Origin of the sequence: Streptomonospora alba, assembly GCF_000826685.1 — a bacterium.
Lineage (GTDB): Bacteria > Actinomycetota > Actinomycetes > Streptosporangiales > Streptosporangiaceae > Streptomonospora > Streptomonospora alba.
Genome location: NZ_JROO01000055.1, coordinates 1 through 45,386, shown reverse-complemented (window position 1 = coordinate 45,386; position 45,386 = coordinate 1). Strand labels below are relative to the sequence as shown.

The 45,386-nt window shown below is 72.8% G+C and carries 37 protein-coding genes and 1 pseudogene; 23 read left to right on the top strand and 15 right to left on the bottom strand.

Features of this window, described 5'->3' with window-relative positions; genetic code table 11:
• Positions 1-553 precede the first annotated feature (553 nt).
• The 6 genes from LP52_RS24000 (at position 554) to LP52_RS23975 (ending at position 8,858) form a co-directional block, all read left to right on the top strand.
• Positions 554-2,236, top strand: coding sequence for a sodium:solute symporter family protein (locus tag LP52_RS24000; protein ID WP_040276671.1), 1,683 nt, complete (start codon positions 554-556; stop codon positions 2,234-2,236).
• 46 nt (positions 2,237-2,282) lie between these two features.
• Entirely contained in the window at positions 2,283-2,564 is a 282-nt protein-coding gene (locus LP52_RS23995; RefSeq protein ID WP_040276670.1) for a hypothetical protein, read from the top strand.
• Between the two features lie 282 nt (positions 2,565-2,846).
• The gene (gene fdh, locus LP52_RS23990) at positions 2,847-6,089 is read left to right on the top strand and encodes a formate dehydrogenase (RefSeq protein ID WP_040276669.1); all 3,243 of its coding nucleotides are present in this window, start codon (positions 2,847-2,849) and stop codon (positions 6,087-6,089) included.
• Positions 6,090-6,170: 81 nt separating this feature from the next.
• Complete coding sequence (locus LP52_RS23985; protein WP_040276682.1) at positions 6,171-7,031, top strand: 4Fe-4S dicluster domain-containing protein; 861 nt, start codon at positions 6,171-6,173, stop codon at positions 7,029-7,031.
• Complete coding sequence (nrfD, locus tag LP52_RS23980; protein ID WP_040276668.1) at positions 7,028-8,098, top strand: NrfD/PsrC family molybdoenzyme membrane anchor subunit; 1,071 nt, start codon at positions 7,028-7,030, stop codon at positions 8,096-8,098. Before LP52_RS23985 ends, nrfD begins: the two co-directional genes overlap by 4 nt.
• 163 nt (positions 8,099-8,261) lie before the next feature.
• Positions 8,262-8,858: a dihydrofolate reductase family protein gene (locus LP52_RS23975; protein WP_040276667.1), complete on the top strand. Its 597-nt coding sequence runs from the start codon at positions 8,262-8,264 to the stop codon at positions 8,856-8,858.
• Between the two features lie 59 nt (positions 8,859-8,917).
• Here the strand turns inward: LP52_RS23975 and LP52_RS23970 are convergent, their stop codons facing one another.
• The 9 genes from LP52_RS23970 to LP52_RS23930 all read right to left on the bottom strand — a co-directional run bounded on the left by LP52_RS23970 (position 8,918) and on the right by LP52_RS23930 (position 18,512).
• On the bottom strand, positions 8,918-10,345 hold the full coding sequence (locus tag LP52_RS23970; RefSeq protein WP_040276666.1) for an NADH-quinone oxidoreductase subunit N: 1,428 nt from the start codon (positions 10,343-10,345) through the stop codon (positions 8,918-8,920).
• A 10-nt stretch (positions 10,346-10,355) separates the two neighbouring features.
• Positions 10,356-11,885 carry a complex I subunit 4 family protein gene (locus tag LP52_RS23965; RefSeq protein WP_040276665.1) on the bottom strand — a complete coding sequence of 510 codons (1,530 nt, stop codon included), beginning with the start codon at positions 11,883-11,885 and terminating at the stop codon, positions 10,356-10,358.
• A gap of 114 nt (positions 11,886-11,999) precedes the next feature.
• A complete protein-coding gene (locus tag LP52_RS23960; RefSeq protein ID WP_193790037.1) occupies positions 12,000-13,907 on the bottom strand; it encodes a proton-conducting transporter transmembrane domain-containing protein in 1,908 nt (635 codons plus the stop codon).
• A 4-nt stretch (positions 13,908-13,911) separates the two neighbouring features.
• Positions 13,912-14,214: an NADH-quinone oxidoreductase subunit NuoK gene (gene nuoK / locus LP52_RS23955; protein WP_238581075.1), complete on the bottom strand. Its 303-nt coding sequence runs from the start codon at positions 14,212-14,214 to the stop codon at positions 13,912-13,914.
• Entirely contained in the window at positions 14,214-14,774 is a 561-nt protein-coding gene (locus LP52_RS23950) for an NADH-quinone oxidoreductase subunit J (protein ID WP_040276663.1), read from the bottom strand. Before LP52_RS23950 ends, nuoK begins: the two co-directional genes overlap by 1 nt.
• Before the next feature lie 6 nt (positions 14,775-14,780).
• Entirely contained in the window at positions 14,781-15,722 is a 942-nt protein-coding gene (locus LP52_RS23945) for an NADH-quinone oxidoreductase subunit H (RefSeq protein WP_040276662.1), read from the bottom strand.
• Positions 15,715-17,274: a hypothetical protein gene (locus LP52_RS25955; protein WP_157036459.1), complete on the bottom strand. Its 1,560-nt coding sequence runs from the start codon at positions 17,272-17,274 to the stop codon at positions 15,715-15,717. Before LP52_RS25955 ends, LP52_RS23945 begins: the two co-directional genes overlap by 8 nt.
• Positions 17,265-17,618 carry an NADH-quinone oxidoreductase subunit A gene (locus tag LP52_RS23935; RefSeq protein WP_238581074.1) on the bottom strand — a complete coding sequence of 118 codons (354 nt, stop codon included), beginning with the start codon at positions 17,616-17,618 and terminating at the stop codon, positions 17,265-17,267. The genes LP52_RS25955 and LP52_RS23935 overlap by 10 nt, the downstream gene beginning before the upstream one ends.
• Before the next feature lie 435 nt (positions 17,619-18,053).
• Entirely contained in the window at positions 18,054-18,512 is a 459-nt protein-coding gene (locus LP52_RS23930; RefSeq protein WP_052810215.1) for a hypothetical protein, read from the bottom strand.
• A gap of 269 nt (positions 18,513-18,781) precedes the next feature.
• Between LP52_RS23930 and LP52_RS23925 the strand changes: the two genes are divergently transcribed.
• From LP52_RS23925 to LP52_RS23900, 6 genes are all read left to right on the top strand, one after another.
• Positions 18,782-19,738 carry a polysaccharide pyruvyl transferase family protein gene (locus LP52_RS23925; RefSeq protein WP_052810214.1) on the top strand — a complete coding sequence of 319 codons (957 nt, stop codon included), beginning with the start codon at positions 18,782-18,784 and terminating at the stop codon, positions 19,736-19,738.
• 144 nt (positions 19,739-19,882) lie between these two features.
• On the top strand, positions 19,883-20,914 hold the full coding sequence (locus LP52_RS23920) for an SDR family oxidoreductase (RefSeq protein ID WP_040276661.1): 1,032 nt from the start codon (positions 19,883-19,885) through the stop codon (positions 20,912-20,914).
• A gap of 174 nt (positions 20,915-21,088) precedes the next feature.
• Positions 21,089-22,912: a glycoside hydrolase family 15 protein gene (locus tag LP52_RS23915; protein ID WP_040276660.1), complete on the top strand. Its 1,824-nt coding sequence runs from the start codon at positions 21,089-21,091 to the stop codon at positions 22,910-22,912.
• Positions 22,913-23,093: 181 nt separating this feature from the next.
• A complete protein-coding gene (locus LP52_RS23910) occupies positions 23,094-24,920 on the top strand; it encodes a glycoside hydrolase family 15 protein (protein WP_040276659.1) in 1,827 nt (608 codons plus the stop codon).
• Between the two features lie 136 nt (positions 24,921-25,056).
• Complete coding sequence (locus LP52_RS23905) at positions 25,057-26,028, top strand: ABC transporter ATP-binding protein (protein WP_040276658.1); 972 nt, start codon at positions 25,057-25,059, stop codon at positions 26,026-26,028.
• Entirely contained in the window at positions 26,025-26,876 is an 852-nt protein-coding gene (locus LP52_RS23900; RefSeq protein WP_238581073.1) for an ABC transporter permease, read from the top strand. The genes LP52_RS23905 and LP52_RS23900 overlap by 4 nt, the downstream gene beginning before the upstream one ends.
• A 73-nt stretch (positions 26,877-26,949) precedes the next feature.
• Here LP52_RS23900 and LP52_RS23895 read toward each other — a convergent pair whose 3' ends face one another.
• From LP52_RS23895 to LP52_RS23885, 3 genes are all read right to left on the bottom strand, one after another.
• Complete coding sequence (locus LP52_RS23895) at positions 26,950-28,239, bottom strand: alpha/beta hydrolase family protein (protein WP_040276657.1); 1,290 nt, start codon at positions 28,237-28,239, stop codon at positions 26,950-26,952.
• Between the two features lie 109 nt (positions 28,240-28,348).
• A complete protein-coding gene (locus tag LP52_RS23890) occupies positions 28,349-29,026 on the bottom strand; it encodes a response regulator (protein WP_040276656.1) in 678 nt (225 codons plus the stop codon).
• Positions 29,027-29,132: 106 nt separating this feature from the next.
• The gene (locus LP52_RS23885) at positions 29,133-30,773 is read right to left on the bottom strand and encodes a sensor histidine kinase (protein ID WP_040276655.1); all 1,641 of its coding nucleotides are present in this window, start codon (positions 30,771-30,773) and stop codon (positions 29,133-29,135) included.
• 179 nt (positions 30,774-30,952) lie between these two features.
• On the opposite strand from LP52_RS23885, the gene LP52_RS23880 reads away from it, so the two are divergent.
• The 3 genes from LP52_RS23880 (at position 30,953) to LP52_RS23870 (ending at position 33,458) form a co-directional block, all read left to right on the top strand.
• Positions 30,953-31,906, top strand: a complete 954-nt coding sequence (locus tag LP52_RS23880; RefSeq protein ID WP_052810213.1) for an ABC transporter ATP-binding protein — start codon at positions 30,953-30,955, stop codon at positions 31,904-31,906.
• A 2-nt stretch (positions 31,907-31,908) separates the two neighbouring features.
• On the top strand, positions 31,909-32,700 hold the full coding sequence (locus tag LP52_RS23875) for an ABC transporter permease subunit (RefSeq protein ID WP_052810212.1): 792 nt from the start codon (positions 31,909-31,911) through the stop codon (positions 32,698-32,700).
• Between the two features lie 203 nt (positions 32,701-32,903).
• A complete protein-coding gene (locus LP52_RS23870) occupies positions 32,904-33,458 on the top strand; it encodes a hypothetical protein (RefSeq protein WP_040276653.1) in 555 nt (184 codons plus the stop codon).
• A gap of 223 nt (positions 33,459-33,681) precedes the next feature.
• Here the strand turns inward: LP52_RS23870 and LP52_RS23865 are convergent, their stop codons facing one another.
• From LP52_RS23865 to LP52_RS23855, 3 genes are all read right to left on the bottom strand, one after another.
• Positions 33,682-34,344, bottom strand: coding sequence for a response regulator transcription factor (locus tag LP52_RS23865; RefSeq protein WP_040276652.1), 663 nt, complete (start codon positions 34,342-34,344; stop codon positions 33,682-33,684).
• 82 nt (positions 34,345-34,426) lie between these two features.
• Positions 34,427-36,079, bottom strand: coding sequence for a sensor histidine kinase (locus LP52_RS23860; RefSeq protein WP_040276651.1), 1,653 nt, complete (start codon positions 36,077-36,079; stop codon positions 34,427-34,429).
• 105 nt (positions 36,080-36,184) lie between these two features.
• Positions 36,185-37,426, bottom strand: a complete 1,242-nt coding sequence (locus tag LP52_RS23855) for a phospholipase D-like domain-containing protein (protein ID WP_040276650.1) — start codon at positions 37,424-37,426, stop codon at positions 36,185-36,187.
• Positions 37,427-37,733: 307 nt separating this feature from the next.
• Here LP52_RS23855 and LP52_RS23850 point away from each other — a divergent pair, with 307 nt between their 5' ends.
• The 8 genes and pseudogenes from LP52_RS23850 to LP52_RS23815 all read left to right on the top strand — a co-directional run bounded on the left by LP52_RS23850 (position 37,734) and on the right by LP52_RS23815 (position 45,192).
• A complete protein-coding gene (locus LP52_RS23850; RefSeq protein WP_040276649.1) occupies positions 37,734-38,768 on the top strand; it encodes an NAD(P)-dependent alcohol dehydrogenase in 1,035 nt (344 codons plus the stop codon).
• 329 nt (positions 38,769-39,097) lie between these two features.
• Positions 39,098-40,249: an MFS transporter gene (locus LP52_RS23845; protein WP_238581072.1), complete on the top strand. Its 1,152-nt coding sequence runs from the start codon at positions 39,098-39,100 to the stop codon at positions 40,247-40,249.
• 112 nt (positions 40,250-40,361) lie between these two features.
• Entirely contained in the window at positions 40,362-41,111 is a 750-nt protein-coding gene (locus LP52_RS23840; protein ID WP_052810211.1) for a PIG-L deacetylase family protein, read from the top strand.
• Between the two features lie 102 nt (positions 41,112-41,213).
• Positions 41,214-41,750, top strand: coding sequence for a YbhB/YbcL family Raf kinase inhibitor-like protein (locus tag LP52_RS23835; protein ID WP_040276647.1), 537 nt, complete (start codon positions 41,214-41,216; stop codon positions 41,748-41,750).
• 116 nt (positions 41,751-41,866) lie between these two features.
• Positions 41,867-42,517 carry an HAD family hydrolase gene (locus LP52_RS23830; protein WP_040276646.1) on the top strand — a complete coding sequence of 217 codons (651 nt, stop codon included), beginning with the start codon at positions 41,867-41,869 and terminating at the stop codon, positions 42,515-42,517.
• A 264-nt stretch (positions 42,518-42,781) separates the two neighbouring features.
• Positions 42,782-43,816 (top strand): ATP-grasp domain-containing protein, encoded by a 1,035-nt coding sequence (locus tag LP52_RS23825; protein ID WP_040276645.1) that lies wholly within the window; start codon positions 42,782-42,784, stop codon positions 43,814-43,816.
• A 17-nt stretch (positions 43,817-43,833) separates the two neighbouring features.
• Positions 43,834-44,610, top strand: a pseudogene (locus tag LP52_RS23820) (inositol monophosphatase family protein); the annotation flags it as partial.
• 156 nt (positions 44,611-44,766) lie between these two features.
• Positions 44,767-45,192, top strand: coding sequence for a DUF1707 SHOCT-like domain-containing protein (locus LP52_RS23815; protein WP_040276644.1), 426 nt, complete (start codon positions 44,767-44,769; stop codon positions 45,190-45,192).
• Positions 45,193-45,386 lie beyond the last annotated feature (194 nt).

Below are 45,386 nucleotides of genomic sequence, written 5' to 3'. Positions count from 1 at the left end.
CCCGCGAAGCCGCGCGACCGTGTTGGAATGTGTTGGGATCATAGCGACATATCGCACATTGATGTCAAGATCCGACACCGCACCGACCGGCCGGTCGGCCGGTCGGCCCGTCCGCCCATCCCGTCGCAGGTACCGCCTGCGCGGGGGATAAGGGGCGTGTCAGAGCCGGGATCCCGTGCCCCTCGTGCCAGGCTTGACACGCCTGCACTCGTGCACGAGGGTCGCTCCGAATGTGGGTTGATGTTCGATTTCGTGAGAAATTGACGCCGCATCCGAACCACAACCGCACAGGAACCCGGGTACGGACGCGGGCGCCCGCCGGCACCGGATTCGGCGCGCTATGCCGCACGCGCCGCCCGCGGCCGCCGGCGGGTTCCCGGGCGCCGCGGCCGATAGCACGCGGTGCCTTTGCCCGCCCGCGATCGCGGGTAGCCGCGCCCGAATCCGTCGGCCTCGCCGGTCCCCGGCCCGCAGGAGTGCCGACCGGGGACCGGCAGGCCCGCAGCCCACCCCCGAACGGGAGGACCAACGTGTTCAGAGAGGACCGGCCGAAGTGATCGCCCTAGCACAAGAGCCACTGAGGCTGGACGCCAACGCCGTCGACTACACCCTGCTCGCCCTGTACTTCGTGTTCGTGCTGGGTATCGGCATCCTCGCCCGCCGCTCCGTCTCGACCAGCCTCGACTTCTTCCTGTCCGGGCGGTCGCTGCCGGCGTGGGTGACCGGCTTGGCGTTCATCGCGGCCAACCTCGGCGCCATCGAGATCATCGGCATGTCGGCCAACGGCGCCCGCTACGGCATGGCGACCATGCACTACTTCTGGGTCGGCGCCATCCCGGCGATGCTGTTCCTGGGCCTGGTGATGATGCCGTTCTACTACGGCTCCAAGGTCCGCAGCGTCCCGGAGTTCATGAACCGCCGTTTCGGCAAGGCCGCGCACCTGGTCAACGGCATCAGCTTCGCGCTCGCCCAGATCCTGATCGCCGGCATCAACCTGTTCCTGCTGGCCACCATCGTCAACGCGCTGCTGGGCTGGCCGCTGTGGGTGTCGCTGATGCTCGCCGCCGCGATCGTCCTCAGCTATACCGCGCTGGGCGGGCTCTCCGCGGCCATCTACAACGAGGTGCTGCAGTTCTTCGTCATCGTGGCCGCGCTGACACCGCTCACCCTGGCCGGGCTGAACCGCGTCGGCGGCTGGTCGGGACTGGTCGAAGAGGTCACCGCGAGCCCGCAGGGGCCCGGACAGCTCTCAGCCTGGCCCGGCAACGAGCTGACCGGCTTCACCAACGACATCCTGAGCGTCTTCGGCATCGTGCTGGGTCTGGGCTTCGTACTGGCTTTCGGCTACTGGACCACCAACTTCGTCGAGGTCCAGCGCGCCATGGCCTCCAAGAGCATGTCGGCGGCCATGCGCACGCCCATCATCGGCGCGTTCCCCAAGCTGCTCATCCCCTTCATCGTCGTCATCCCCGGCATGATCGCGGGCGTGGCCGCCTCCGAGATGGTGGCGCTCAAGGCCGGTGAGGACACCAACGTCACCTACAACGACGCCATCCTGCTGCTCATGCGCGACCTGCTGCCCAACGGGCTGCTCGGTATCGCGCTGGCGGGGCTCCTCGCGTCGTTCATGGCGGGCATGGCCGCCAACCTCAGCTCGTTCAACACGGTCTTCACCTACGACATCTGGCAGACCTACATCGTCCGGAACCGGCCCGACTCCTACTACCTGAAGATGGGGCCGTGGGTCACCGTGGGCGCGACCGTGGGCGCCGTGGGCACCGCCTACATCGCCTCGGGCTACTCCAACCTGATGGACTACCTGCAGCAGCTGTTCTCGTTCTTCAACGCGCCGCTGTTCGCGACGTTCATCCTGGGCATGTACTGGAAGAGGATGACGCCGCACGCCGGCTGGAGCGGCCTGGTCACCGGTACCGCGGCGGCGATCGCGGTGTTCGTCCTCGGCGAGACGGGGGTGATCGGCCTTTCGGCTCAGGGCACAAGCTTCGTCGGCGCCGGCGCCGCCTTCGTCGTCGACATCGTGGTCAGCGTCGTGGTCAGCCTGTTCACCCGGCCCAAGCCCGAATCCGAGCTTGTGGGCCTGGTGCACTCGCTCACACCGCGCGAGTCGCGCCGCCCCTCGCACACCGGCGAGGACGCCGGGTGGTACCGCCGTCCGACCGTGCTGGCGGCCATCGTCGTGGTGATCGTCATCGCCCTGAACGTCATCTTCGGTTGAGCCCTGCAGGGCGGACGCCGATAAACGCTGCCAAGGAGGCAATCCGATGAGTGCCAACGGCTCCGGAGGCGAGCGGCGCAAGACCGCCAAAGCCTTCGACGTGCGGTCGGTCATCGCGCTGCTGTTCGTCATCTACGGCGTGGTCCTGATCGCCATGGGCCTCCTCCTTCCCCCGGAGGAGGGCCACCGCGACGGCGCGAACCTCAACCTGTGGGCGGGATTGGGCATGTTCGTCTTCAGCGTCCTGATGGGGGGATGGGTACTGCTCAAACCCCTGAAGGTCCCCGAGCAGGTCGACGAGCACACCGACGCGGGCCCGCAGAGCTGACCCTCGCCTCTCGACGCCCGGCCCCGCCGCCGCCCGGCGGCCGCACCCGGATGCGGCCGCCGGGCGGCCGTTTCAGCGGACGCCGACGACGGCGGCGGTCTGCGCACCCGCCTCAAGCGCTGCCCGCAGGACCCGCCCACCGGCGCTTTCACCGCCGCTTCCAGCACGGCGCGGCCTGTGTTTGCCGTCACTCCGGAGGGGTAGCGGCCGGTCGCCCTACGAGCACAGCGGTCCGTCCGCGTGCCCGTCGGCCCGACCAGTGCATCAGGCGGAGGAGAGGCGATGGGCGTTCGCACGCTGATCGAGTCATGGCCGGTCTACAGGCAGCTCACCGGAAACGACCGGTCCGGCCGCGGGGCTGCGGCCAAGTCCGCGGGCAGCCGCGACCTGCGGGCGCGTACGGCCGAGGCGGACCGCGTGGTGAAGTCGGTCTGCCCCTACTGCGCGGTGGGATGCGGCCAGAACGTCTACGTCCGCGACGAGAAGGTCGTCCAGATCGAGGGCGACCCCGACTCCCCCGTCAGCCGGGGGCGGCTGTGCCCCAAGGGCTCGGCCACCCTCCAGCTCACCACGGGGTCCTCGCGTGAGCACCGGGTGCTGTACCGGCCTCCGCACGGCTCCGACTGGCAGGAGATCGGACTGTGGGAGGCGATGCACATGGTCGCCGACCGGGTGCTGCAGTCCCGCGAAGAAGGCTGGCAGGACGAGGAGAACGGGATACCGACCTCCCGCACCATGGGGATCGCCCACCTCGGCGGCGCCGTCCTGGACAACGAGGAGAACTACCTCATCAAGAAGCTGCTGACCGCGCTGGGCGTGGTGCAGATCGACAACCAGGCGCGCGTGTGCCACAGCTCCACTGTGGCGGGGCTGGGCACCTCGTTCGGCCGCGGCGGCGCCACCACGTTCATGCAGGACCAGCAGAACGCCGACTGCATCGTCATCGAGGGCTCCAACTACGCCGAGGCCCACCCCGTCGGATTCCAGTGGGTGATGGAGGCCAAGGCCCGCGGCGCCGTGGTCATCCACGTCGACCCGCACTTCAGCCGCACCAGCGCACTGGCCGACATGCACGTGCCCATCCGCGCCGGCACCGACATCGCCTTCCTCGGCGGGATCATCAACCGGGTCCTCAACGAGGAGAAGTACTTCCGCGAGTACCTGCTCGACTTCACCAACGCGGCCACGATCGTCAACGAGGACTTCCGCGACACCGAGGACCTGGACGGGCTGTTCGCGGGGTTCGACCCCGAGTCGCGCAACTACGACGCGCGCAGCTGGATGTACGAGGGCGCCAACGTCGCGCCGGCCTCGGGCAAACGCGACCAGCTCTACGAGGATCGCGTCGCCAAGGAGCGCGCCTCGGGCCGCCCCGAACAGCAGGGGTCGGGCGGCGCACCGGTGGGCGGTACCCCCGAGACCGACCCCACCCTGGAGCATCCGCGGTGCGTGCTCCAGATCCTCAAGCGCCACTACTCCCGGTATACGCCGGAGATGGTCGAACAGATCTGCGGGATCCCCCCGGACGTCTTCAACCGCGTGGCCGACCACCTGATCGAGAACTCCGGACGCGACCGCACCTCGGTGTTCTGCTACGCCGTGGGCTGGACCCAGCACACCGTGGGCGCCCAGTACATCCGCACCGCCTCGATCCTGCAGCTGCTGCTGGGCAACATCGGCCGACCCGGCGGCGGTATCCAGGCGCTGCGCGGCCACGCCAGCATCCAGGGCTCCAGCGACGTGCCCACCCTGTTCAACCTGCTGCCGGGCTACATCCCGATGCCCCACGCCCACGAAGAGGAGACCCTGCAGGACTTCATCGTCGGCGACGCCGCGGTCAAGGGCTTCTGGTCGAAGATGGACACCTACATCGTCAGCCTGCTCAAAGCCTGGTGGGGCGAGCACGCGACGGAGGAGAACGACTTCGCCTTCGACTACCTGCCCCGCATCAGCGGTTCGCACAGCACCTACGACACCGTCATGGAGCAGATGCGCGGTGTGTGCAAGGGCTACTTCCTGATGGGCGAGAACCCCGCCGTGGGCTCGGCCAACACCCGCGCGCAGCGGCTGGGCATGGCCAACCTGGACTGGCTCGTGGTGCGCGACTTCTCGCAGATCGAGAGCGCTACCTGGTGGAAGGACGGCCCGGAGATCGAATCGGGCGAGCTGCGCACCGAGGACATCGGCACCGAGGTGTTCTTCTTCCCCGCGGCCGCCCACACCGAGAAGTCGGGCACCTTCACCAACACCAACCGGATGCTGCAATGGCACCACCGGGCGGTGATGCCCGAGGGCGACGCCCGCAGCGACCTGTGGTTCATGTACCACCTGGGCCGCATCCTCAAGGAGAAGCTGGCCGACTCCACCGACCCGCGCGACCGGCCCCTCCAGCATCTGACGTGGGATTACCCCCTGGAGGAGGGGGACGAGCCCGACGCGGCCGCGGTGCTGGCCGAGATCAACGGGTACGGCCCCGAAGGCGAGCACCTGCACGATTACACTCAGCTGCGCGCCGACGGATCGACCAGCTGCGGCTGCTGGATCTACTGCGGCGTCTACGCCGACGGCGTCAACCAGGCCGCCCGCCGCAAGCCGCACACCGAGCAGGACTGGATCGCCGCGGAATGGGCGTGGGCGTGGCCCAGGAACCGGCGGGTGCTCTACAACCGGGCCTCGGCCGACGCCGACGGCGCGCCCTGGAGCGACCGCAAGGCGCTGGTCTGGTGGGACGAGGAGCAGGAGCGGTGGGTCGGGCACGACAACCCCGACTTCGAGGCCGAGAAGCGCCCCGACTACGTACCGCCCGAGGACGCTACGGGGGTGGATGCGCTCGCCGGCACCGACGCGTTCATCATGCAGGGCGACGGCAAGGGGTGGCTGTACGCCCCCTCCGGGCTCGCCGACGGGCCCATGCCCACCCACTACGAGCCGCAGGACTCGCCGTTCGAGAACCTGCTCTACGGCCAGGGCCGCAACCCGGTCCGCCTGGTCTACCCGCACCCGGCGAACCGCTACCACCCCGACCCGGGTTCGCCGCAGGCCGGGATCTACCCCTACGTGGCGACCACCTACCGGCTCACCGAGCACTTCACCGCCGGCGGGATGACCCGGTGGACGCCCTACCTCGCCGAGCTGCAGCCGGAGTTCTTCTGCGAGGTCTCGCCGGAGCTGGCGCGCGAGCGCGGCCTGACCCACGGCGACTGGGCCACGATCGTCTCGGCACGCAACGCGATCGAGGCGCGGGTGCTGGTCACCGACCGCATGGTGCCGCTGCGGGTGCACGACCGCATCGTGCACCAGATCGGAATGCCCTACCACTGGGGGCCCAACGGCTACGCGAAAGGCGACGCGTTCAACGAGCTGTCCTCGATCTCGCTGGATCCCAACGTGCACATCCAGGAGGTCAAGGCGCTGACCGTCGACATCCGGCCGGGACGGCGCCCGCGCGGACCCGATCGCCGTGAGCTGGTCCTGGACTACCAGCGCCGCGCCGGAGTGGACGACCGGACCGGAACGGAGGTATGAGGCATGGCCCTGGACGAGCAGTCCGGTGTGCGCACCGGCGTACCCGAGAGCGCCGCGGATCCGCAGGACGACCGCCCGCGCATGGGGTTCTTCACCGACACGAGCGTGTGCATCGGGTGCAAGGCCTGCGAGGTCGCCTGCAAGGAATGGAACCTGGTGCCCGAGGACGGGCTGGACTTCACCGCGATGTCCTTCGACAACACCAGCGGGCTCGGAGCCGACACCTGGCGCCACGTCGCCTTCATCGAGCAGCGCGCTCCCCTGGGCGCCCAGGAGACCAATCTGGGCCGCCCCGAGGGCGCGCCCGACTCCGTGGACCTGGGCATGCCCTCATTCGACCTGCCCGGCGCCTACACCGGTGAGGACGAGCGCGGCGAGTTCCGCTGGCTGATGTCCTCCGACGTGTGCAAGCACTGCACCCACGCCGCCTGCCTGGACGTGTGCCCGACGGGGTCGCTGTTCCGCACCGAGTACGGCACCGTCGTGGTGCAGGAGGACATCTGCAACGGCTGCGGCTACTGCGTGCCGGCCTGCCCCTACGGGGTGATCGACCAGCGCAAGGACGACGGCCGCGTGTGGAAGTGCACGCTGTGCTACGACCGGCTGGGCGAGGGCATGGAGCCGGCGTGCGCCAAGGCCTGCCCGACCGACTCGATCCAGTACGGCGACCTGGACGAACTGCGCGAGCGCGCCGACGAGCGGCTGCGCAACCTGCACGAGCACGGCATCGGCTCCGCGCAGCTCTACGGCCGCGACCCCGACGACGGCGTCGGCGGCGACGGCGCGTTCTTCCTGCTGCTGGAGGATCCGGAGGTCTACGGCCTGCCGCCCGACCCTGTGGTGACCACACGCGACCTGCCGTCGATGTGGCGCCACGCCGGCGTCGCCGCGGCGACGCTGCTGGCCGGAATCACCGCGACGTTCCTGGGGAGGCGGCGTTGAGCACTTCGGACGTGACCAAGGAGGGCATCCGCGGCGCCCGGCCCGGCCGCGAGGCGATGACCGGCGCGGTCTCGGACGGGCACCGGTCCCGGGAGAGCCCCGATCGTGGCCGCGGCGGCGGCTCGGAGTTCCGGTCCTACTACGACCAGCCGGTGCTCAACCAGATCACCTGGAAACCGCAGGACATCGGCGGTTACCTGTTCCTGGGCGGCCTGGCCGGCGCCTCGTCGGTGCTGGCGGCCGGCGCCGACCTGACCGGGCGACCGGACCTGGCGCGGCCGCTGCGCTACACCGCGCTGGGGGCCGTCTCGGGGTCGCTGGCGGCGCTGATCCACGACCTGGGGCGTCCGGAGCGGTTCCTGAACATGCTGCGGGTGATCAAGTGGACCTCCCCGATGAGCGTGGGCACCTGGATCCTGGTGTGCTACGGCCCGCTCGCCGGCGCGGCGGCGGTCTCCCAGGCCACCGGCATCCTGCCGGGCGCGGGCCGCCTGGCGGGGCTGGGCGCGGGCGCGATCGGCCCGGCCGTGGCCGCCTACACCGCCCCGCTGATCTGCAACACCGCAGTGCCCGCATGGCACGAGGGATACCGGGAGATGCCGTTCGTGTTCGTGGGCTCCGGCGCCGCCGCGGCCGGAGGCATGGGCATGATCACGGCGCCGGTGGGCCAGGCGGGTCCCGCTCGGCGCGCGGGCGTGGTGGGATCGGCGCTGGAGAACGCGGCGGTGGCGACGATGGAACGGCGCATGGGCATGATCGCCGAGCCCTACAAGCAGGGGCGCGGCGGGGCGCTGATGCGTGCGGCCAAGGTGCTGACGATCGGCGGCGCGGTGGGGGCGCTGGTGGGCGGTCGCAGCCGCACGGTGTCGGCGATCGCGGGTGCGGCACTGGTGGCGGGCTCGGCGTGTACCCGGTTCGGCGTCTTCAAGGCGGGCCAGGACTCGGCGGCCGACCCCAAGTACACGGTCGTCCCGCAGCGGCAGCGCATCCGCGACCGCGAACGGGCCGCCGCGCAGGAAGGCGGCGACGGCGGCGAGCAGGGCGCGCAGGACCCGGCCGGGGACTGACCGCCGCGTCCCGGCCCGCCCCGTGCGCGCGTCAGGCGCGCACGGGGCGGCGCCCGGCGCGCTGCGAAGCGATCTCCCGCACGAGCCGCTGCGGACCGATGAGTTTCCGTCGGTGTCCGGGTCTACTCTCCGACTACAGCGACAACCGGTTTGGAGCGGTGACATGCGGATCGTACTGACTGACTTCATGAGCCTGGACGGCGTCGTGCAGGCCCCCGGCGGCGCCGAGGAGGACACCGACGGCGGCTTCGCCCACGGCGGCTGGTCGGGGCCCTACTTCGACACGGAGGCGATGAGCGCCTTCATCGACGGCGGCATGGAGAACGCCGAGGCCCTGCTGTTCGGCCGCCGCACATGGCGGGTCATGGCCGACGCCTGGCCCGCGCGCGCGGGCGACGACCCCTTCGCCGACCGCATGAACGCGCTGCCCAAGCACGTCGCCTCCCGGACGCTGGCTCCCGCGGACATGGAGTGGAACTCCACCCTGCTGCCCGCCGACGACGTCTTCGGCGCCGTCGACCGGTTGCGCAAGGAGGGCGAGGGCGACATCCACGTCTGGGGCAGCTCCGACTTCGCACGCCAGCTGGTCGCCCACGACCTCGTCGACGAGTACCGGATGATGATCGAACCCGTCCTGCTCGGCGGCGGCAAGCGCATCTTCCCGGAGGACGGCCGGGCGCGCCCGCTGCGGCTGGTGTCCACCCGGACCGCGTCCACCGGGGTGCTCCTGTGCGTCTACCGGCCCGACAGCGCCGGATAGCCGGCTGCCGCCCCGATGCGCGGCGGCGCGCACGCGAACGCGCTGCCGCAGGGGGGCGCTCACCCCGCCAGGGCACCGCTGCCCAGCCAGTCCAGCACCGGCCCGGCGGCCACGCCCAGCAGCAGTGACAGCGTGGCCGCGGCCACGGCCACGGCGGTGCTCCACCCCCCGGCCGAATCCGCACCGGCGCTCTGTGCATGCGGATCCGCCGCGCGGAACAGCGGCAGGATCCAGCGCAGGTAGTAGAACAGGCTGGCCACGGTCATCGTCGCGGCCAGCACCACCAGCCACACCATTCCCGCGTCGAACGCGGCGGTGAACACGGTCAGCTTGCCGACGAACACCGCGGTCGGCGGTGTCCCGACCAGGCCGAGCAGGCATACCACCAGGCTGAGGGCGAGCCAGGGGCGGCGGCCGAACAGTCCTCCCCACTGGTCGAGGCGCTCGGCCCGGGGCAGCGCGCACACCGCGGCGAACGCGCCGATGTTGGTAACGGTGTAGGCGAGCAGGTAGTACAGCAGACCCGGCAGCGCCTCTTCCGCACGCCCGTAGGCCGCCACCGCCATCAGCAGGAACCCCACCTGGCCGATGGTGGAGTAGGCCAGCAGCCGGCGGACACGGTGCTGGGCGAAGGCGGCGAGGTTGCCCAGCACCATGGTGGCGGCCGCGGCCGCCGCCACCAGCAGCGACCAGTCGCCGACGGCCTCCAGCGGCAGCGCGGCGCCGAGCCGGTAGGCCGCCACCAGCGCGCCGATCTTGGGCACGGTGGTGATGAACGCGGCGACGGGCGCCGGTGCGCCCTCGGCGGCGTCGGGCACCCAGAAGTGGGCGGGCACCGCCCCCGCCTTGAACAGCAGCGCCGCCAGCACCGCGACGGCCCCGGCCGCGGCGGCCGCACGCGGCGCCCCGGGCAGTCCGGCGGCCAGCGGGAGGTAGTCGGTGGCGCCGCCCGCGCCGAGCAGCACCGTCGTCCCGCCCAGCAGCACCACGCCGAACAGGGCGCCCATCAGGAAGTACTTCAGGCCCGCCTCGGTACCGGGCGCGTCTTTGGCGAAGGCGACCATGGCATAGAGCGGAATACTCGCCAGCAGATAGCCCATGACCAGCACGAGCAGCCCGTTCGCGCCGGCCAGGACCAGGGAGCCCACCGCCGCGAGCAGCATCAGGACGTAGGCCTCGCTTTCACGGCGGGCACCGGCGAGGCTGTCGGATCCGGCCAGCACCACAAGCCCCGTGCCCACCAGCACGGCGACGCGCGCGGCGTGCAGTCCGGTGTCGACGGCCCAGGATCCCGATGAGGCGGTGTGGGGCGGGCCCGCTGCCGCGAAGGCGGTGGCGGCCAGCCCGGCGGCGACGGCGGTCAGCGCGAGGGCGCGCACCGCCCACTGGCGGCGGCGGGGCAGCCAGCTGCCCAGCAGCAGCCCGGCGACCGCGGCGGCGGCCAGCGCCGCCTCGGGCAGGAGCGCGATCAGCGTCGTGGTCGTCATGGCGCCCCGCCTACCGCAGCACCAGGGCGGCGACCGCTTCGGCCGCCGGCGCCAGGACGTCGAGCAGGGTCCGCGGCAGCAGCCCGATCACCACCGACAGGGCCAGCAGCGGAACGATCGCCGCGCTCTCCTGCGGCCGCAGGTCGCCGAATCCGGTTCCCGGCGGCAGCACGCGGGGCCCCAGGAGCAGCCGCTGCAGTGCGCGCAGCAGCAGCGCGGCGGTGATGAGGATCCCGGGCAGCGCCAGGGCGGTGGGCACCGGCGCCAGGCCCAGGCCACCGGTGAAGACCTGGAACTCGGCGATGAAGCCCGAAAGCCCGGGAAGCCCCAGCGAGCCGAAGACCGCCACGGCCAGCACGGCGGCGAATCGGGGCGCGGGCCCGGCGAGGCCGCTGTAGGCGCCCATGTCGTAGCCCCCGCCACGCGTGTACAGCACCCCGGCGAGCAGGAACAGCGCGCCGGTGAGTAGACCGTGGCTGACCAGCTGCACCGCCGCGCCGGTGATGGCCAGCTCGGCAGCGGCGGGAGCGGTACCCGCCGCGGCCGTGCCCGCCGCTCCCAGGCCCAGCACCACATAGCCCATGTGGTTGACCGAGGTGTAGGCGACCATGCGTTTGAAGTCGTTCTGGGCCAGCGCCACCAGGGCGCCGTAGAGGACCGAGACCGCGCCGATCAGCGCGATGGCCGGCGCCCAGGCCCGCCAGGCCTCGGGCAGGATCGGCAGCGCGATGCGGATGAAGCCGTAGGCGCCCATCTTCAGCAGCACCCCGGCCAGGATCGCGGAGCCGACGGCGGGCGCGTCGGTGTGCGCGGGCGGCAGCCAGGTGTGGAAGGGCACGATCGGCGTTTTCACCGCCAGCCCCAGGCCCACGGCCAGCAGCACCGCGCCGCCCGCCGCGGCGCGCCCGCCCAGCGGGTTCTGGGCGGCCAGGTCGACCATGTCGAAGGTGTGCGGGTCGGCGGCCAGGTAGAGGCCGATGAACCCGACCAGAAGCGCCAGCGAGCCCACGAAGGTGTAGAGGAAGAAGCGCAGCGCCGAACGGGCTGGGTCGCCGTGCCCCCATCCGGCGATGACGAAGTACATCAGCGCGATGGACAGGTCGAAGAAGACGAAGAACAGCAGCAGGTCCAGCGCGACGAACAGCCCGGTGGAGACCGTCTGCAGCGCGAGGAACACCGCCGCGTAGCCGCGCGGGCGCTCCGGCCTGTCGCGCAGCGAGTAGACCGCGCAGGCCAGGAACAGCACCGCGGTCATCGCTACGAGCGGCAGGGAGAGGCCGTCGACGCCGATGTGGTAGCCGGACCCGAGGCTGGGGATCCACTCCAGGTCGGTCTCATACGCCGTCGGCCCGGCAAGCCGCGTGCCGGCGGTCCCCTTGCCGCCCGAGTCGACGTAGCCGCTCCACAGCACGCCCACCAGCACCAGGTCGACTGCCGCTGCGGCGGTCCACGTCGTGAGCACGGCCCGGGCGGAGAGCCGCGGCGCCGCCAGCAGCACGCCGGCGGCCAGCAGGGGAAGGAAGACGACGACGGATAACACGGATCACCTCAGCAGCCTCATCACGATCACGGTCGGCGGCACCCTCCGGCGCCGCCCGGTGCGGAGGGGCGCGGCTGCCGCCGGGACGGGTGGTCTCGCGGTCGGGGCCATGGCTCACATCACCGCGCCGGCGAGGACGAAGACCAGTGCGGCGACCAGGAGGGCGGTCACGGCCTGGGCGTAGTACTGGTGGGCTTGGCCGGTCTGCGGGCGGCGCGCGTAATCCCCGAGTCCCCGGGCGCCGGTGGCCACCGCCGCGACCACCGCCTCCACCGCGGGCTCGACACGCCTGCCCACGACGCCGGCGAGGCGGGGGACGCCGGACGCCGCGCCCGTCACGGCGCGGTCCACAACGCGGTCGTCGAAGGCCGCCAGGCCGCGGGCCGCAGCGAGCACCGGTGCGACCACCAGGGCGCCTGCGGCGGGTTCCAGCCCCAGCCAGGCACGCAGTGGGCGCACGCCCCGCCGTTCGGCGGCCTCCGCGGGTACACCCCGGCGGATGCCGATCAGCATCACCGCGGCGAGGACGACCACCGCGATCAGCGCGGACACCGCCGCCTCGCCGAGTCCGGGCGCGGGCGCCCCCGGGCGGCCCAGCAGGAGGCTCCACGCGTGCCCGACGGCGGGCAGCGCCAGCGCACCCGTTACCACGGCGGCGGTGGCGAGCGCGATCAGGGGCAGCCGTTCGGCGAAGGCATGGCGTGCGTCTCCCGGCCCCGCACCGCCGGCGGTGCGCACCGACGCGGCGGGGGCCGGGCTGGACCACACCGCCGCCAGCGCCACTCCCGCGTAGCCCGCCGCCAGCGCCGAGGCCGCCAGGCCCGCGGCGTGCAGGCCGGGGGGCTCGGCCGCGGCCAGGACGAGGTCCTTGGCCGCCCACAGCGACAACGGCGGCATCCCGCCCAGCGCGAGTGCGCCCGCCGTGAAGCACGTTCCCGCCAGCGGGTGTCCGCGCGCGGCGCCGCGCAGCTCCGCCAAGTGCTTCGTGCCCAGTCGGGCCAGCCAGAGGCCGGCGACGAGGAACAGCAGGCTCTTGGCGGCCGCGTGCGCAGCGAACTGGGCCGCGCCGCCGGCCACGCCGCCGACGCCGGCGGCCAGGACGACGAACCCGAGCTGGGCGCTGGTCGAGGCGGCGAGCAGCTGCTTGAGGTCGTGCTGGACGCAGGCGACGGCGCCCATCACCAGGGCTGTCGAGGCGCCGATCCAGGCGGCAGCGGGACCGGCCCACCCGGTCGCGGCCAGCGCCGGCTCGACGCGCAGCAGCAGGTACCCGCCGGCGGCCACCATCGTCGCCGAATGCAGCAGCGCCGAGACCGGGCTGGGCCCGTCCATGGCGCGCGACAGCCAGAAGGAGAACGGCAGCTGGGCGGCCTTGCCCAGGGCCGCGGCCAGCAGCCCGCCGGCGACCACGTGGTCCCACGGCCCGCTCACCCCCGCCAGCTCGCCCAGGTCCAATCCGCGGGCGCCGCCCGCCAGAGCGGCACCCGCGGCCGCGTACATCCCCAGGTCGGCGGTGCGCGTGGTCAGGAAGGAGACGGCGGCCGAGGATCCGGTGCGCGGATGGCGCCAGTGGAAGGCGATCAGCCCGTAGGAGGTCGCGCCCATGACCTCCCAGGCCATCAGCAGGGTGAACAGGTCGGTGGCCGTGACGGTCGCCAGCATGGCCGCGGCGAAGAGCAGCAGCAGCCCGTAGTAGCGGGAGCGGCCGCCGGCTCCTTCGCGCTCGCCGGCGGAGAACACGACCACGGCCGCGAAGACGGCGACCAGGGTGCACACGCCGATCGCCGCCAGGCCGTCCACGGCCAGCCCGAACGGGATGCCGGGAAGCGCGGGCGCCGTCACCGCCGGGCGATGGACCGCCGCGACCGCGGCGGGTACGGCCAGGGCCACGGCGACGGCCGTGGCGGCGGGCGCTGCGGCGCGCTCGGCTCGCCGCCCGCCGAGCAGCAGGGCCGCACCGGCCAGCGCGGGCAGGCCGACCAGCACCCACAGCACCGCGTCCACCGGATCCGTCGCGCCCATCGGCTCAGCCCCGCAGATCGCCGGCGGAGTCGGTCACGTCCACGTCGCGGGCGCGGAAGATCGCGATCGTCACCGCGAACCCCATGGCCATCTCCACCGCCATGGCCAGCATCGCCGCAAGCACCAGCAGCTGCCCGTCGGCCGAGTGGGGCGACGTGTGGAACCAGACGGCCGCGGCGGCGACCATCACCGCGTTGAGCATCAGCTCCAGACCCATCATGACCATGACGACGGACTGCTGGCTCAGCGCGCCGTACAGGCCCACGGCCAGCAGCGCGGCGGCCAGCAGCAGGAACGCCTCCAGCATCACCGGCCCACACCCCCGCGGATCGGGTCGTCGGGGCGGCCGCGCAGATCGTCGCCGTAGCGGTCGTAGCGGCCGCGGCCGGTGGCCAGGACCACCCCCGAGACCATGGTCGCGAACAGCACCAGGCCGGCGACCATCATCACCAGCATGTCGTCGCCCATGATCGCCTCGCCGAGCTGCAGCGTGGGGTCGGCGGGCGGCGGTGCGGACTCGCGCGGCCACGGCACCAGCAGGGCTCCGGCGGCCAGGACGCAGAAGACGGCGATCGATATGGCCAGCGCGCCCTTGGTGTTGTGCACCATGGTCATCGGCATCAGACCGGCGGGGTTCATCATGAACATGATCATGAAGACGGCCATGACCACCATCTCCATGGTCATCATCAGCACGATCAGCACGCCCAGGTAGGCGAGGTCGAGCAGCAGCACCGGCACGGCGGTGAAGACGAACGACGCCAGCAGCGCGAACGTGGCCCGGGCCATGGAATCCACCCGGAACACGGCCGCGCCCGCGGCGACGGCCGCCACCGCGCAGACGACGAAGACGGTCCACTCGGCCATGAGCGATCACATCCAACCCGCGACGACGAAGACGGACACCGCAAGCGCCTGCAGCAGTACCAGCGGAAGCAGCACCACCCAGCCCACCTCGGCGAACCGGTCCATGCGCACCGCCGGCACCCGGCCGCCGGCCCACACCAGCAGCGCGAGCACGGCGGCGGCCTTGAGCAGCGACCACGCCCAGCCCGGCAGCAGCGGACCGGCGCCGCCGCCGAGGAACAGCGGCACGGCCATCGCCGCGGCGGCGGCGAGCATCGCGTGGCGGCCCGCCAGCAGGACCAGCCGGTCCGGGCCGGAGGGCTCGGCGGCCGCCCCGCCGGAGAGGTCGCGGCCCACCGGCTGGTCGAACGGCGGCCAGAAGGACATGGCCAGCGCCGAGACCAGGTAGACGACGAAGGCGGCGGGCATCACGAGCACGAACCACACGTCCTGCTGAGCGGCGGCGATGTCGCCGACACGCAGCGAGCCGGCCCCCACCGCGGCGGTGGTCAGGGCGAACATGTGCGGCAGCTCGTGCGAGAGCCCCTGGATCAGGTACCGGTAGCCGCCGACCAGTCCCCAGACCGAGTTCGCACCCCAGCCGGCCAGCCACATCCCGCCCCACAGCAGGACCTCCATGGCGTTGAACCACACGACGCCGATGGACAGGTCGGCGATGGCCCGTCCGCCGACGGGAACGACCAGCACGGCCATGACCGCTGCCACGGGCACGCTCGCGATACCGACGCGCCACAGCAGCGTGTCCGCGCCCGGCACCGTGCGCCGACGGCGCAGCAGCAGCCCGGCCGCCTCGCGCGCCGGCGCGGCCAGTGCCGCGGCGGCGGGCGCACCCGAGGCGCGGGCCGTCCGGGCCGCGGAGCCTGCCGCCGCGGCGTAGGCGTAGGCGGCCAGCAGTGCGGGGGCGAGGACCAGGCCCCACCAGTGCACGGCGTCGTCGGCGTCAATCATGGGCGGCTTCGGGCAGGTATACGGCGAGCGACTCCAGGTCGGGATCGAGGGAGGCGACGACGAGCCGCACGGCCGCCAGCTCCTGGCCGGCCACCATGTCCGGCAGGAGAGCCACGGCGGCCCGGGCGTACTCGGCGCGCTCCCGGCCCAGCGGCGGGAAGGGCGGCGCGGAGGAGAGCCCGCCGGCGGGCGGGCCGCTCCGCTCTCGCGAGATGGGCGGCGCGAGGAAGGTGTCGGAGGTGTCGGGCATGAGCACCGCGGCGATGTCGTCGATCCACCGCCCGACGCGCGCCGCCGCGTCTCCGTGCAAGCGTGCGGGGACGGGCCAGGATTCGGTCGGTCCAGCGAGTCGGTCGCCGCCGGGAATGGGGCCGAGGCCGCGCAGCGACCACCGCAGCAGCTTCGACCGGCGCACCCGCCGAAGCCAGCGGGTGAACCGCGTCCTCCCGGTCGCCTGCCCCTCCGGAACCAGCAGCGTGTCGCGCAGCAGGAGCCCTGTCGCCGCGGCGTCGGGCCACCCGGCGACGGCGAGGAACCGCTGGAGCGAGTCGGCCGAAGCGGCGGCACGGAACCGCAGCGCCCCGGGGTCGAGGGTCTCCCGGGCGATGTCGTCCCAGAACACGGAGACGTCCTCGACGGAGGGCGTCTGGACGGCGACTTCGGCTTCCTGCACCACGTCGCCCTGGACCGTCAATCCGAGCACCAGACCTGCGGGCCAGTCGGCCTGTACGGGCCCGATGGCGATGTGCAGCCGGTCGAGCCGCAGCCCGTCCCGGTCGTCCCCACGATCGGCCATCACCAGGCCGCCGGGAAGCTCCATGCCGTGGTGGTCGTGGTGGTCGTGGCCTTCGTGGTCCTCCTGGCCGCCGCCTTCTTCTTCACGATCGTGGTCCTGACCGTGCCCATGAGCGTTCCCGTGACCGCCGTGCTCACCCCGCCCGGGGGCCCGCTCGTGCTCCTCCGCGTCGTCCCGGCCGTGGCCCTGCCGGTCCTCGTGAGCGTGGTGGCTCTGACCGTCGTGATGGCGGGATCGGGCCTGCCGGTCCCGGTGCTCTCGGTGGTCGTGCCGGTCCTGCCGATCCTGCCCGGGGTCCTCGGCCTCGTCCGCGGTCTGGGCGCCGTCGTCGGTCCCGGGCTCTGCCGATTCCTGGTCTTCGACGCGGTCCGCATCGGTCCGGCGCGCCGCCGCACGGCGCTGCGCGGGCAGATCCAGCAGCGCGATCCGCGCCTCGTCGATCCGGGCGCCGGCCTCCTCCGCCGAACGGACCCGGACCCGTGCGCGCGGTTCGCCCATCTGGTCCCAGACGCGCTCCGCCGCCTCGTCGACCCCCGATCCAGCGGGACCGCACTCCACCAGCGTGTCCGCCTCGCTCGGGCTCAGCGCGCGGCGCAGGCCGCGTTCCCGCACGACGCGCTCCACGGCCAAGCGGCACTCGGTGCCGCCCACCGCTGTCACGAGCAGCGGCCGCTGGGCCGACACGTGCGCCAGCCACCGGGCGATACCGCTCACGCCTGTCGTCCGGTCCGCCGCGGCGTCTGCCCTCATGTCCATCTGAAGGCCCCTTCCCGCCACGCGTAGACGACGGCGGCCACCAGGACGGCGAGGAAGCCGAACATCTCGCCGACGGCGTGCATCCCCTTCTCGGCGACGACGAGCACCCACGGGTACATGAAGACCATCTCCATGTCGAAGGCGATGAACAGCAGCGTCACGGCGTACCACCGCACGTGGAACCGCGAGACGGCGTGCTCGGAGACAGGGCTGCCTCCCATGTACGGTTCGCGCACCAGCGGTTCACCGACGCTGAGGAGCGCGGCGGCGCCGTAGAGTCCGAGTACCCCGGCGGATGCGACCGCGAACAGCGCGAGAGCGGGCCAGAAGGAGTCCACGGACACGCACCTCCTGTCCGCCTACGACGTGCACACCGGCGAACGCGCGAAGCCGGCGAGCGGCTCCTGCGCGCCTGCGGCGCCGAGCACTGCTGTGCTCCTCATACCCAGAACGCCTCTATCCGCGCCCGTCCCGTTTAGTCCTCGGGTGGTGCCCCTCACCCCGCTCCTCTCCGCCGCCACGGCGGTCCGCCGTCCGCACGCGGAGGTCAGGGGGCCGGTAGGGGCGGCAGGGAGGGTGGGATCTCACTCGCCGGTGCTGCGAACCTCGGCCACGTACCCGGCGAGGGCGGGGCGGCGGCGGACAGCCAGGGTGGTGGGCGGATGGTCCCGTCCCCCGACCGTCGCCGCCCCGTCGGCAACCCCGCCGTCCGCGCACGCCGACCGACCGACGCCACCCGTACAGCGCCCCTGCTCTCCGCCTCCCTCGCTCCAACCCGCTCACTCCACGTCGCGGTACTCCTCGATACGTCGGGCGACGCTCATCTCCACGGCGGCGGTGAGCAGGTAGGCGACGGAGGCGAAGAAGCCCCCGACGAGCCATGCGGCGGTACTCGGGAGGACGAGGCCGACGAGGGCCGCGGCGCCGACTGCGAGGCCGATGGAGAACAGGTTGAGGGAGCTGCCGAGGGCGATGACCTTCGTTCCCTCGCTGTCGTTCATCGGTCTGGTGAACACGCGCGTGGCCAGCATCTCGATAGCCGCGAAGCTGAGCACCGCGCCGAGCAGGAAGAGGAACACCTGGCCCACACTCGGGCTGCCGTTGAGAGCGCTCACCGCCGCGAGCGCTCCGGTGATCATCACCGAGTACCCGTATGCCCCGGCGTTGTTGCGCAGCGCCAAGCGCAGTTCGCTCAGATATAACCTGCCGGTGTCTTCCGAACCTCCCGTTCGCGGCACGGCGCTTCACCCTTTCTCGCGTTCCCCGTCCGTTTTTCCCGTCTGCCCGGTCAGGTTAGGAGAGGGAACCCGCAGGCTCGAATCCCGGCGGCGGTGTCGCCGGCTCGTGGCCGGGCCGCCGCGCCCTCCACTCCGCCCCTCCGCACGCTTTCGGCCCGCTTGTGCCCGCACTCCTTCTCCCCGCACGCCTGCTGCCCGCACGCCCTGTGCACGGCGACCCCTTTCAGAGCCGTACATCTACCCTGCCGCCCCATGGGTAGCGGGCGGCCATGCGAGCACTGGTTACAGGCTGGTTCGGTTTTCTGCACGGCGAGGCGACCGCCGGTGACGTGGGCGCGGCGGCCGCCGTCAGCGCGGCGTTGGACGAGGCCGGTGTCCCGCACGACATCGGCCGCAGTCCCAACACCCTCATCGACGGTCCGGTTCTCGACGACCTCTCCCCCGGCGACTACGACCACCTGGTCTTCGTCTGCGGGCCGGCGCACGGGCAACAGGTGCGCGACCTGCATGCGCGCTTCGCCCACTGCCACCGGACCGCGGTGGGCGTCTCGGTGGTCGACCCGGGCGACGAGGCGGTACGCGGCTTCCACTCCGTGTTCCCGCGCGACGGCGCGACCTCGTCACCCCGCCCCGACCTGGCGGCCGCGGCGCCCTGCGGACCGGATATGCCCGTGGTCGGGGTGATCCGGGCGCCGGATCAGCCCGAGTACGGCGACCGGCGCGAGCACGCCGATGTGCACGCCGAACTCGCGCTCTGGCTCACGGCCAAGAACTGCGCCCGCGTCCCGCTGGACACCCGGCTGGACGTCTCCGAATGGGGGCACTGCGCCACCTACCGGCAATTCGACGCGCTCGTGCGCCGCGTGGACCTGGTGGTCACCACACGCCTGCACGGACTGGTGCTGGCGCTGCGCAACGGGGTTCCGGCGGTTGCCGTCGACCCGGTGGCAGGCGGCGCCAAGGTCGGCGCGCAGGCGCGGGCACTGGGCTGGCCGGCTGCGGCCGTGCGCGACCGCAGCCACGAGCCCTCCGTATTCCGCGATCGGTTGGACGCGCTGTGGGACTGGTGCCTGTCCCCCGCCGCCCGCACCCGCGCCGGGTGGGCCGCGGCCACCGCACGCGAGCGCTCGCCGCTGATCGACGACCTCCTCGCCTCGCCGGTCGGCGCGGACGCGCCCGCGGGTGCCCAGGGGCGGCCGAGCACGGTACCGACGGCTCGGGCATAGCCGACCGGGCGCCGGGTAGCGGGCGCGGCGTCGGCCCCGCGACGGCTGCGGCCTGCGGGCACAGTCGTCTCGCGGGGTCCGGCGGTCCGCGGCCGCCACACGCGGTCGGCGGCTGTCCGACGAATCGGGACGGACGGAGGGGCGATGCCTGAGGGATCCAGAGTCGTGGTCATCACCGGCGCGAGCGGGGGCGTCGGGCGCGCGACGGCCCGGGAGTTCGCGTCGCGCGGCGACCGGGTCGCGCTGCTGGCCCGCGGCGAGGAAGGGCTCGCCGGCGCCGCCGAGGATGTCCGCCAGGCGGGCGGCACCCCGCTGGAGATCCCCGTCGACGTGGCCGACTTCGACGGGGTCGACGGCGCGGCCGAACGCGTCGAGGAGGAGTTCGGCGCGATCGACGTCTGGATCAACAACGCCTTCACCGGGGTCTTCGCACCCGTCAGCCGGATCGGCCCGGACGAGTTCCGGCGGGTGACCGAGGTGACCTACCTCGGCTACGTCCACGGCACCAAGGCCGCTCTGGCGCGCATGCTGCCCCGCGACCGAGGCACGATCGTGCAAGTCGGGTCGGCGCTGGCCTACCGCGGCATCCCGCTCCAGTCGGCCTACTGCGCGGCCAAGCACGCGATCCAGGGCTTCCACGAGTCCCTGCGCTGCGAACTGCTGCACGACGGTTCGGGTGTGGCCACCACGATGGTGCAGCTGCCCGCCCTGAACACGCCGCAGTTCGAATGGGTGCTCTCCCGCCTGCCCCGCCACGCCCAGCCGGTGCCGCCGATCTACCAGCCGGAGGTCGCCGCTCGCGCCGTCGCCCGCGCCGCCGACCGGCCGCGGCCGCGCGAGTACTGGGTGGGCGGTTCCGCCATGCAGACGATCCTGGGCAACCGGCTGGTGCCGGGACTGCTCGACCGCATGCTCGCCCGCTCCGGGTACTCCTCCCAGCAGATCGACGAGCCGCGTCCGGGAGAGCCGGCCAACCTGTGGGAGCCCGCCGACAGGTCCGGCGGCCGCGACTACGGTGCCCACGGCTCGTTCGACGAGCGCGGACGGGCGGTCAGCCTCCAGCAGTGGGCCGCCCGTCGCAGCGGCCGCCTCGGCGCGGCCGCGCTCGGCGGCTCGGCCGCGGCCGGGGTCCTGGCCTGGCGCCTGGTGCGCAGGACGCGGCGCTTACCCCGCTGAGGAGCGCCGCCGCGGTCCCGGTTGACGCGGGCCGCGGCCAGGCCGCACGCGGACTCCGAGACCGGCTCCCCGCGCAGCACACCGCGGACGCCGGCCCCTATCACGTGCACCCACCCCCTGAGCAGGGAATAAAGCGAAGAGAGACCCATCCCCCTCCCGGAAGGAGACCACCGGGTGTCCCTCCATATCGAGGACTACGCGCTGATCGGCGACACCGGGACCGCGGCGCTCGTAGGCAACGACGGCCGCATCGACTGGCTGTGCCTGCCCCGGTTCGACTCCGCCGCGTGCTTCGCCGAGCTGGTCGGCGACGGCGACAACGGGTACTGGAGCATGGCTCCGGCCGTACCGCACCGGCTGCGCGGACGGCGCTACCGCCACGACACTCTGGTGCTGGAGACCGACTTCGAATGCGACGACGGCGTCGTGCGCGTGATCGACTGCATGCCGCTCCGCAACGAGCACCCCGATGTCGTCCGCCGGGTGCAAGGGCTCCAAGGCCGGGTACGCGTCCGCTCCGAGGCGGTGGTGCGTACCGACTACGGCTCCATCGTGCCCTGGACCCGCAGGTACGGCAACCGGTTGCATTTCGTCGCCGGCCCCGACACCCTCTACCTCGACTCCGACGTGGAGTTCGATCTCGGCGACCACAGGCTCCCCTGCACCGAGTTCACCGTCGGCGAGGGGGAGACCGTCGACTTCCGGCTGGCATGGGTGGCCCCCAACGCGGAGCCGCCGGAGGACGCAGACATCAGCGCCGAGATCGAGCGCACCGAAGAGTGGTGGCGCGGGTGGGCACACCACTGCGACTACGACGGCGAGTACCGCGACGAAGTGGTGCGCTCCCTGATAACGCTCAAGGCGCTGACCTACTACCCGAGCGGGGGCACCGTCGCCGCCGCCACCACCTCCCTGCCCGAGCAGCTGGGCGGGGTGCGCAACTGGGATTACCGCTACTGCTGGATCCGCGACGCCACCCTGACGCTGCTTGCGCTCTTGAACTCCGGCTACGAGGAGGAGGCCGGATCGTGGCGGGAGTGGCTGCTGCGCGCGGTGGCCGGCGAACCCGCGCAGATGCTCATCATGTACGGCATCGAGGGCGAGCGGCGGCTGCCCGAGATGGAACTGGACTGGCTCTCGGGCTACGAGGGCTCCACTCCGGTGCGCGTGGGCAACCACGCTGCGCGGCACTGCCAGCTCGACGTCTACGGAGAGCTGATGGACGCGCTGCATCACGCCCGCAGCCGCGGCATCCCGCCGCACGCGCCCGCCTGGGATGTACAGCGCGCCCTCATGGAGTACCTGGAGGACCACTGGCGCGATCCCGACAACGGGATCTGGGAGGTGCGGGGCCCGCCGCGGCAGTTCACCCACTCCAATGTGATGGCGTGGACGGCGGCCGATCGCGCGGTCAAAGCGGTGGAGGACTTCGGCCTTGAGGGCCCCTCCGACCGGTGGCGGCGAATGCGCCAGGAGATCTTCGACGACGTCTGCGAGAACGCGTTCGACCCCGAGCGGGGGACGTTCACCCAGTCCTACGGTTCCTCGACGCTGGACGCGGCGCTGCTGCAGTTGAGCACCGTGGGGTTCCTGCCCGCCGACGACGAGCGGATGAAGGGCACCGTCGAGGCGATCCAGAACGAACTCGTCGAGGACGGGCTGGTGCAGCGCTACTCGACGGACGAGGACAGCCCCGACGTCGATGCCCTGCCGCCGGGCGAGGGCGCGTTTCTGGCGTGCAACTTCTGGCTCGCCGACAACCTGATCATGCAGGGCCGCGTCGACGAGGGACGCAAGCTGTTCGAGCGGCTGCTGGGGCTGTGCAACGACGTCGGCCTGCTGTCGGAGGAGTTCGACACGAGGGCCGGGCGGATGGTCGGCAACTTCCCGCAGGCGCTCTCCCACATCGCGCTGGTCAACACCGCCCTGCTGCTGGAGAGGGGGCACGGTCCCATCGAAGAGCGTGCCCAGACCGGGCAGAGGCGCCGGGGCGACTGAACCGCCGCCCGGGGCCTCTGCGGCCGCTCGGCCACGCCTTCGGGCCTATCCGGGCGGCGACGGGCAACCGGGCACCGGTACCGCATCTCCGTCGCCGTATCCGCACGGTGTCCGGCAGCGTGGCGGGGCCCCTGTCCACGAGCCCGCACACCGTGGCGGGCCCCAGAAGGGAGACGACCGCGTGCCGCTGAACATCGAGGACTACGCGCTGATCGGCGACACCCAGACCGCGGCGCTGATCGGCTCCGACGGCTGCATCGACTGGCTGTGCCTGCCGCGGTTCGACTCCGGGGCGTGCCTCACCGGTCTGCTGGGCGAGCCCTCCAACGGCTACTGGAGCATGGCGCCCGCCGAGGAGCACCGGCTGCTCGGCCGGCGCTACCGGCCCGAGACCCTGGTGCTGGAGACCGACTTCGGCTGCGACGGCGGGACCGTGCGTGTCACCGATTGCATGCCGGTCCGCGACGAGCACCCCGACCTGGTGCGCCGTGTCGAAGGGCTCAGCGGACGGGTGCGGATGCGCACGGAGGCGGTGGTGCGGCCGAACTACGGCGACATCGTTCCCTGGACCCGCAAGTACGACCGCCGCCTGCACTTCGTCGCCGGCCCCGACGCCCTCTACCTCGACTCCGACATCGAGTTCGACGTCGGCGAGCGCAGGCTCCCCTCCGCCGAATTCAGCGTCGGCGAGGGCGAACACGTCGACTTCCGCCTGGCCTGGGTCTCGCCGCACGGTCCGCCGCCCGAGCGCATCGACGTGGCCGCGGCCATCGAACGCACCGCGACCTGGTGGCAGCGATGGGCGCAGCGATGTGCGTACGACGGCCCCTACCGCGACCAGGTCGTTCGCTCGCTGATCACACTCAAGGCGCTCACCTACTCCCCCAGCGGCGGCACCGTCGCAGCGCCCACCACCTCGCTGCCCGAGAAGCCGGGCGGAGGGCTCAACTGGGATTACCGCTACTGCTGGATCCGCGACGCCACCTTCACGCTGCTGGCGCTGCTCAACTCCGGCTACGAGGAGGAGGCCGCCGCCTGGCGGGAGTGGCTGCTGCGCGCGGTGGCCGGCGAACCGGCCCAGATGCGGATCATGTACGGCATCGAGGGCGAGCGGCACCTGCCCGAGGTGGAGCTGGACTGGCTCTCGGGCTACGCCGGATCGCGTCCGGTGCGCACGGGCAACCAGGCGTCGCGGCACTGGCAGCTGGACGTCTACGGCGAGCTGATGGACGCGCTCCACCAGGCACGCAACCACGGCATCCCGCCGGAGGAGTCGGTGTGGGAGCTGCAGTGTGCGCTGATGGGATTCCTGGAGAAGCACTGGCGCGATCCCGACAACGGGATCTGGGAGGTGCGCGGACGGCGGCGGCAGTTCACCCACTCCAAGGTCATGGCGTGGACGGCCGCGGACCGCGCCGTCAAGGCGGTCGAGGAGTTCGGTCTTTCGGGACCGGTGGAGCGGTGGCGGCGTCTGCGCGAGGAGATCTTCGACGACGTCTGCGAGAACGGCTTCGACCCCGCGCGGGGGGCGTTCACTCAGACCTACGATTCGCCGGCGATGGACGCGTCCTTGCTGCAGTTGCCCACGCTGGGGTTCCTGCCGGCCGACGACGAGCGGATGACGGGCACGGTCACGGCGATCCGCGAGGAACTCGCGCGTGACGGATTCCTGCAGCGCTACACCACGGGCGCGGGCGGCGCCGATCTCGACGGCCTGGCCCCGGGCGAGGGCGCGTTCCTGCCGTGTTCGTTCTGGCTGGCCGACAACCTGGTGATGCAGGGCCGCGTGGAGGAGGGCAGGGAACTCTTCGAGCGGCTGCTGGGCCTGTGCAACGACGTCGGCCTGCTGTCCGAGGAGTTCGACACGAGGGCCGGGCGGCTCATCGGCAACTTCCCGCAGGCGCTCTCCCACATCGCGCTGATCAACACCGCCATACACCTGCAGGGCACGCACGGCCCCGTGGAACAGCGCGCACGGGCCGGGCGGGAGGACGGCGGCACCGGCTGAGCCCACCGGCACCCCGTCGGCGGCCGTTCGACTATGCCTTCGGGCATATCCCGGCGGCGACGAACAACCGATGTGCCGCCGCCCGTGTCTCCGTAGCGTCGCCGTATCCGATGACGACGAAGGCGGAGGCGCGAAGGTGCTGACAGTACGCCACCTGACGAAACGCTACGGCGAGACCGTCGCCGTGGACGATCTCGGTTTCGAGGTCCCGCCCGGCCGGGTGACCGGCTTCCTCGGCCCCAACGGGGCGGGCAAGTCGACCACGATGCGGGTGCTGCTGGGGCTGGACCGGCCCACGTCGGGCGCGGCGCTGGTCGGCGGCCGCCCCTACACCGAGATCCCCGAGCCGACGCGGGAGGTCGGCGCCCTGCTGGACGCCTCGGCGGTGCATCCCGGCCGCAGCGCCCGCGCGCACCTGCTGGCGCTCGCGCGCGGCAGCGGTGTGGCGCCCACGCGCGTGGCCGAGGTTCTGCAGGAGGTGGGGCTGGCGGATGTCGCACGCAAGCGCATCGGCGGCTTCTCACTGGGCATGCGCCAGCGGTTGGGCATCGCCGCCGCGCTCCTGGGCGACCCCGCGGTTCTGGTATTCGACGAACCGGTCAACGGGTTGGACATGGACGGGGTGCTGTGGATCCGCCGCCTCGTGCGCGACCTCGCCGACGAGGGCCGCACCGTCTTCGTCTCCAGCCACCTGATGAGCGAGATGCAACTGGTCGCCGACCACCTGGTGGTCGTCGGCGGCGGGCGGCTGCTGGTCGACGAACCGATGGCGGACGTGATCGCGGCGTGGTCGCGCTCGCCGGTGACGGTGCGCACCCCCGACGCCGCCCTGCTCGCCGAACACCTGAGCACGGTGCCCGCCGGTGCGGAGGGCCGGGTGCGGGTGGAGGACGCCGGGGGCGGCGAGCTGGTGGTGCACGGACTCGCCCCCGAGGAGGTGGGCGACACGGCGCACGCCGCCGGTGCCCGGGTGCACACCCTGTTCCGCGCCGAGACGTCGCTGGAGCAGGCCTACCTCGAACTCACCGAGACCGCTACGGAGTTCAGCGGCGGCGCGAGCACCCGCCCGACCGGCGCGGCGCCGACAGCAGCGAAGGAGCGCACATGACCGCCACCGCCCGGTCCTTCACCCGTAGTGTCGCGGAGGGGCCGATCGCCCCCGCGGCGGCTCCATCGGCGTCCCGGGTGCTGGTCCGCGCCCTGGCCATGGAGTGGACCAAGCTGGCCTCGCTGCGTGCCACCTGGTGGTGCCTGGGCCTGGGACTGGTCGCGATGTCCGCCTTCGCGCTGCTGATGGGGGTTTCCACGGCCGACCGGTTCGCGGAGGACCCCGTCGCCGCAAGCGGGTTCTCCTACGCGCAACTGACCTCCCAGGGCGTGTTCTACCTGGTGCAGTTCGTCGTACTGACGCTTTCGGCGATGGCGGCCACCAACGAGTACTCCACCCGCGCCGTCATCACGACGCTGCAGACCGTGCCCCGGCGCGGTCTGGTTCTGGCGGCGCGCACCTGCGTCACCGCGGGTCTGGCCTTCGCCGCGGGCGCGGTGACGACGGCGCTGGGCATCGGGCTGCTGTGGAGTGTCGTCGGTTCCCACGCCCGGCTCGACCCCGGCTACGCCCTGACCACGGTGCTGGGCGCCGGCGGGTGCATGGCGGTACTGGCGGTGCTGTTCACGGGCCTGGGCACCGCGATGCGCGGCACCGCCGCCACCATCGGCGTCGGTTTCCTGCTGCTGATCGGGATCCCTCTGGTGCTGCAGCTCAGCGAGGTACAGGCGCTGAACGACGCCGCCGCTTACCTGCCCGGCACGGCGGCCATCGAGGTCTACGCCGCCGGGGACGTCGGCTTCTACACCGCGCCGCACGACGGCCCCGTCAACCTGGCCACCGTGCTCGGCTGGGCCGCGGCCGCCCAGATCGTCGCCTACACCGAACTGCGCGTCCGCGACGCCTGATCGGCTGCCCGGCGCGACCGCGCGCCGCCGCGGCCCGGGAGACCGGGCCGCGGCCGTCCGGATTCAGCGCCGGTCATCGCGGTGACTCGATGAACTCGACCGCCGGATGCTCCGGCGAGGGACCGTCGAGCAGCGGCTGCTCCCGGCCGCGCACGTACTCGTCGAAGAAGGCCGTGATGTAGGCGCGCTGGGCCGCGACGCTGTCCCGGCTGTCGCCGCTGCCGACCGCGGCCGCGATCTCGTCCTCCCATGCCGGACCGCCGGGGTCCAGTTCCGCCTCGACCTGTGCCGCCATCCACTGGGTGTCGATGAAGCTCATGTGCTCGGCGTTCTTCAGGAACAGCTCGGCGAAGGGCCCGGTGGAGTTCCTGCGAAACCTCCGCAGGTCCGCCGAGTGCGCTCTGGTGTCGGGTTCGCCCTTGCTGAGACCGCCGTTCATGACCATGAACGGCCGGTCGACGCCCTTCACGGTGGCCTCGGCCCACTCCTGGTCGCCGACGTGGTAGGCGATGCTGCCGTCGAGGTCCACACCCGCGTCGATCCGGTCGTCGACGAGCATCGCCTCGGCGGTGGTAAGGCCGCCGGCGGAGTGGCCGAACATGCCGATCGACGACAGGTCCAGTGCGTCGCCGAACCCATGCGGCAGCGACTGCCCGCCCTCGGCCGGATCGCCGCCCCGGGCGATCCGCTCCACGGTGTCCAGTACGAAACGCGTGTCCGCGACCCGCGTGGCGATCGCGGACCTGTAGGTGGCGGCGGTGAGGTCGGGGGCGTTCTCCCGCAGGACGCGGCCGCCGGGGAGCTGCACCGCCTCGGTTTCGTAGGGGTGGTCCATGGCGACCACCGCGTAGCCCCGGGCGGCCAGCTCTTCCAGCTGCGCGGTGGCCTGGTAGCGGGACTGGTTGAATCCATGGGAGTACAGCAGGACGGGGAGTTTTCCCGCCCCGTCCGCCACGTCGGCGCCGACGACCGCATGGGTCGTCGAACCGGCGAAGTCGACGGCGTCGCGGGACAGGCCGACCTGCTCCATCTCGCTGGACATGGCGCCGGCGGCGGCATCGGACATGTAGGGGGCGGGCTCGCCGCCGGCGTCCTCGGCCGGATACCACACCGACACCACGACGTCCCGCTGCTTCGCGCCCTGCACCCAGGGGTGGCCGCGGCTTTCGTCGACCAGGTGCAGATCGGCGCGGCCGATCGCGTGAGGCCCGGTGGGTTCGGGCGGCTCCAGGCGGATCGGGCCGGGTTCGGTGATGGCCGCGTCGGCGGCCGGTACCGTGCAGCAGGCAGCGAGGACACCGGCTGCGAGGGCGTAGGAGACCGCTCGGCTTCGCGTCGGTGAGCAGGAGTTCGTCGTTCTCATGTCCGGCATCCTCGCCGCCCTCGGGTGACCGGCGCCTGACCCGCCGGTCGTCGGGGCACTACCTCTTTGGGCATAGGACGCGGGCGCCCGCACGCCCTCGGATCGCGGGTCAGCGCTCGGGGGCGGACGGACCGCCGGCGATCAGTCCGGCCTCGTAGGCCAGGATCGCCGCCTGCACGCGGTTGCGCGCGTCCAGCCGGGTGAGGATCGATCCGACGTGCACCTTCACCGTGCCCGGAACGATTCCCAGCCGCTCGGCGATGTCCTCGTTGGACAGGCCTTCGGTGATCAGCGCGAGGACGTCGCGCTCGCGTGCCGAGAGCCGGCCGACGCGTTCGCGTGCGGCCGTGCCGCGCGCCATGCGGTCGGTGCCGCGGAGCTCGGCGATCAGCCGGTGGGCGATCTCGGGTGAGAGGTAGGCGCCGCCCTTGGCCACGGCGTGCAGTCCCGCGACCAACTCGCGGGGGTCGCCCGTCTTGAGCACGAACCCGCTCGCGCCGCCGCTCAGCGCCCGCGCGATGTAGGCGTCCTCGGAGAAGGTGGTGAGGATGACGACGGCGGTGCCGGGGAAGCGCCCGGTGATGGCCTCGGTGGCCTCCAGGCCGCCGGTGCCGGGCATCTGCACGTCGAGCAGGGCGACATCGGGCAGGTGCGCACCCACCAGCGCGACCGCCTCGGCGCCGTCGGCGGCTTCGCCGACCACCTCGATGGCGGGGTCGGCCGAGAGGATCGCGCGCATGCCCGCGCGGACCATGGTCTCGTCGTCGGCCAGCACGATGCGGATCACCGGCACGCCTCCTTCCCGCCCCGGCAGTGCCGGGCCCGCCTGCACCCTAGCGGTGTACGCGCCCCTCACCGCGCCCTACGCGCGCCGCTTCCGCGCGCCCGCGGCTTCACTCGCGGGCGATGCGGTCCTTGGCCACCAGGTGCTTTTCGGCGAAGCACAGCCGGTAGACCGGCGGCAGCCCGTTCTCGTATTCGACGAGGTAGTAGCGGCACGTCGAGCCGGGCGGCGCGGGCGGGGGGTCCACCAGGCCGCGGGCCGGGTAGTCGAAGCGGGGCAGCTCCCGTTCGACGGCGGCGCGGTCCTGGCCGACGCTCAGCCGCGCGTAGTCGTCCTCGGGCAGCACCGAGTTGGCGCCGACGTACCACAGCACGGCGAACCCGGCGGCGACCACGGCCGCGGCCAAGGCCGGCGGGACGGTCACCGCCGTCGCCAACCTCCGGCGGGCGCTGCGGCGCGCACCGCTCAACCGCCGCCCCGTCTCGGTGCCCTCGGACTCGGCCGCGGCCGGCGGCTCGGCGGCGTCGGGGATACGCGCGGCCACAGTGAACCCGCTCCCCTCACGGTCCCCTTCCCCGCCCGGACCTGCGCGGAAGCCGCCGCCCATCCCCGCGACGAGCTCTCGCAGCCCGGCCAGCCCCGTTCCGCCGCCGCCCGCGGGCGCGGACGGCGCGGCGGCGGTCGCGGCACCGCTGTCCGACACCCGTATCGCGGTCGCGCCTTCCTCGCGCACCACCCGCACGGTCACCTCGGCTCCGGGGGCGTGCCGGGCCGCGTTGGTCAGCGCCTCTTGCACGACGCGGTGCGCCGCCCGCCCCGCCGGCGACGCGGGGTCGAGGTCGGTTCCCTCCCGCAGCAGCCGCACGTCCAGTCCCGCGCGCACCGCGCGGTCGACCAGAGCGGCGACGTCCTCGCCGCCGTCGTCCCGGCCGGGATCGGCCTGTCCCGCATCCTCGCGCAGCACCCCGATGACCTCGCGCAGCCGCAGATTGGCGCCGTGCGCGGCGGCGCGCAGCTCGGCCGCCGCCGCGCGGGTGTCCCCGCCCTCGGGCGCCATCTCCAGGGCGCCGGCGCGCACGGCGATCAGCGCCAGGTCGTGGCCGAGGGAGTCGTGCATCCGGGTGGCGATGCTGGCGCGCTCCCGCAGACGGGCGCGCTCGGCGTCCAGGTCGCGGGCGCGCTCCATGCGCTCGGCGATCTCCCAGCCGGCCGTGCGCAGTTCGGCGTGTCGGCGCCAGTAGCGACCCAGCAACCAGGGTGCGAGCACCGCCGCGGCGAGCGTCAGGAGACCCCCCGCCCAGTCGGTGACGCCGGTCAGCGTTTCCCGGACGTCGCCGAGGCGGGTCCAGGTCAGCGCGTAGGCCGTCAAGGTGGCCAGCGCCGCGGTGGCGAGCATCGCTACCACCGGGGCGGTGCGGTCCGAGCGCCGCCCGGCCGAGAAGGCCAGCGCCGCGCAGGCCACCGTGTACGTCACGATCAGCCCCGAGGTCAGGGTGAGTGCGATGACGACCCCCTGCGCGACGAGAGCCGCCAGCGCCAGTCCGAGCGCGGCGAACGGCCGCCGGCGCCGCAGCGCGAAGGCGAGGGCCAGCAGCACCGCCATGGCCGCCGTCTCGGCGATCGGCGCGGCCCGGACGTCGAAGACCTCCTGGGCGATGAGGGCGGTGCAGCCGGCCCACAGCGCGGCATCGACGGCGATACGCCGCCACGCGCCCGGCGCCGGCCACCGGGGTGCCCACCGGTTCCCCATGCCCACCAGCCTAGAGCGCCCGTCGCAGCTGCCCGGCCCCGGTCTTTCGGCGGGGGCGCGGCGCGCGCACCCCTGCCGAAAGTAGGGGGTCCAGGCTGCCGATCGCGCACTGTGGCGCCGTGGTGCGCAGCCCTAGTGTCGTCTGTATCGACATCGCGAGGACGAGGAGCGAGGACAGCGTGATCAGCCTTCAGGACCTGACGAAACGCTACGGGGACAAGGTCGTCGTCGACCGGCTCTCCGTCGATCTCACGCCCGGAAAGGTCACCGGGTTCCTGGGCCCCAACGGCGCCGGGAAATCGACGACGATGCGGATGGTGCTGGGACTGGACCGCCCCACGGCGGGCCGGGCCCTGGTCGAGGGCAAGCCCTACGCCGAGCTGCGCCACCCGATGCGCCGGATCGGCGCACTGCTGGACGCCAAGGCGGTGCATCCCGGCCAGACCGCCCGCAACCACCTCAAGGCGATGGCGCGCAGCAACGGGCTGCCGCTGCGCCGCGTGGACGAGGTACTGGAGACGGTCGGTCTGACCGAGGTCGCCGGCCACCGGTCGGGGAAGTTCTCGCTGGGCATGGGGCAGCGGCTGGGGATCGCCGGTGCGCTGCTGGGCGACCCGGGGATCCTGATGTTCGACGAGCCGGTCAACGGCCTCGACCCCGACGGCGTGCGGTGGATCCGCGGGCTGATGCGCTCGCTGGCCGCCGAGGGCCGCACGGTGTTCGTGTCCAGCCACCTCATGAGCGAGATGCAGGCGACGGCCGACCAGCTCGTGGTCATCGGCAAGGGCAGGCTCATCGCCGACGCGCCCGTCGCCGAGGTCATCGAGGCCAGCTCGCTGACCGCGGTGCGGGTGCGCACGCCCCAGGCCGACGAGCTGGAGCAGCAGCTGCTGGTCGCCGGGATGCGGGTGGAGAGCCGCGGCGGCGACGAGCTGATCGTGACCGGCGGGACCATGGACCGCGTCGGCGGCGTGGCCCATCAGGCGGGCGTGCGGATCAACGAGCTCAGCCCGCGCGAGGCGTCGCTGGAGCAGGCCTACATGGAACTGACGGCTTCCAGTGTGGAGTTCGGAGCTCCTGCTCAGGCCGAGGACTCGGCGGCAGAGGGCATCGACGAGAAGGAACGGGTGTGACCATGGCGGCGACAGCACAGACGCGCGGCACAGCGCCGCAGCAGGCCCGTGGCGGCGGGCTGATCGGAGCCGTGGCGGCGGAGTGGACCAAGCTGTGGGGCCTGCGCTCCACCTGGCTGTGCCTGGTCGTGGCGGTGCTGGCCACGGCGGGTACGGCGGCGCTCGCAGGACTGGCGCTGACGGCGAGCGACAGCGGCGACACTCCGGCCGCCAACACACTCGCGATCGTGTCCACGCTGCTGAGCCAGTTCGCGGTGGTGGCGGTCGCCGCGCTGGCGGTGACGGGCGAGTACGCCACCGGCGCGATGCGCACCACGCTGACGACGGTGCCCCGGCGCGGCCGCATGCTGATCGCCAAGATCGCGGTCCTGGCGGTCGCGACCTTCGCGGCCGGGTGCGCGGCGGGCGCGGCGACGATCGCGGTGACCGCGGGGGTGTTCGGCGACTCGGTGACCTATGGGACGGCGTCCGTCCTGCACGGGGTCGTGGGTGTCGGCGGCTACTTGATGGGACTCGCACTGTTCACCCTGGGCCTGGGGCTGCTGATGCGCAGCACGGCGGGCGCCATCACGACGGTCGTCGGGGTCGTACTGGCGGTGCCGATGATCAGCCAGATGGTCAGGAACGACACCGTCACCGACATCGTGAACCACATGCCCGCCATGGCCGGCACACCGCTGATGACCGGAGCCGACGATCCCTACGGCTGGGGTATGGGCTCGCTGCTGCTGGTCGGCTGGGCGGCCCTGTCGCTCGTACTCGGCTACGTGGCGCTGAGCAGGCGCGACGCCTGACTCGCGACGCAGTCGTACGGCGGTCCGCCAGGACGGGGCGGGCCGCCGTATGCTGTATCGACACCCGAAGACCACCGGCAGAGGCCGACTCCCCGTCCTACGCCGCCGCGCGGCCCGAGGGCCAGCGCACCCGGCGGCCGCCGAGGCGGAGCCGCAGCGGTTCTTCGACGGAGCTGTCGGTTCGGGGACGCAGAGGGAGTCCTATGGCGGAGAACGCTCACGTAGAACCGATCGAACGCGCCACCGGGCGGACCTGGGACACGTGGCTGAGGTTCATGGCCGGTATCGGCGCCCCCGGCCTCGACCACCGCACCATCGCGCTCAGGGTGAGTGAAGAGCTCGCCGGAACCGTCGACAACCCCGGCTGGTGGGCGCAGTCGGTGACCGTCGCCTACGAGCGCCACATCGGCCGGCGGGTACCCGGCCAGCGGGCGGACGGAACCTTCGAGACCAGTGTGAGCAGGTCGACGAAGCTCGGCATGCGGGAGCTCATGGACGCATGGGTGGAGTTCGCCGCCGACGATCGCGAGGTGCTCGATCTGGTCGCCGCCGACGCGCGGGTCGGCGGCACGGAGAAGCGCATGACGTGGCGCACCAAAGCCGCGGACGGCTCGTCCGTCCTCGTCACCAGCGAACCCGGAAAGGACGGCAGCGCCTCGATCGTCGCAACACGGTCGGGCCTGGCGTCGCCCGAGGCGAACGCCGAGGCCAAGGCGCGATGGTCGGCGATCGTGAACCGGTTCCTGGAGAGCGTCTAGTTCCGCGCCGATATGCGGCGGCACGGGCCGCGCCAGACCCTGGGATGGAGCACCCCGGCCCGGCGCCTCAACGAGGTGCTCCAGGCGACCTGACCCGCTTGCACTCACCAGTTGACACCAAGTCGCTCACAATGACCGCAGGTACAAGATCAACGCTGATGCGTAGAGCCGGGACCGGACCGGCCGCATACCCTGGCGCGCCCTGCCCGTCAAGAAACAGAACCTAGACGTCGGCCTCCACCAGGCCCGCCTCGTAGGCGAGGATCGCCGCCTGGACGCGGTTGCGCATGCCCAGCCGGTTCAGGATGGCGCTGACGTAGCTCTTGACCGTGCCCTCCACCAGGTACAGCCGACCCGCGATCTCGGCGTTGGACAGCCCGGAGCCCACCAGCGCGAGCACGTCGCGCTCGCGCTCGGTCAGCTCGGCGGTGCGGGCGCGGGCCTCGGCGCCGCGACTCATCCGGCCGCCGCCGCTGAGCTCGTCGATGACGTGGCGGGCCACCCTGGGAGACAGGTAGGCGGCGCCGTCGGCCACCGCGCGCACCCCCTGCACCAGCTCGCGCGGGTCGCCCGCTTTGAGCAGGAAGCCCGCCGCGCCCTCGCTCAATGCGCGGGAGATGTAGGCGTCCTCGTCGAAGGTGGTGAGGATGACCACGGCGGTGGAGGGGACCTCCCGCCGTATCTCGGCGGCGGCGCTGAGCCCGTCGAGGCGAGGCATGCGGATGTCGAGGAGCGCTACGTCGGGGCGGTGCGAGGCGGTCAGTTCGATCGCCTCGCGGCCGTCGGCGGCCTCGGCGACGACCTCGATCCCCCCGTCGGTGTTTAGGATCGCCCGCACCCCCGCCCGGATCATCGCCTCGTCGTCGGCCAGCAGCACCCGGATCATCGGCGCCCACGTCCTTTCTCACCACGGATCTCGCATACGGCCCGCGCCCGGCTGGGCCACCGGCGCGCATCCCTGTGGCCGCTCACCCGTCGCTCGCGGAGGTGCCCGGGTCCTCCAGCACGTCTTTGGACACCAGTTCGCCCTCGTTGAAGCACAGCCGGAACACGGTGTATTCGCCGCTGGGGAAGCCCTCGTCGGACCGGTAGTAGCGGCAGTCGTAGCGCTCGGGCGCGGCGCTGTCGTCGGCGTCCACGGCCGGATCGTACTGCTGCCAGGGCAGCTGCGGCTCCACCTGCTCCAGGGGCGTCCCCACGCGCAGGTCTTCGTACTCGGCGGGCTCCATCGTGGCCGACGCCATGCGCAGGTAGGAGCCGCCCGCCGCGAAAGCGAGCCCCACCGCCACCAGTGCCGCGCCGGCCGCGATCATCGACACCGTGCGCCGGCGCAGGCTGCGCCGCACCGCGCGCCGGTGCTCGTCGGCCGCTGCGGAGGCGGACCCGTCCCCGGGCCCGCCCTCGTTCGCGGCAGCAGGCCTTCCGTCGGCGGGGAAGCGGGCGACGACCGCGAACCCGCCGCCGCGCTCGCCGGACTCCAGGGTGCCACCGGCCAGCCGGACGCGCTCGGCCAGTCCCACGAGTCCGCGCCCGCCTCCGGGGGCGTCCGAGGGCCGCGGCGCGGGTTCGCGAGGCGCACGGTTGGCGACCGTGACCGCGATCTCCTCGGCTGAGCGCTCCAGCCGGACCCGCACCGGCGCACCGGGCGCGTGCTTGGTGGCGTTGGTCAGACCCTCCTGGACGACCCGGTGGGCGGCCCGGTCGACCATGGGAGCGACGCCCTCCCAGGTCCCCGTGCGCTCCAGCGCCACGTCGACTCCGGATCGCCGCGCGCGCTCGACGACCTCGACGATCCCCTCTCCGGCCGGATCCGTCGGGGCGGGGTCGCCGGACTCGCGCAGCACGCCGACGATCTCGCGCAGCCGCTCGGTGGCCGTGGTGGCGCTCTCGCGCAGCTCCGCCGCCGAGGTGCGGTGGCGCTCGGGCATGTCGGGGGCCAGCTCCAGGCCGCCCGCGCGCAACGCGAGCAGGCTCAGCTCGTGTCCCAGCGAGTCGTGCATGTCCTGGGCGATGCGGGAGCGCTCGCGCAGCCGCGCCTCGTCTTGGGCGATGCGCTGCTCGCGCTCGAGCCGGCGCGCCCGCTCCCAGCCGGCCTCGTCGAGGTTCTCGCGTTGGCGCAGGTAGCTGCCGACCATCCACGGCAGCACGATGGTGAACACGTAGGTCATCATCATCCCGGGCACACGGAAGAGCACTTCGGGATCGAGGGCCACGCTGATCGCGAGTGCGGCGACGCAGACGAGGGTCGCCGCCCCGGTCAGCCACACCCGCTCGTCGCGCCGCCCCAGCAGGTAGCACAGCATCGTCAGAGCGAGGATGAAGCCGGTCGGCGCCCAGACCTGTGACAGCACAAGGACCAGCAGGGCGGCGGGCAGAGGGTAGGGGCGGCTGGCGGCGAACGCTGCGGCCAGCGCCGCACACGCCGCCGCGGTCTCGGCCGGCGACTCCAGCTTCGCGCCCGGGGAACCCGCGAGGTGCGCGGTGTACTCCAGTACCGTCGGCAGGCTCGCCGCGAGCCACAGCAGCAGGTCTACGACGGCGGTGCGCAGCGTCGGCCGGCCGCTCAGCGGCCGCAGCAGCTCCCGAACCGCGCGCGCGGCGGCGGCACCCGGCTGTCCCATGGCCGCGACGCTACCGCCGCGATCGCCCGCGGCGGCACTGCCGAAAGTTGTGGCCTGTGCAGGCCGAAGGGCAGGTCAGCTGCTGACACGCCGCCAAAGGCCGGCTCACAGCAGCGGGCGCAGCGGCTGCAGCAGCGCCTCGCACAGCTTGGCCACCAGCGGCCGGCCGGACCACTCCTCGGGAGTGAGCAGCCGGGCGTTGGTCGTGTCCTTGGCGAAGACCCGCTCCAGGTGGGCGGCCAGGTCGGCGTCGAAAACCTCGACGTTGATCTCGTAATTGCCGGTGAGGCTGAGCCGGTCGACGTTGGCCGTGCCGATCGTCGACCAGCGCCGGTCGATGGTGGCGGTCTTGGCGTGCACCATCGCGTGCTGGTACAGGTACAGCTTCACGCCGCCGCGCAGCAGCTCGCCGTAGAAACCGCGGGAGATCCAGTCGGCGACGACGTGGTTGGAGTCCTCGGGAACCAGCAGACGCACGTCCACACCGCGTTGGGCGGCGTCGATCAGGGCGCGCAGGATCTGGTGGTCGGGGATGAAGTAGGCCTGGGTGATGTAGAGGTGCTCGCGCGCCCGGTCGATGGCCTCCAGATACATCCCGCGGATGGGGTAGATCAGCTGCTCGGGCACGTTGCGGTGGGCGCGCAGGGCCGGCGACCAGTCGGGAGTTCCGGTGTCGGCGATGACCGGCTGGTCCTCGCCGCGGAGCATGTTCCAGAAATCGCGGAACGCGTTCTCCAGCTCCCATGCCGAGGGGCCCGTCACCCGCACGTGGGTGTCGCGCCACTGGGTGGCGTAGACCGAGCCCACGTTGTAGCCGCCGACGAAGCCGATCTCGCCGTCGACCGCGAGGATCTTGCGGTGGTCGCGCCCGCCCTTGCTGATGTCCAGCAGCAGCAGGCCCGGCCGCAGCAGCGGGTAGGCCAGGACGTGGACGCCGGGCGGGAACCGGAAGAACGTGCGCGGCACGACGAGGTTGGCGAAGGAGTCGTAGACGACGTAGACGTCGACGCCGCGCTCGGCCGCCGCGATCAGCGCCCGCTTGAACCGGCGCCCGGTGGCGTCGTTCTTGATGATGAAGGACTCGAACATGATCCGGTGGCGAGCACCGCGGATCGCTTCGAGCATGTCGCGGTAGAGGTCCTCGCCATAGGTGTAGACGGTGATCTCGCTCGCGCCCACCGGCAGCGCCTTGGGCGGGGTACGCGGGAAGTCGGCGCGCCGCGGCCGAACCCGCTTGCGCCACTGGTTGACGGCGGTGAGCCCGAGAACCACGAGGAGCTGGGCGCCCAGAAAGCCCAGCAACGTGCGCAGGAGCACGGTGGCCACCATGTTGCGTCTACGCGGCATCGTGCTGTCTCCAGTCCGGAGAGTCTCCCCATCCGGGTCGTGCCGCCTGGCGGCGGCGCGGGTCGAGGCGTTACAGGAGCCCAACCGTACCGTGCGCGTCCGCACAGGCCCGGGAGGGCGCGGATCCGTCGGCCCGGGCGGCCCTTCGGCCCTGGACAGGAGGGGCCCGACTGTCGCCCCCGCGCGCCGCGCGCGGCGCCGTGACGTCGGCGTTGCGGCGTGACCGGCGCGTGCGGGCCGTCCGATGATGGCCGCAGGCCCGCCCACCTGCGGCGCCGCCGGGGAACCCGAACGAAGGGAGTCGGCCGTGCGCGCGGTCCGGTACATGAGCGTGGGCGAGAAACCCCGTGTCACCGACGTCGAGGTGCCCGAACCCGGACCGGGACAGCTGCTGCTGAAGGTCACGGCGGCGGGCCTGTGCCACTCCGATCTCGCCGTGATGAGCTGGCCGGCCGACGGGTTCCCCTACGAGCTGCCGATGACGCTGGGCCACGAGGGCGCCGGCCGCGTCGAGTCCGTGGGCCCGGGCGTCTCCCGGGTATCGGTGGGCGAATCGGTCGTGGTCTACGGGCCGTGGGGCTGCGGCGTGTGCCGGATGTGTGCCCAGGGTCGGGAGAACTACTGCCCGCACGCGGCGCGGCTGGGCGTCTTCCCGCCGGGGCTGGGCTCGCAGGGTGCACTGGCCGAATACGTGCTCATCGACTCCGAGCGGCACGTGGTGCCCATCGGCGACCTCGATCCGGTGCAGACGGTTCCGCTGACCGACGCCGGGCTGACTCCCTACCACGCGATCAAGCGGTCGCTGGACCGGCTCGTGGCAGGCAGTGTCACCGTGGTGATCGGCGTCGGGGGGCTGGGCCACATCGCTGTGCAGCTGCTGCGCCGGCTCAGCGCGGCCACCGTGGTGGCGCTGGACGTGCGCGAGGAGAGTCTGGAGCTGGCGCGGCGCAGCGGGGCCCAACACACGCTGCCCTCGGACGAGTCCGCGCTGGAAGCGGTGCGCGACCTCAGCCGAGGCTTGGGCGCAGCGGCCGTGTTCGACTTCGTCGGAGCCGCGGCCACCACCGCCCTGGCCCGGCGCATGGTCGGCCAGGACGGCGACCTCGCCCTGGTCGGCATCGGCGGCGGCACGGTCGAGGTCGGATTCGAGTCGGTGCCCTTCGGCTCGCGGACCGGCATCACCTACTGGGGCACCCGCTCGGAGCTGATCGAGCTGATCGACCTGGCCCGCCAAGGCGTACTCGACGTCCACGTGGAGCGCTACGGCATCGAGAGCGGACCCGAGGCCTACGAGCGGATGGAAGCCGGCCTCGTCAAGGGCCGAGCGGTCGTCGTCCCCTGATCCGAACCGGTATCCCGGCGGCGCCCTTTCCGGGGGAACGCTCTTCACCGACCGCGGCGTCTCCCGGTTGTGCGGGGCGGTGCGCAAGCCGCGGGTCTCTCCGGCGGGATGCGGCCGGTGGCTCTGGGGAAACACCCGTGCGCTCGACGGACGGGGCGTCTATGGTGGTCGGTATGCACAAGCGACGACATTGACCCGCTGCCGAGGCGCGGCTCGCCCGCGCGCTGTACGGGTATGCGTTCCTGGAGGACCTCGTCCTCCTGTACCCGGTCTATTCGCTGCTTTTCGCCGACGCCGGGCTGAGTCCTGCCCGGATCTCCTCGCTGTTCGTGCTGTGGTCGGTGACCGGCATGGTGCTGGAGATCCCCTCCGGCGTGCTGGCCGATCTCTGCTCGCGCCGCTTGCTGGTCTCTTGCGCTCCGCTGCTCAGCGCGGCCGGATTCGGGCTGTGGACCTTCGCACCGGGCTACGCCTCCTTCGCCGCGGGCTTCGTGCTCTGGGGCGCCGGGGCGGCGATGCGCTCGGGGGCTCTTGAGGCCCTGGTCTACTCCGAGCTCGCGCACATCGCCGGCCGTCCTGCCGCACCCGGCCGCGCCGGGGCCGCTCACCCGGACGGGGACCCCGGATTCCGCGCCCCCGGCGGGCAGGCGGCGGACACGTGGGTGAGCGAGACCTACACGCGCTTGATCGGGCGCTCGCGCGCGGCGGCCACCACCGCCATCATGGTCGCCTCGGTGGCCGCGATTCCGGTACTGGGCGCCGGAGGCTACACCGCGGCGGGCGCCGCGAGCGTGCTGGCGGCCTTGGCGTGCGCGCTGGCGGGCCGGTCGCTGCCGGCCGAGGGGGAGCACGCGCGGCGCACCGCGGCTCGCCGCGCGGCACACGGCAGACGGCGGCCGCGCCGGTCCCTGCGCTGGGCCGCGGCCTCGGCGGCCGCGGTGTCGCGTGGGGCGCTGGCCGAGGTCCGGGCCTCTCCGGCGGCGCGCAGGGCGCTGCTGACACTCGGTCTGCTGGTCGGCGTCTCCGGGGCCATGGACGAGTACCTGCCCCTGCTCGCGCGCTCCACGGGGCTGAGCACCCCGGCGGTGCCGTTGGCCCTGCTGGTCGTCTCGGCCGGCACGGTGGTGGGCGGTTGGCTCGCGGGGCGCCGCACCCGCAGCACCGCGCCGGCGCTGGTGGCCGCCGGCTGCTGCATGGCCGTCGGCGCGCTCGTGGGCCACCCGGCGGGACTGGTCCTGCTCGCCGTCACCTTCGGTGTGAGCGAGTGGGCCGGGGCCGCGGCCGAAGCGCGGCTTCAAGACAGTGTGGGCGAGGACGCGCGGGCGACCGTCTCGTCCCTGGGCGGGTTCGGCGCCGAGGCGGTGACGGTCCTCGTCTACGCGGGCTATGCGCTGGGGTCGGTCTGGCTGGCCCCGGCGGCGCTGTTCGCCCTGGCCGCGCTGGCCTATCCGGGCGCGGCCAGGGCGCTGCGCGGCGGGTGATCCGCGCTCGTGCGGCACGAGTAGCGGAATCCGCAAGGCCGGTGCAACGCTGTTCGATCCGGGGCCGCCGCAGCGGGCGGCTCCGCAAGACACGTGAAGGAGGAAGGCGCCCATGCCGAACGGGAACCGGGCCGGCGGCCGGACCGAGCACACCGACGGGATCGACCGCGCGCTGGTCGTCATGGCCCACCCCGACGACGTCGACTTCGCCTGCGCCGGCACGGTCGCGCTGTGGACCGACGCGGGGGTCGAGGTGACCTACCTGATGGTGACCGACGGCGAGGCGGGCGGAGACGACAGGACCCTGGACACCGGCGCGCTGGCCGACCTGCGCCGCAGCGAGCAGCGCAAGGCCGCCGAGGCCGTGGGGGTGCACGACGTCAGGTTTCTGGGTTACGGCGACGGCCGGGTGCTGCCCACGCTGGACCTGCGCCGCGACATCGCCAGGGTCGTTCGCCGGGTCCGCCCTCAACGCGTGGTCCTCCCCAGTCCCGAGCGCGATTGGAAGCGGATCGCGCCCAGCCACCCCGATCACCTGGCAACCGGCGAGGCCGGGATCAACGCCGTCTACCCCGACGCCCGCAACCCGCACGCCCACCCCGAACTGCTCGCCGAGGAAGGGCTGGAGCCGTGGAAGGTCCCCGAGGTGTGGCTGGTCCACGGGCCCTCGCCGGACCGCTTCAGCGACATCACCGACGTCTTCGACCGCAAGCTGACCGCTCTGTCCTGCCACGCCAGCCAGATCGGCGACGTCGCGGAACTGGGCGAGGCGCTGCGCCCCTGGCTCGCCGAGCAGGCGGTCGGCGGCGGCCTGGGCGAGGACCGGCTGGCCGAGGCCTTCCAACACGTCGACACGCGTTAGCGAAGTCGCGGCACACGCGATAGGTGTTGGGGGCTCATTGGTAGCAGGGGCACGGGGCGGACCCGCCCCGGCCCAGACACCCGATCACTCAGGAGGCCCGACGTGGCACAGCCGCCTTCTCCTTACGAATTCCTGCCCTCCGTTCCGTCGTTCAGCGTGGCCAGCGACGACGTCGCCGACGGCAAGACTCTGTCGAACCCGCAGGTCAGCGGCATCATGGGGGCGGGAGGCGAGGACGTCTCGCCGCACCTGTCCTGGACCGGTTTCCCCGAGGGCACCCGCAGCTTCGCGGTCACCTGCTTCGATCCCGACGCGCCCACGGCCAGCGGATTCTGGCACTGGGCGGTGTGCGACATCCCCGCGAGCACCACCGAACTGCCCGCCGGCGCCGGCGACGAATCCGGCTCGGGGCTGCCCGCGGGTGCGCTGACTCTGCGCAACGACGCCGGCGCCCGGCGCTACATCGGCGCGGCGCCGCCCGGCGGGCACGGCCCGCACCGCTACATGTTCGCTGTGCACGCGGTGGACGTGGAGTCGCTGGGCATCGACGAGACCGCATCGCCCGCGTTCCTCGGCTTCAACCTCTTCTTCCACTCGATCGGGCGCGCGATCATCGCGCCGGTCTACGAGGTCGCGTAGCCACCGCAGCCGGCATGCGGGGGCGCCCCGGCCGGGGCGCCCCCGCCTCGGCGCCGACAGGGGCGTTCACGGGTACGACGAGGACAATCTCCGACACAGGCGAGGTGCATACGGACATGGGCGCAGACAGCTCGGGCATCGACGTGGTCGTCTTCGACTACGGCGACGTGATCTCCCTGAGCCCGCCACGCGAGGACCGGGCGAAGATGGAGGAGCTGGCCGGGGTACCGGCCGACGATCTGTGGTCGGCCTACTGGAGCGAGCGCCCCGCCTACGACGGCGGGATCGGCGGTGCGGAGTACTGGAACCGGGTGGCCGCGCGGGCGGGTGCCGACTGGGACGCCGCCACGCTCCACGGGCTGTGGGCGCTGGATGTGGGCTCGTGGCTGCACGTCCGCGAGGAGACCGCGCGCGTTCTGGACCTGTTGGGGCGGCGCGGTGTACGCACGGCGCTGCTGTCCAACGCACCCCTGGACATCTCCGGTGCGCTGCGCAACGCGCCGATGACGGCCGGCTTCGACGCGCTGTTCTTCAGCTCCGAGCTGGGCCTGTGCAAGCCCGACCCCGCGATCTACGAGCGCGTGCTGGGCGAGCTGGGCGCCGCGCCGGAGCGCACAGCCTTCGTCGACGACCGCGAGGAGAACGTGCTCGCGGCCAAGCGACTGGGCATCGCCGCCCACCACTACGCCGGAGACGACGGCTTGGCGGCCTTCCTGGCCGGACACGGTCTCCTCGACACGCCGGGCCGCCCCGCGACCGCGGGCTGACGCCGGAGCGCCCGGCACGCTCCGGCGCGACGCCCTGCAGGCGCCGCCTCCCCTACGCCGCGGCCCCCTTCCGGTTGTCCTGGGAACCGGAAGTGGCCACCGGCGGATCCGGGACCCCTAAGCGGTCTAGTCTCGATAGACGGATGATCCAGCCCGGGGGCGCCGCCCCGCAGGGGCCGGTTTCGCGGCCGCACCGCGCCACCGCGCCCAGCAGCCCCGAGCCGACCGCCCGCCTCAGCCCGGCCCCAACGGAAAGGTCCATCGGTGTCCGCTGCAGAACGTCCCGGCCGGCCCACCGTCGTCGTCACCACCGCAGGCGCTCCCCAGACCCCCGGCATCATCCAGGACCTCCAGCGGCAGGGCTACCGCGTGGTGGCCACCGACATCGACCCCACCGCTCCCGGCCTCTACCTGGCCGACCGCTGCCATCTCGTCCCGCCGGGCGCGAGCGACGCCTACCTGCCCGGGATCCGCGGCATCTGCCTGCGCGAAGGGGCCGCCGCCCTCGTGCCGCTGGTCGACGAGGAGCTGGCGGCGGTCTCGCGGCTCGCCGACGACGGCATCGCCGTCCTGCTGCCCCGCCCGGAGTTCGTGGCGACCTGCCTGGACAAGTACGCGCTGATGCGCCGCCTGGCCGACGCGGGACTACCGGTACCGCGCACCCGGACCGCCGCCGAGTGGACCGGCCCGCCCGCGGAGCCGCTCGTGGTCAAGCCACGCTCAGGGCGCGGCGGCCGGGGCGTGGTGCGGTTGGGCTCGGCCCACCGGCTGGGCGCGCTGCTGGCCGAGACCGGCAGGCCCGCCGACGAGCTGATCGCGCAGGAGGAGATCGCCGGAACCGAGTTCACCGTCTCGGTCGTGGCCTGGCGCGACGGCGTGGTGCAGGCGGTCGTGCCCAAGGAGGTCGTGCTCAAGCGCGGCGTCACCAAGTACGCGGTGACACGCCGCCACGAGCGCGTCAGCGAAGTGTGCCGTGCCGTACAGCAGGAGCTGCGCGCGGACGGGCCCTTCAATGTGCAGCTGGCCCTGGACTCCGACGGCGAGCCGCGCATCTTCGAGATCAACCCGCGCTTCTCCTCCACGGCTCCGCTGACCCGGGCCGCCGGGGTCGACGAAGTCGGCGGTCTGCTGCGGCAGGCCACCGCCGGTGGTCCACACCTGGCCGGCGACTGGCGCGAGGGGGTCGTGATGGTGCGCCGGTGGTCCGACGAGTTCATCGAAGAGGCGGACTTCACCGGGGCCGGCCTCAGCCCGGCCGCGGAATCCCCGGCGGAGTCGACGGTGGGGGCGGGGTCGTGAGCGGCGGCTCGGCAGGGATCGCCCCGGCCCGGGCAGCGGTGCTGTCCGGAGCGGAGCGGGCGGTGCGCGAGGTGGGGGCGCTGCTGCGCGGCTGGCGGAGCGACTCCAGGGCCATCGCGGGCGTGTGGCAGGGCGACCAGTTCAAGGCGCGCGCCGACGCCATGGCGCACGAGGAGCTTCGCGCCCGGCTGAGCCGTGTCGAGCCGGGCGCGCCCGTGCTCAGTGAGGAGGACCCCGCCGGGTTGGGCGGCCGGCGGCCCGACCGCTACTGGCTGATCGACCCGATCGACGGCACGGCCAGCTATGTGCACGGATTCGGCGGCTACGTCACCCAGGCGGCGCTGATCGAGGGCCGCAGTCCCGTGGTCGCCGCCGTCTACGCCCCCGAGGCCGACCGCTGCTACACGGCCGTGCGCGGCCGCGGCGCCGCGGCCGACGGCCTCCGCCTGCGCACCGCTGCGCCGGAGCCGGGTGCCGGGGTGCTCACCGACAACACGCCCGAGCCGCGCGGGATCGCGCGGGCCGCCTATGAACGCTTCGGCTGCCGCGGGTACCTGGAGTCGGGCAGCATCGCGCTGAAACTGTGCCGCATCGCCGACGGCGCCGCGCACCTGTTCGTCAAGGACGTGGCGGTGCGGGACTGGGACACGGCGGCGCCGGGACTGGTGCTGGAGGAAGCGGGGGGCGCACTGCTGCGCCTGGACGGCAGCCCGTTCGGCTACACCGGCTCCTTCGAGGGCACCGGCGTGATCGGCGCCTCCGACGCAGCGACATGCGCCGCCGTCGCCGCCTGGCACCGCGAGCACGGCGGCGCGCGCACGACCGGACGAGGCGCCGCGACGGAGAAATGCTACTTCGGTCGTATCGGGAATCCGCAACCAACGGAGGATCCCGCGCGCCGCCCCGCGCGTCTAATCTGTCAGGAGAACCTGCACGAGGAGGCGTGACCGTTGAGCCCCGATCTCACACCGCGCGATGAGCTCCGCGCCTCAGACGCCGACCGCGACGCCGTCGCGCTCCGGCTGTCCGACGCCCTGTCGGACGGACGCTTGGACCTCGCCGAATACCAGTCCCGGCTGGACTCGGCCATGGGCGCTCGTACCGTGGGCGAGCTCGCGCCGCTGACCACCGACATCCCCGCGCCCGGCTCCCCCGGCAACGGCCCGGTGGACCTCGCCCACACCGGTAGGGAGAACGCCCCGCCGTCCTGGAGGGAGCGCACCGGCAAGTGGAACACCTGGATGGGCGGCGCGGGCGTGATGATCACCGTCTGGCTGGTCTCCAGCATCGCCGCGGGCGACCTCCAGGGCTTCTGGCCGGCGATGCCGCTCGCCATCTGGGCGCTGGTGATCATCTCGGGCGGCTGCCGACGCTGACGACCGGGGCATTCGACCGCCGCGCTGATCTGCAACTTTCGTCCAACCGTTTGTCCGCCGCTTTCCTCCGGCGCGTGGGCCGCGTATCGTGAAATTCCCATCATTCGTGCGGCAGGGGGTGGGCGTTGGACGACGAACGCGTCCCGGAAGGCCGGATGCGCGCTTCCGATGCCGACCGCGACGCCTGCGCCGAG

What these genes read in the sequence shown, in the direction of transcription:
- LP52_RS23995 (WP_040276670.1), top strand. Translation starts at nt 2,283, where the DNA reads ATGAGTGCCAACGGCTCCGGAGGCGAGCGGCGCAAGACCGCCAAAGCC.
- fdh (WP_040276669.1), top strand. Translation starts at nt 2,847, where the DNA reads ATGGGCGTTCGCACGCTGATCGAGTCATGGCCGGTCTACAGGCAGCTC.
- LP52_RS23985 (WP_040276682.1), top strand. Translation starts at nt 6,171, where the DNA reads ATGGGGTTCTTCACCGACACGAGCGTGTGCATCGGGTGCAAGGCCTGC.
- LP52_RS23975 (WP_040276667.1), top strand. Translation starts at nt 8,262, where the DNA reads ATGCGGATCGTACTGACTGACTTCATGAGCCTGGACGGCGTCGTGCAG.
- LP52_RS23970 (WP_040276666.1), bottom strand. Translation starts at nt 10,345, where the DNA reads ATGACGACCACGACGCTGATCGCGCTCCTGCCCGAGGCGGCGCTGGCC.
- LP52_RS23960 (WP_193790037.1), bottom strand. Translation starts at nt 13,907, where the DNA reads ATGGGCGCGACGGATCCGGTGGACGCGGTGCTGTGGGTGCTGGTCGGC.
- nuoK (WP_238581075.1), bottom strand. Translation starts at nt 14,214, where the DNA reads ATGCTGGAGGCGTTCCTGCTGCTGGCCGCCGCGCTGCTGGCCGTGGGC.
- LP52_RS23950 (WP_040276663.1), bottom strand. Translation starts at nt 14,774, where the DNA reads ATGGCCGAGTGGACCGTCTTCGTCGTCTGCGCGGTGGCGGCCGTCGCC.
- LP52_RS23945 (WP_040276662.1), bottom strand. Translation starts at nt 15,722, where the DNA reads ATGATTGACGCCGACGACGCCGTGCACTGGTGGGGCCTGGTCCTCGCC.
- LP52_RS25955 (WP_157036459.1), bottom strand. Translation starts at nt 17,274, where the DNA reads ATGGACATGAGGGCAGACGCCGCGGCGGACCGGACGACAGGCGTGAGC.
- LP52_RS23925 (WP_052810214.1), top strand. Translation starts at nt 18,782, where the DNA reads ATGCGAGCACTGGTTACAGGCTGGTTCGGTTTTCTGCACGGCGAGGCG.
- LP52_RS23920 (WP_040276661.1), top strand. Translation starts at nt 19,883, where the DNA reads ATGCCTGAGGGATCCAGAGTCGTGGTCATCACCGGCGCGAGCGGGGGC.
- LP52_RS23900 (WP_238581073.1), top strand. Translation starts at nt 26,025, where the DNA reads ATGACCGCCACCGCCCGGTCCTTCACCCGTAGTGTCGCGGAGGGGCCG.
- LP52_RS23895 (WP_040276657.1), bottom strand. Translation starts at nt 28,239, where the DNA reads ATGAGAACGACGAACTCCTGCTCACCGACGCGAAGCCGAGCGGTCTCC.
- LP52_RS23885 (WP_040276655.1), bottom strand. Translation starts at nt 30,773, where the DNA reads ATGGGGAACCGGTGGGCACCCCGGTGGCCGGCGCCGGGCGCGTGGCGG.
- LP52_RS23875 (WP_052810212.1), top strand. Translation starts at nt 31,909, where the DNA reads ATGGCGGCGACAGCACAGACGCGCGGCACAGCGCCGCAGCAGGCCCGT.
- LP52_RS23870 (WP_040276653.1), top strand. Translation starts at nt 32,904, where the DNA reads ATGGCGGAGAACGCTCACGTAGAACCGATCGAACGCGCCACCGGGCGG.
- LP52_RS23865 (WP_040276652.1), bottom strand. Translation starts at nt 34,344, where the DNA reads ATGATCCGGGTGCTGCTGGCCGACGACGAGGCGATGATCCGGGCGGGG.
- LP52_RS23860 (WP_040276651.1), bottom strand. Translation starts at nt 36,079, where the DNA reads ATGGGACAGCCGGGTGCCGCCGCCGCGCGCGCGGTTCGGGAGCTGCTG.
- LP52_RS23855 (WP_040276650.1), bottom strand. Translation starts at nt 37,426, where the DNA reads ATGCCGCGTAGACGCAACATGGTGGCCACCGTGCTCCTGCGCACGTTG.
- LP52_RS23840 (WP_052810211.1), top strand. Translation starts at nt 40,362, where the DNA reads ATGCCGAACGGGAACCGGGCCGGCGGCCGGACCGAGCACACCGACGGG.
- LP52_RS23830 (WP_040276646.1), top strand. Translation starts at nt 41,867, where the DNA reads ATGGGCGCAGACAGCTCGGGCATCGACGTGGTCGTCTTCGACTACGGC.